Raw genomic sequence first — 55,499 nt, 5'->3', positions numbered from 1 at the left:
GGAACCGGCTGCGCTATCTCAAAAACCCGTCAACCGGAAGGCGCGTCTCGCGCCTGAACCCGGAATCGGAATGGATCGTCAAGGACGTTCCCGATCTGCGGATCGTCGACGACGAACTCTGGCAGGCGGTGCGTGAGCGGCAGGGCGAGATCGCCGAGAAGTTCGCCAATGTCACCGAGGCCGTGCGCGCGCATCACAAGAAGAACCGGCTGAACGGCGCGCGCCGTCCCAAGTCGCTGCTGTCGGGGCTGGTGTTCTGCGGCTGCTGCGGCGGTCCCTACTCGCTGCGCGGCGCCGACCGCTTCGCCTGCTCGAACCATATCAGCAAGGGTTCCTGCTCCAACAGCCGGGGCATTGCGCGCGAAGATTTGGAGCGGCGTGTGCTTGCCGGATTGAAGGACCGGATGATGGCGCCGGAGATCGTCGAGGACGCCATGCGCGCCTATGCGGAGGAAACAAACCGGCTGAACCGGGAACGCCGCTCGAACGGCGATTCCTGGAAGGCCGAACTGGTGAAGGTCGAGAAGCAGATCGCGCAGATCGTCGAGGCCATTGCAGACGGCATGTATCATCCGTCGATGAAGGAGAAGATGACCGGGCTGGAAGCGCGCAGGGAAGAACTGACGGCTCTGCTCGCCGATGCGCCGGCGGACACGCCGGACATTCTGCCGAGTGCTTCGGCCATCTACGCCAAGAAGGTCGTCGCGCTGACGAAGGCCCTGAACCGGACGGAAGAGCGGCAGGAAGCGTCGCAGGATTTGCGCGTTCCGATCGAGAAGATTGTGCTGACTCCCGGCCCGGAACGGGGGGAACTCTACGCCACGCTGCACGGCGAACTGCGCACGATCCTCGAATGGACGGAGCAGCAAGCCATTGGAAAGGCTGCCAAAACGAAAAAACCCGCCGTTGGAGCGGCGGGTTTGTCGGTATCGGTGGTTGCGGGGGCGTGCGGCCACTGGCAGCATAAGTCCTGTTCGCCCCTGTTCCGGCTGGGCGGCTGCGATGCCGAGGATACCCATCAGCTCGCCGCGTAGTTCGGCATGGACCTCGCCCCGCTTCTCGCCAGGCGTGACGATGACCTCGCCGATGAGCGAGCGCAGCGCCTCGGCGGCTTCACGGCCTCCATCGGGATCGTTCAGGGCCTCGGCGAAGCGCGCGACATTGCGGCTGTAGTTCGCCGCCACGTTCGGGTGAACATCCGGCACATCGGCGGGGGCTCCAGCCATGCGGGCGGCGATCTCTACCTTCTGGCGTTCCAACTCGTCCAGCCTCACCTCTGGCATCCTGCCCGTGAGGCGGGTGGTTGTCATTCGCCGGCCTCTCTCTTCCCGGCCATTTCCTGCCGTCTTCTTCCATGCCTCTCCCTCTCTTGCGATGGGAAAGGCTATGAAACGACAGGGATTTCGCAGCGCCAAACGATTAATTCCGTCAGACGGTCGTGGCGTGGAAACGGATAAAAATCGGATGGATCACAAGACGATCAGCCGCACCAAGCGCGCGAATCGAGGCGGCTTCTGGAAGAGGAGCACCATGACTGATCCGCCTATACATTCCGTTGCTCCAGCAGCGCGTCAAGCAAGGCGTGCCGCTGACGCTGGAACGGGTTGGCAACCGTCACTCCGCCCCAGGTGAACCCGTCATGCAAATCCTCGGACAGCAGCAGGCGGCAACCCGATTGCGACGCCACGGACAGGATCACCGCATCCCAGATGCCGAGCCCATGATCCGCAGCAAGATCGGCGGCAGCAAGCATGACCTCGGGAGAGGTCGCGGCCACCGGAAACGTGTCGCGCCAGCCAAGCAGCGCCTCGCGCGCCTCGGGCTTCGTGCGACCGGCCTTGCGAACAAGGACATTGAACAACTCTCCCAGCACCTGAACCGGCACCACCACCGCCGATTGCGGCAGGTGGCGCACTAGGTCGAGCGCGACATCGCGCTTCTCGCTCCCATTCACCCCCTCCGCATAGGCGAGAACATTGGTATCGAGCGCGAGCTTCACGCCTCGTCCTCGTAAAGCTCGTCGCGCGACCAGCGCCCGACATTGCTGACGGGTTGCCGCTCAAGGCGAGCGAGCAACGACGCACGCGCACCGACCTCGACATTCGTCATCTCGTCGGCAGGCACGATGCGCGCGACAGCTCGGCCATGCGAAGTCACGACATAGCTGTGCCCTTCGCGCACCCCGCGCAGGATGAACGAGAACTTTCGGTTGGCATCCGCAGCCGAGACTGCCTCTTCCATGATGGCCTCCATGTAGTAGTTATATTACCTACTATAATCGCAAGCGCAGCGGTTTTCAACCCGTTTAACGTGGCGGCACGCCAGCACCACCTCGGACGAGGGAGTAGTCTTATGCTATAGCCGACAGAATTCGGCACCGCGCGAAAACCCGAGCACCTTCAATGCAGTAGCTGTTTTCCGCACGGTGCGCGCCAGCATCACACGGTGCGGAACGCGCCGGAAACATGAACAAAAACAACCACCCGACCGAGGCGCACCGTGCGCCTTTTTATCTCGCCATCTTCCGGTCGTAGGCAAGCAAGTCTGCCTGCTCATCCAGTTTCTCGGCATCCAGAGAAAGTTCCGCAAGCTGGTCTTGCAGGGCCTCTTCCGAGACGCGGTAAATGCCGCGCGCAGGTTCGGAAGGGCCGATCCGCAAAGTGAGGTAAATCCGACCGCCAGGTTTCAGGAGACTGGCGAGCGTTTCGAGGGCTTGCTGTCGGTCATCCGGTTTGACGTGCATCCAGACGGCGCTAAGGATGATGAGGTCGAACGTCTCGCCTGATGCGCGTGTTTCGGCCAGCCTTGGCAGGCTGTCCTGACGCCATTCGATCTCGGGCGATGGATGGAGCCGCCTGCCGATGGTTTGCATGGCTTCCGAAGGCTCGATGGCCACGATCCGGTGGCCGTTCGCCGCAAACCAGGAGGCATCTCGCCCCGTACCCGCGCCGACATCAAGAACTGCCAGCGGCCCGTTCGCAAAGTGCTCATTGATCAGAGTTAGCAGCGCGGGGTGCGCGGTTTCCAGCGACAGGGCTTCGTAGCCGTCAGCAAGGCTGGCCGCGTGCTGCTCGTAGTACGTCAAGGCCGGGTCTTGCGACATGATACCAAACACCTCTTCACGGCTGGTCCAGGCGGTGACACCCATGAGAATCAAGCTCAGAACCGCTGCGAGACATAGCATGGATTGGAACAAAGTGCGCACAAGGAGCGGTTTGTTGTACCAATCCGTACCCTTGGCCGAGACGTAGCCTGCTGGGTATGTCTTTTCCAGCCAGATGAGATGCTGCTCCATGACAAAGCGGAGCCGCAGAATGATAACGAAGAGCGCACCGTTTCCCGCAGCCGCCAGAAAGAGGAGCGCGAGCTGAAAGAGCGGGAAATCCTCCACGCGTGAGACGCCGAACCACAAACCACCCGTCAGCGTCATTGAGATCAGAGGGATTTGCCACATCTGCTGGTTCAAGGAGCGAAACGAGGCATGGTTCTGGTCGAACGCCGCCTTGTGCATCTCGTGTTCTATTTCTTCTGACGTCACGTTCTTCGTTCCATTTGCCGCGTCGTGGCCTGCACGGTAGCGGGAGCTGGGCGACGAACCAGCCGAGATGGCATCGCCGGGGTTTCAGGGGGCGGCGACAGGCCTTATGATCTCGGGTTCAGCGCCGACGGCTTACAGCATCCAATCCGCGGAGGGTTGGTCAGGTGATCGCAGCACTGAGCACTGTGAACCCAATGTCTGCGACCCTGCTGGGCTGGCTGTTCTCGCAGCCACCTGACCGGCCCGGCGCAGGCAGCGAGCATGGGGCTGATCGTGCTCGGCGCGCTGGAGTTCGAACTGAACTGGCCGCCTTGGTTCCACCGAGACGGTGCTGCATGACGCCTGAAGACCGGCTTATCTGACATCTGGGGCGCCGCCGTCGCGTCAGAGCAGCGAGACCGAACTCCAGCCAGTTGGCACCTCAAATACTTGTTATACTTGGGTTATTATTGATTTATGACAGAATTGGTTGCGGGGGCGCGCAACCAACGATACTTGCGATTGGTCGAACGCCAGATCCCCAAACTCGCCGCTTAATGTAACTCATTGGAGCCGTTTGGGAAACCCAGCTTTCGAACTATCCATGCCTCTCATTTGACAAAGACCGGTCAGTCCCCAAACGGAGCGACAGCCGTATTGGAGACTAACTGAACAGCGCTTCCAGCGCCAATCGGTGCTCCGCATGTTTGGCCGGGTTATCGCTCTTCAGCTTCCTTAAATTGATCAGCTTCCAACGAACCGCAGGCAGGTCGGCCGCCCGCAGCCTCTCGATCACGCCGAAGTCAGGCGTGCCGTCATGCAGCCTCAGGAGAAACGTCCTGACCTTTTCGTCGAGACGAGACCGGATATCCGCTACCAGCCGCTCTCGTGTTTCGAGAAGGTCGTCGAGGTTGGCACGCACCTTCGTCATGCCCTCGAACTCTTTCGTATAGGGCTCGTCAAGGTCGATGAAGTTCGGGTCCAGCAGTTCATGCGCCGGGCGCGATGAGCAGGCGATGTAGATCAGGAAGGTCCGGAACAGATCCTCTGTCAGACCTTCATTTTCATAGAGCAGCTTGATGTCGTAAAGATCACGCGGATGCTGACGATCTACTGCGGCGTGCAACTTGCCGCCGAACAGGTCTTCGAAGGAAACGACCTGCATCTCCGCATAACCAAATTCATCCGCCACCGCATCTGACACCGGACGCATCTCGGGATCATGCACGACGCCGCGCATGACAGGCGATGTCTCGATCTTGATCTCGGCGCCGCCCAGACGAGCGAGAACGCGAGTGGCACCCCCTCCCCCACCCTGGATGCGCTGCGTCTTCGCACCGGCTATGCTGCCTTCGATGGCGGCGTCCATGCGGTCCATCGCTTCGTTGATCTCTGCGAGGCTTTCGCCACGATCCTTGATCGGCAGATAGGTCAGATCGATGTCGACCGACAGACGAGGCAGATCACGGTAGAACAGGTTGATTGCCGTGCCGCCTTTGAGCGCGAACACCTTTTCCTTGGCAACATGCGGGAGCAAGCGCATGAGCAGCGCGACCTGGGCTTCATAATCCTCACGCGCCATCGCCGGCCCCGGTCGCTACAAACTCCTCCGGCACCACGATGCGGTAGCGCGGGTGTATCCTGCCACCCTTGACCAGAGCGCGGTCGCCACGGCCGAGGTTGAACTCCGCGGGATCAAGACGTTTGCGCCAGGGATGATCGTGGCGATCAGCAAAAACGAAGAACAGCCGCTTCACCTTGATCTTCCTGCAACTGCGCAGCAGCGCCGCCAGCATCTTCGGGCGCAGCGTCGTCAGGCTCTCGAACACCATGTCGAGATTGTGGAAGCTCTCGTGGTCGGGCAACTCGTCCATGGCTTCCATGATCGCCCGTTCGGGAGACGACATCCTGAGTTGCCAGTCCCAGGGAACGGTTTGCCCTGCACCCGTGCTGTCATCGGGAAGACCAAGCTGCGGATCGGCAAAGAGGGACCTGTTGCGCGTCTCAATCGGCGCATTCAGCGGCAGCTTCGAAAGCCAGTTCGGTATGGCTTCACCGTAAGTCCATACCGGGGCGTTGCCGCCCAGACGCAGATAGTGGCCGTGACCCTGCTGGGTGAGCGCGGTCATACCGCCGACATGGACATCGTAGCGCATGATCTGCTGGACCGAGAGCAGGCAGATCTTCCAATCGATCGTATCCGACGCAGAAGCGCCCGGTGACGGGCGACGGAAAACGCCGCGGGTCAGACGCTCGAGCCAGCCGCGCTTGACGTAGTCACGAAAGGTCTCGTAGGCGATGCCATGCGCGGTAAGCCATGCTGCATCGACCAGATACCCGGAGGGCACTGCATCAAGGACCTTCTTCAGGTTTTGTGCTCGTTCGGCCACCATGACGCCTATAATGGCACCTTTCCAAAGCACACGCTATATGGGTCTTTAAGAAATGCCCAAATTCAGTGCTCCCAGCACTCTAGTCAGGGGTTTCTCAAAGGAAGCTCGGCGCGTACGATATCCTGTGTAGGCCGAGACATAGCGAGCCGGCGTGACCGACGGTGGGTGACGCGGAGACTTTACATTTCGCAGTGCTGCGCCAGCGGAACAGACAGAATCAACGCCACTAGTTCCGCCTGCCTTTGTACGCCGGTCTTGGCGAAGATGTTTCGCAGATGAAAGGCGACCGTCGTGCCCGAGATCGTCAACCGGTCCGCTATCTGGCTACGGCGCAGTCCTTCGGCCAGCAAATGCGCGACCTGGGCTTCCATCGGGGTCAAGTCGAACAGCTGGCCAAGAGTCGTATTGTCCAGAGGAGGCTGACCATCGCCGCCGCTCAGTATCAGCATGGCAACCGCCTCATCATGGTGGGCGCGCGCCGGAAGCGACATCCCTGCGACCACGAGTTGGCGCCTGTCTAGACGCAGGCCAGCCGTAGCCATCCCTTCATCCGAAATCAGCGCAGCGATCAGCGCGGTCAGTTTCCGGCCATCCTCACCGCCGGTGGTGATGCGCCCGCCAAGCACGATGCCAGCCTCGTCCGACAGGCGCCGGGCGAGAGGATTGGCATGGACCACTCCGCCATTGGCGTCGAGCAGCACCACGCCGATGGCCAGGCGATCGAGCGCGGTCAGACCGGAACGGTCTCCCGGCATTGCGCGTAACCGCTGCATCCGCTTCAGGCGCGATTCTACGGTCGCACGCAACAGGTCGTAGTCAATGGGCTTGGTCAGATAGTCGTCGGCCCCAGCAATGCGCCCGTCGATCATCTGCTGGCGTGAAGACAGGGCGGTCAGGAAGACGAAGGGCACGTCGTCGAGATCGGGGTGAGTCTTGCGCAAATGGGATATGAACCCTCTTCCATCCATGCCGGGCATCAGGATGTCGCACAGGATCAGATCGGGGCGCCGGCTTTCCAGAATGGCCAGCGCCTCACGCGCATCAGCGGCAGCCGCCACGGCATAGCCGGCCTCGTGCAGTTCGAACGCGATATCGTCGCGCAGCGACGGCTCGTCCTCCACGCACAGGATCAGTGGCGCGGTCATGCGGAGACCTCCCTCGGCAGGTAAAGCGCGGCGGTCAGACCGCCTCCGGCACGCTGTGTCAGGTTCACATCACCTCCCTGCATCCGGGCAAGATGGCGCGCAAGCGTCAGCCCCAGCCCAGAGCCAGGCAGGGTTTCGTGCCCACTCCCACGGTGGAACCTGTCGAAGGCGCGTGCGATCTCTTCAGGCGACATGCCTCTCCCCCGGTCCTCGATCCGGCAGACGATGTGAGTCTGCGATTGCGACACCTCGACATCGACGCGGCAATCGAGAGGAGAATACAAAAGCGCATTGCGGAGCAGGTTGGACAGGATTTCGCCGGTCAACGCCGGATCGCAGAGCGCGACCATCGGCGCTGCCTGCGCCGGCGGCCGGATACGGGACGGGTTGCGGCCCTGCGCCACCATCAGGTCGTCAATGACCGCGGCCGCCAGATCATGCAGGTCATGAGCACCGAGATGGGGACGAACTCCGTCACGTTCCAGCCGTGACATCATCAGGGCGGTATCCGTCAGCTTCACGAGCCGCGCAACCGCCTCGCGCGAGACGGCCGCCTTTTCCGAAACCAATTCCGGCGAAACCGGCCCGCCGCGCCGGGTCAGGCGGTGCATGGCGCTGTCGATCACAGCCAGCGGCGTGCGGAGTTGATGGGCAATCAGATCGGCGAATCGGCGGTGGTTTTCGGAGGTTTCGCGTTCTCGCTCCAGATCGCCGGCCAGCTTTTCAGCCCGGAGGCGATCCAGCCGTCCCCTCATCAACCGCCTTTCGCGATCGATCAGGATCGCGGCCAATCCCAGTCCCGCCAATGCAGCTCCCAGTACCGACACCAGCGCAAGCCGGTGCAGATGTCCCAGACGGTCCAGCCGCTCAGCCTGAATCTGCCATTCGTGGGACATTACCAGACTGGCCTTGCCCCGCAGCGCCGCGACCAGCGCCGTGACATGCGCCCGCAGCGCGGCCATATCGGCCCCCTGCGCGGGGTCAAGCGCCAGAAGGCCGCTGCGCCAATCAGCAAGCGTTTCGGAAACCCCCGCATCTTCGAGAAAGCGGCGTTGTGGACCCTCTTCCAGCAGCGTCAGCCGGGAAAGCAAGACGTCAAAACGGGTCTGAATCTGTTGCGCCGCCGCCTCGTCAGAAAGCGTGAGCGCGAGATTCAAAGCCTCGATCTGTGCCTGGCCAAAGACCCAGATCATGTTTTCGCTCGCACCGATCCGCATCTGACGTTCCAACTGAACTAGCTGCCACGCAGCCAGACCCAGAAGGCCCAGGCAGACCAGAACCAGACCGCCCAGCCCCAGATATCGTATCCACTCTTGGCGGGTGGTCATTGCACATGCAGCGCGACAAGCTGCCAGACCCATCGCATGTCATAGCGGATATCGGCCAGAACCCCATGATCGTCGCGCGGGTAGACGATCCAGACCGGGCCCTTGTCGCGCGGGGTCAAAGGTACACCATCCATGTAAAGCGCGGCCAGAACGTCAAACTGGTAAAAATCCTCAATGGGGATATCGACGACATAATCGTTCAATGCCGCGGCGCGCACTTGGCTGCCCTCGGCCCCGGCGTGGGCAAGGATGTCGCGCATCAGCACGCCGCGAAACTCTGGCTGGTGATCTGTGACGCTGGTCGATGTGGCAAACTCATGCCAGTCCATCGCATCGAAATCCGCGCGCGTCAGCTCCACCCTGCCATCCGTGACCGCCCCGGTCAGGGTCAGCAGAACGTTCTCGGCGGCCGCCGGCACGGAGCTGAGCAAAAGCGCTGCGATCAGCGCGGTTCGAGCGATGCGATGCCGCAAGTTCATCACCACAACCTGACGTAAAAACCCGGTTCCTGTGCAACTTTAGCACAAAAGACCGCACGTTCCCCGTTCAAACGAACGGGGCCGCCAGTCATGAGCAAAGATATACTCGGGATTAAACAACAGGAGGAACGGCACTTGTCCATTTTCTCGACCATGTACCGGGCAGGCGCCCCCCTTCTGATCGCCCTGCTGGCGCTGCCGGCGCTGGCCGACGAACCGGGTGGGCTGGTTACCGGCAGTTTCGGCGATCAACCGCTGGAACTGACCGTTGCCCCTGAGTTGTCCGGCGCGACAGTCATCGGCAACTACGCCGATGTCTCACTCCTTGCCGCACAGATGGAGGGCGATCTGGGACCGGTCAATCTGGAACTGGTGATCAACGGCGAATTGCCCGCCCCAAGCGAGGTGGCGTTGACGATCACCTTTGCTCGCGACATGGGACGGAACTGGAGCGGCGATCAGGACAGCCTGACACTGACACTGGACGAGTTCACGCCGGGCGACGGGATCGTCGCCTTGAAGGGTACGCTCACCGGGCAAGTCAGCGGCGGCCCCGCTTCCGAAACCCGGCCTGTCACTTTCAGCTTCGACACCCGGCTTGATGAGCTTGACTGAAATGGCTGGACGCGCCTTGGCCCGAACTGCGGCCCTGCTGATCGCTACGGCAGCTTCAGCACTGGCCGGTGAGCCGCCCAACCCAGTCTGCCATGCTGACGTCCACCGGGCGGGCAATTTTGACCTGCGACAGATAGGTCCGCTGATCGCGGGAACGTGGACCGAATCCGCCATCGGAACAAGTGTGGCAATAGGCGTTCAGGAGAGCACTTTCGAGATCATCTATGATCGGAACCGCAACCGTTTGTATATGGGTCAGGACGGCATTCAGACTGAGCTGGTGCCGGTTCGAGGTGGGAACAAGCCGCTGCGCTTTGACTTTGTGCGTGGCGAACCAATGGACCCGCAGTTTCATATGTTGACTTCAACGGGTTCCGAGCCTCCCGCAGAGCCCTTCGAATGGGCGTTGGTTCAGGATTGCCAGATTGCCTCGGCGCCGCAATTCGAATGGCAATTCGGGTCCGGTGCGCGGCGCTCGGACGGGATCATCAGTTTCTTCTCGGCCAATGAGGCGATGGGAACAAAGCGCAATTCGGCGCGGGGAGTCCGTGAACAACTGATCAGCCGATAGGAATGACAATGAAGGTGCTTATCCCGCTTCTCCTGGCCCTCAGCTTCGCAACCCCGGCTGGTGCATTGGAGGCCATCGGCGAGATCAGAGCAAACCTGGACGGTGAAGAATTGAATTGGAAGGTGCTGCGTCAGGATGATGGCTCGGCGATGGTGCAGATCACCGATATCGGTCCGCTGACCATGATCGAACTGCATGCGCTTGGTGACGGCAGCATTTCCATCGGCCTGATCTTTCACGGTAAGCCTTCCGGAGATACGCCGCCCGCCGGTCTAACCATCGAAATACGGCCCGATCGCGGGGCGTTGGCAGGCGCGGTCTGGGAAAGCGAGGACGAGTCACCGCAGATGTCGATCGACCTGCTGGACCTTGAGGATGAACGCCGCATCCAGGCCAATTTTTCGGCAACCCTATGCCGCCGGGATGCCCCTGACGACTGTCGCGACGTCGAGGGGCGGATCGACACGTCGTTGGGTGCCGGCCCATGACGCTGGCCGAATTTCTGGCTGATCCGCTGCGCGTGACGCAAGATTCCGACAACGTGCTTGAGATCGAGAACCGTCCGATCCGGCGGGCTGCGATCGCCGCAGTGGCGATCCTGGTGGCGATCGCGGCGGGCCTCGCGGCAATCGTGGATGGTGCCACCGGAACGGGGATCATCGTGCTGGCCATGGTGGGCCTGATCGGCTGGCTTTACCTGCACGAGGTGGTGCAACTGACACAGTTGCGCCTGGATCGCGATGCCGTGCTTGCCCGACTGCGCGTGACCACGTTGCGCGGGCGACGCGAAGAGACATGCGCCCTCGCGGACCTGCACAAGGTGGAAAGCGTCGCGCAATATGGAACGGCTGCGGGAAACGATGAGACCCGGCTGGTCCTAATATGCGGATCGGGACCGGAGCGGCGTGAGATCGTCGTGCCGATGTTCCGGCCGGACCCCGAGGAGGTGGCGAATCTGACGGGCCTCATCAATGGCTGGCTGTCCCGCCGCGAACGAACGGGCCCCTCATGAGCATCGAGACGAATACGCCCGATCTGCTGGAACTGGAACTTGGGATACCGCGCTTCATCCTGTGGTTCGTCATGCTGCCTGTCCTGCCGATCACGCTGATCGGGCTTGCCAATCTGATCGGCGGCGAGTTCCTGACCGCGTTGGTGCTGCTGGTCGGGCTGAACGGGGCCTTCATCGCGGGATACATTGCCCTGTCCGAGCGCACGCGGCTCCGGCTGGATGCGGGGACGGGGCTGGCCAGCATCACCCGGACATCGCGCCTCGGCACACGCCGGCGGGACTATCCGCTGGAGGCGCTGGACAGTGCCGAACTTGACCGCAGCCACACCGCGCGAGAGGACCGCAGCACCTCGAAGGTGGTTCTGGTCTTTCGCGACACGCGCCCGGCCACACGAGTCACGCTGTCGCGGTGGAGCGTGTCCGGCGACGGGCCCGCGCTAGTCGCCAATGACATCAACGCCTGGCTGCGGCGCCATTTCGGGGACGAAGCGACCGCCCCCGGCCGTCACCTCTCAGACTGATCGACACCCGAAAGGAAACCGGAGCTTTGTGGGATTTCAATATCGGACAGGCGTTCAGCCTGATGATGCGGACGCTGCCTTTCGTGCTCTTGCGAGCGGCGGTCTATTTCGGGATCACGCTGGCCTATATCCTTGCGACCGGCGCCGGCGTCGTGATCGGCTGGGGCGTCGGCGCCTTCGGGGATGAAGATTTCCGCGCGACCGCTATGGCCTGGGGCGGCATGGCGGGGTTCGGTGTGACCGGCGCGGTAATGTATTGGCTGCGCGAGTACATCCTTTACGTCGTCAAGGCGGGTCACGTCGCGGTTTTGGTCGAGTTGATCGACGGCAGGCCTCTGCCGGAAGGGCGCGGTCAGATCGCCCATGCCACGACCGTGGTGAAAGAACGCTTCGGCCAGGCGTCGTTGCTCTTCGCGCTGGACCAATTGGTAAAGGGCGTTATTCGCGCCGTCACGGGGCTGGCGCGCGGCATCCTGTCGATCCTGCCAATCCCCTATGTCCGGCAGTTGATGGGCGTCGTCCAGGCATTCCTACGCATGGCGGTCGGGTTCATCGATGAGGTGATCCTCGCTCATGCGATCCGCACCCGCTCAACGGATGCCTGGGGATCGGCGCGTGAGGCGCTGGTGCTCTACGGCCAGAACTGGAAAGTGATGCTGCGCAACGCCGCCTGGCTGACGCTTTTTACCTACGGCCTCGCCTTTCTGATCTTCCTCGTGATGCTCGCCCCGGCTGCCGCACTGGTCTACGCCATCCCCGGTGCCTGGTCGGCGGGCGGCTTCGTCTTCGCGCTTCTGTTCGCATGGAGCGTCAAGGCGGCCTTCCTGGAACCCTTCGCCGTCACCTGCCTGATGCAGGTCTATTTCAAAACGACCGACGGCCAGCAGCCCGACCCGGAATGGGATGCGCGGCTGGAGCAGATGTCCTCGCATTTTCGCAAACTGAAAGAGCGCGCGGGCGCTCGCTTCGGAGCCACGCACAACGGAGAAGCCGCATGAAACCGCTCGTGACCGCCGGGCTTGCCGCCCTGACGTTATCCCTTGCAGCGCCGACGCTCGCCCAGGAACGCCAGAACACGATCCTCGTGCTGGATGCTTCGGGGTCGATGTGGGGCCAGATCGACGGGGTGAACAAGATCACCATCGCCCGTGAGGTGGTGGCCGACATCTTGTCGGATTTCTCCGCAGACCAGAATCTCGGCTTCGTCACCTACGGCCACCGCGAGCGCGGACAATGCTCGGATATCGAGACCGTTGTTGCGCCGGCGCCGGGCACCGCCGACGAGATTGCCCGGATCGTTAACGAACTGAACCCGCGCGGCATGACCCCGATGACCGATGCTGTCATCGCCGCTGCCCAAGCGCTGCGCCATACCGAACAGGCGGCAACCGTGATCCTCGTCTCGGACGGCATCGAAACCTGCAACCCCGATCCCTGCGCTGCCGCCCGCGCGCTGGAGGCGGCCGGCGTGGACTTCACCGCCCACGTCATCGGCTTCGACGTCAGGGGCGAGGCTGAGGCGCTGATGCAGATGCAATGTATCGCCGAGGAGACCGGCGGCCGCTTCCTGACCGCTGACAACGCCCGCGAACTGACCGACGCACTGCGTGAAGTCACCGCCGCGCCACCTTCGGGAACCTTCACCTTCACCGCCAATCTCGCTGGCGGGAAGATCGGCGACGAACCTATCTGGGACCAACCGTCGATGCCATTGGATATTCCCCTTCTGCCCGGCGAGGTGATTTGGGAAATCTCGGACACCGGATTCAACATGATGCGGACGGGCACCGCAAATCCCCTCACCGCCGATCTGCCGTTCGGCGATTATATCGTGACGGTCCATTCGACGGCTCAGGACGACTTCTCGCAGACCGAAATCAGTCTGGCATCGGACAGCGCAAGCAATGTCCACGCGATCTTCCCGCCTATCGCGCCAGAGCAGCCCCTCGCGCAGGTATTCGCTCCGGCGCAGGCCGTTGTCGGGTCCGCGTTCAGGGTGACATGGGAAGGCGAGGACCTGCATCCGCGCGATTACGTCACAATCGTGCCCGCCGATGCAGAGGACGGGATCTATGGCGACTACGATCGGCTTGAGGACCGGACCGAGGGCGAACTGCGCGCCCCGACCCAACCCGGCTTCTATGAGGTGCGGCTGCAACTCGACGCCGGCGACGGGGTTCTCGCTCGCACACCCATTGAGGTGGTCGATGCGGACGTCACCGTATCGGCGCCGGCACAGGTCGTCGTCGGGTCGGCTTTCCCCGTCACCTGGCAGGCCGAGGGCATGCATCCGCGCGATTACGTCACCATCGTCCCCGCGGGGGCGGAAGACGGAGCCTATGGCGATTACCACCGCATGGAAGGCGATGCCGAGGGCGAGTTGCGTGCGCCAGCCGAGCCGGGGCTTTATGAGGTGCGCCTGCAACTCGACGCCGGCGACCGAGTTCTCGCCCGCACACCCGTCGAGGTGGTCGATGCGGACGTCACCGTATCGGCGCCGGCACAGGTCGTCGTCGGGTCGGCTTTCCCCGTCACCTGGCAGGCCGGGGGCCTGCATCCGCGCGACTATGTCACCATCGTGCCCGCAGGCGCAGATGACGGAACGTATGGCGATTACGACCGCATGGAGGGCGATGCCGAGGGCGAGTTGCGTGCGCCGGTCGAGCCGGGGCTTTATGAGGTGCGCCTGCAACTCGACACCGGCGATCGGGTTCTCGCCCGCACACCCGTCGAGGTGGTCGATGCGGACGTCACCGTATCGGCGCCGGCACAGGTCGTCGTCGGATCGGCCTTCCCCGTCACCTGGCAGGCCGAGGGCCTGCATCCGCGCGATTACGTCACCATCGTGCCCGCAGGGGCAGATGACGGAGCCTATGGCGATTACCACCGCATGGAAGGCGATGCCGAGGGCGAGTTGCGTGCGCCGGCCGAACCGGGGCTTTACGAGGTACGCCTGCAACTCGACGCCGGCGACCGGGTTCTCGCCCGTGCGCCCGTCGAGGTGATCGAGGGTGATGTCTCGCTCAACGGACCCGACAGGGTGCGGGCCGAAACGGAAATCACCGTATCATGGAGCGGCGTCATCCATCCGCGCGATTACGTTGCCATCGTTCGAATCGGCACGCCCGACGGCGAGCAAAGCGGCTATCGCCGCATCGGCGATGCTGATCGCGGCACGTTCACCGCCCCGGCGGAGCCAGGCGCCTATGAAGTCCGTTACCATCTGGATCATGGCGATCGGGTCATGGCGCGCCGGCCGATCGAAGTTCTGGCGGCAGATGCGCCGATGGATGAGGGTGCCGGGCTCGTCGTGCCCGCCACCGCGAGGCCGGGCGAGACCATCGTCGTGCGCTGGACCGGCGGCGGCGAAAGCGAGGACCGGCGTGTTGCGCTGGCTCGCGCCGATCAGGCGGATTTCAGCTGGATCAGTTTCGCAAGCGCCGTCGGGATCGACAGCCTGGAGATCGAAATGCCGGATGCGCCCGGCACCTACGAAATCCGCTATCTGGACATAACGGAAAGGGCAGTTCTCGGCCGCGCGATCATCACGCTTGGCGAATGACGGGCGTCACAAAAATCAGGAGAATTCATAACCATGCTCAGATCAGTCATTACGGCATTTGGCCTTCTGGCCCTTGTCGTGCCTGCCGTAGCCGCAGAGCCGGGGGGAACGGCATCCGGGACGATCGCAGGCGAAGAGATTGAACTGTCGGTCTGGACAGAGCAGTCCGACTTCACGTCTTCAAGCTTTTCAATCTATTTTCGAGCACCGGCACTGAGGGAGCGCGGCCTGGGCAGCTTGTCCGTCGGCGCAGAGTGGATCGGCGATCTCGATGGTGGCTTCTTTTCCGCAGAAATCGACGTTCCAATTCTCAATACCGATCCGTATCGCGTTTACCGTGCGGACCTGGACGATGAACTCTCCCTGACAATTACGAGCGCCTCCTACCAAGGCGATGTGCTGGCAATCGCGGGCCAGGTGGAAGGTGTTCTAACCAGTATGGACCGGATTGCCCTTCGTAATCCTGACCCCGACGATACTCTCAGTGTTAGCCTGACGTTTGAAGCCGTATTGGGTGAGTTGCAGTGAGGACCGCGGCGTTTTCCCTAGTTGCGATCTGCCTTTCCGCACCTGTCCTCGCTCAGGAACCAGACGGGAGCATGACTGGGTTTCTGGACGGCGCGCCCACGTCCTGGCGCATCGACGCGGAGCGGTCGGAGTACCATTTCGAGAGCGATGATGTCGGCTCCCTGCGCATCTTCGCCGATCCGCAGGAGGTGCCGAAAGATATCGGCCCGATCCGTTTGCTAGTGATGATGGTCGAGGGAACGGCAAGCCTCCTCGAACTGCGGATCGAGGACGGAGCTGGAAATCCAGTTCTACGGCTCGCTGACGATACGGGGACGCGCACAATCCTGGATATCGAGCGCGACGGGGATGGCTCGCTGCGTTTCAACGGAGAGATCGAAGCGCACCTGGTGGCTCATCCGATGTCGGACCGGGTGCCGGGACAGCGCCATCCCCTCGTCCTTGATGTCGTGGAGGGCCAGATCACAGTCGCAGGGCACTAACCTGCTACGGTAAGGAGGAATGAAGCCGATGAAACGGGCCCTCGCGCTGACGATCGTTCTGGTCTGTGCCGCCGTGCCTGCCCTGGCACAGGATCGGAGCGACAGTTCGCCCCTTTGCGGCATGTCCTCGCCGACAGCGTGGCAGGAGTTGCGCGAGCGGTTCGTGGGCGACTGGCGCGTCGCCCACCTTTCCGGCTACGTCCTTGCCGGCGGGATGGTCATCCCCATGCAGCCCTCGCCCGAAACCGAGACCATGTCCATCTGGCTGCTGGGCGAGGATCTGCTGCTCGATCACCCCGAGATGACCGAACCGATGGCCGTCACCCTCGCGGACGAGGGTCGCTGGGTGATCGAGATCGACCACCCCAAGATCCCAGAGCCGGTGCTTACGCCGGACGATGCGGTCCTGGCATGGGCCGGAGACTGCGATCAGGAAGATCTGCCGCGCCTCGTCGGCCGAGGCGACGTGAGCATGGCGGGCGCGGTCATGGACATGACGCTGCGCATGCTGCCGGTCGATATGGATACGATGTCAATGACCGTGGAATCGGGACCCCGTATTTTCGCGCAAAAGGAACCCCGGTTTTGGGTTGATGGAGGGCACGACGGTGAGCGCCCGATCAGGCGAAGCTGGTCGGGGTTGCACAGCCTGATCGGGCGCGGCTCGTTTGCTTTCGGCTTTAGCTTTGAGAGCGGCTCTTGAAGCGCCAGGATTCGTTTCCGGTCTCGACGATCTCGCAGTGATGGGTAAGTCGATCGAGCAGCGCCGTGGTCATCTTGGCGTCGCCGAAGACGGTGGGCCATTCGCCGAACGCCAGGTTGGTGGTGATGATGACGCTGGTCCGCTCGTAGAGCTTCGAGACGAGATGGAAGAGCAACTGCCCGCCGGCCTGGGCGAAGGGCAGATAGCCGAGTTCGTCGAGCACGACGAAGTCGAGCCGGGTCAGGTGATCGGCAATGCGCCCCTGGCGGCCGGCACGGGTCTCGGTCTCCAGTCTGTTGACCAGGTCGACGACATTGAAGAAGCGGCCGCGCGCACCGTTGCGGATGAGCGCCCGGGCAATGGCGATGGCCAGATGGGATTTGCCCGTGCCGGTGCCGCCGACCAGGACGACGTTACGCTGATCGGCGACAAAGGCTCCGCCGGCAAGATCACGGATCAGGCTCTCGTTGACGGGCGTGCCGGTGAAGTCGAAGTCATCGATGTCCTTGGCCAATGGCAGCTTGGCGACGGTGAGCTGGTATTTGATGGAGCGGGCCTGCTTCTCGGATATCTCGGCCTGCAGCAGATCGCCGACGATCTTCGGTGGTTCGTGCTGGCGCTTGATGGCGACGCCCATGATCTCGTCATAGGCTGATCGCATCCCGTAGAGCTTCAGCGTGCCCATCAGTTCCAGAACCTCGGTGCGTTCCATGGCTGTTCGTCCTCCTGAGACTGTCATAGCGGGCGCAGTCGGCGATCGGCTCGTGAGCCAGCTTCAGCGCCTGGGGAATGGAAAGGATCGTGCCCGGCGCCGGGTCGCGGCGGCGGGCCAGGATGTTGAGGATCACCGCTGCCGACGAGACGCCGTGATCGAGCGCCTCCTGACAGGCCGCCTCGACCGCGTTCAATCCGTCGCTCAGCACACAGGTGAGGATCGACACCATCTGCCGGTCGCCGTCATCCACTGTCTTGAGCTTGCGACGCACCTTCTCCATGGCCGACGGCAGAACCCAGTTCTTGAACGGTGCGCCGTTGCGCAACCCGCCGGGTTTGCGGGCCAATACCGGGACGTAATGCCAAGGGTCGTAGATCACCTCGTTGCGGCCGAAGCAGCGGGCATGTTCGCCGACGACCACGCCGTCCTGGCGGATGACGATGCGATCGGCATAGGCATGGATCTCGACCGGCCGGCCGACGGCGCTCGACAGCACCGAGTATTTGTTGTTGTCGAAGCGCACCGTGCAGGTCTTCGACACCGAGGCCGGGACACAGTGGAAGCCGTCGAAGCGTCCGGCATATGGAATGAAGCTGCCGCGCTCCTCCTCGAACACCTCCCAGATCGTGCGGCCGTCCTGTTCGGGATGCCGGTGCGCCTTGGCCCAGGAGACGCATTTGTCGGCCAGCCAGCCGTTCAGGTCCTCCAGCGTCTTGAAGCGCAGACGCGGCGTGAAGAAGCGTTCTCGTACCAGCCCGACCTGATTCTCGACCTGGCCCTTCTCCCAACCCGACGCCGGCGTACAGGCCTCCGGTTCGACAAGGTAATGACCGCACATCTGCGCGAAGCGGCGGTTGTAGCGGCGATCCCTGCCGATGAAGATCGCGTCAACCGCCGTCTTCATGTTGTCGTAGATACCGCGCGTGCACGCCCCGCGGAAGAAGGCGAACGCCCGGTCATGGGCGTCGAACACCATCTCCTGCGTCTCGCGCGGATAGGCCCGAACGAAGAACATGCGGCTGTGACAGAGCCGCATGTGCGCCACCTTCACGGTCACCGTCACGCCGTCGAGCAGGACGACCTCGTGGCTCCAGTCGAACTGGTAGGCTTCGCCAGGCGCGAAGCTCAGCGGGATATAGGCCTCAGCCGCGGCGCTGCCGCGTTGCTCATCCCAATCCTGCGCGTGGCGCCACACCGAGCTGTAGCTGCCGTCATAGCCAAGGCCGCGAAGCTCCTCGAAGATCCGGATCAGCGTCAGCCGCTCACGCTGCGGCTTTGCCGCATTCGCCGACAGCAGCCCGTCCAACTTCTCACGCCAGGCTCCCATCCGGGGATACGGCTGATGCTTGCGCTCGTAGCGGAACTCGGTCTCGTCCGATCGCAGCACCTTGCGAACCACCTTCCGCGAGATCTTCAACTCCCGGCAGATCGCCTTGATCGACTTCCCCTGCACCAGCGACAGCCGGCGTATCTTTGCAATCGTCTCCACAACCAACATCCAAAACACAAATGCCTCCGATCAAACCGGACGCACTTTGATGACCCCACGTTAAGGGGTCCCGTTTGGACGAAAATTACCCCTCAACTGGGGCCCTCATTCCATGAAAAATCACACACGGACGGCGGGAAAGCCCAAATCGGTGGCCATAAGCGGCAATATCGCACAATCGGCGGCGAAGTGGCGAACCACGTGGGATTCATATACGTCGAAGTAGTCGGCTGGCGCTCAGGCCCACGATAAGCAATTTCGGCTTTCGGGAAGTCGCAACTGTCACTCGAACGTCGAAAATGCGGGCGCAAAGCCGTCGATCAAAGCTTGCAGTCTGAGCCGGCAAAGATGGTTGCGAGAGCGTGCAATCATCTTTGCCGGCGCCCCCCGTACCAAACGTAGTCCTCCTAATAAAACAACTTGTACCAGACGGTTTTGCAATTTTCAGAGTTGCGGCTTAGCGTCCATTAGACGAACTTACGTGTTGTCTTCCGTATTCACCGCGTCGCGGGCAGAGATAGGCCGGCCTCTATCTTGCCCACCTAGTTCCCGGTGTCGTGGCAATCAATGCATGCAGAAAATGACGCCTCGTGATTGACGCATCGCAGGAGCCCGCCTAAGTATGTTTGTGACCGATCACTAACTAACAAGGTGCCCCGTGCGAAAGTCAGCGGAGCTTCGCAAGGCCGAGATCATGGCCACCGTACTCGACCTGGCCGACAGGATCGGGCCGGACCGGGTGACGACAGGAGCGGTCGCATCGCAGATCGGCGTCACGCAGGCCGCCTTGTTCCGGCACTTCCCAACCAAGGCCGCCTTGTGGCAGGCGGTGGCCGAGCATGTGGCCGAGGGGCTGGCAACGGCTTGGGAAAATGCATTAAGCCTCGGAGACACGCCGATCGTCAGGTTGCGTGCACTGATTTCCGCACAGTTCGCGCAGATCGACGCGACCCCCGCGCTGCCGATGCTGCTGTTTTCGCGTGAGTTGAACGTCACCAACACGGAGCTGCGCGCCACCTTTCACGGTAGGCTCACGACCTTCCACGGCCTTCTGGCGACGGAGATCAGAACCGCGCAGGAAGCAGGGGTTCTGCGCGGCGACATGCCCGCAAACGATGCGGCGGTGCTGCTGACCTCGCTCGTGCAGGGCGTGGCGATCCGCTGGGCGCTCGGCGCCCGCGATTTCGATTTGCGAGCCGAGGGGCTGCGCCTGTTCGACGTACAGTGCCGGCTTCTGGCCGCGGAAGGAAAATAGACGATGCGGCGCATCTGGCTATCGGGTCTTCTTCTGGCGGCGGCTGTCGCTGCCGGCTTTCTGTTCTTCACCGAACGCCCCCTGACGGTGGCGATCGTTCAGCCCGAACATGATGTGGCCCTTCGCATCTACGGGCTCGGCACTGTCGAGGCGCGAATACTCAGCCGCGTCGGCTTCGAGGTGGGCGCCGCCCTGACCCGGCTTTCCGCCGATGCCGGGGACAGTGTGGCCAAGGGGCAGGAACTGGCCATCCTTCACTCTGCCGAACAGGAAGCGCGCGTTGCCCGCGCCGGCGCAGCGGTGACAGCCAACGAGGCCAATCTTGCCAAGGCCGATGCCGCGGTCGTGCGCGCCCGCGCCGTCCTGGCGCAGCGCGAGGCGGCGAACCGCCGCCAGCAGGGACTGGCGCTGCGCGATGTCGCCTCGGTCCAGCGCGCCGAGGAGGCGCAGCGCGACGAGGATGTGGCCCGCGCCGATCTGGCCGTGGCCGAGGCGGATGTGGCGGTGATCCGGGCACAGGGTCTTGATGCGGCGGCAGCGCTGCGGCAGGAGGAAGCCCTTCTCGCCCATCACCGGCTGGTCGCGCCCTATGACGCGCTGATCGTCGCCCGCCATGCCGAGCCGGGCACGGTGGTGAAGGCCGGCGATGCGATCTTCACCCTGATCGACCCGGCCACCGTCTGGATCCAGGCCTATGTCGACGAAGAACGCGCCGGTCAGCTTGCCCTTGGCCAACCCGGCACCATCCGGCTGCGCTCGCAGCCCGCGGCCGAGTTTCACGGCACCATTGCCCGCATCGGCATCGAAAGCGACCGGGTGAACGAGGAACGCCGCGTCTGGTTGACCTGCGCCGACTGCCCCGCCGAGATGTTTCTTGGCGAACAGGCCGAAGTGCGCATCCTGACCGGCACCCGCGCGAGCGCACTGATGGTGCCCGAGGTCGCCATCACCGGCTTCGACGGCCATCGCGGCACGGTCTGGACGGTGCAGGATAGCCGCCTTGCGCGGGTGGGGCTGACCTTCGGCGCCCGCGATGATCGCGGCCGCGTCGAGGTCACGGGCGGCCTGCCCGAAGGAGCCGCCATCGTCACCAGCCCGCCGAAGGGCGCCGCAGAGGGCCGGCGCGCCCGCGTCGGCGAGGCGCCATGAACCTCGCGCTCAAGGACATTCGCCATGGCCTGTTCCGCTTCGTGCTGACCTGTTTCGGGCTGGGGCTGTTGATGACGGTCGTGCTGGCGATGATCGGTATCTATAACGGCCTCGTCTCGGACGCGCTGGCGGTGGTGAAGGCGCCGGCGGCGGATGTCTGGGTGGTGGAGGCCGGCACCAAGGGACCGTTCGCGGAAGCCTCCAGCATTCCCGCCGACACGCGCGATGCAGTGGCGCGGATGCCCGGCGTGGCCGAGGCCGGCGCGGTGAACTACCAGAACGTCGAAGCGGCCCACACCGGGCAAACGCTGCGTCTCTACGTCATCGGATACGAGCCGGGGCGTCCGGGCGGGCCGCAGGCGATCGCCGAGGGGCGCGGCATCGGCGCCGGCCATTTCGAACTGGTGGCCGACCGCAAGACCGGCCTGCTGCCGGGCGAGACGATCCGGCTCGGGCGCGACCGCTTCACCGTGGTCGGGCTTGTGGAAGGCGCGATGAACTCGGGCGGGGATCCGGCAGTCTATGTGACGCTGGCCGACGCGATGGCGCTGCAAACCGAACTCGACCCGGCGGCCCAGCGGGTGCAGACCGCGCGTGGCGCAGTTTCCGTCAAGTCCGCCTCGGTCGCCACCATAATTGCCCGCATGTCGCCGGGCGCCGATGTCGATCTGCTGACCGCCACCGTGCGCCAGTGGAAGCACCTCGCCGCGATGACCCAGGTCGAACAGGAGGAGCTGCTGCTCGCCTCGGTGGTCGACAAGGCGCGCCGCCAGATCGGGCTGTTCCTCGGCATCCTGCTGTCCGTCAGCGCCGTGGTGATCGCCCTCATCATCTACACGATGACCATGGAGAAGCTGAAGCAGATCGCCACGCTGAAGCTGATCGGAGCCCCCGACCGCACCATCATCGCGCTGATCGTGCAGCAGGCGCTGATCCTTGGTGCCGCGGGCTGGGGGATCGGGCTGATGCTGATCCTGACGGTGAAGGACTACTTTCCCCGCCGCGTGGTGCTGGAGCCGTTCAACGTCATGGTCCTTGCCGGCATTATCGCCGCCGTCTGCCTTCTATCCTCGGCGCTCGGCGTGCGGGCGGCGATGAAGGTCGACCCGGCCACCGCGCTCGGAAGTTGACCGACATGGCGCTCGGCGACATCCTCATCGAGGTCTCGAACGTGGCCAAGCATTTCGGCGAGGGCGAAACCCGCGTCGATGCCCTGCGGGCGGTCGATCTGACCGTGCGGGCCGGCGAGGTGATCGCGCTGCTCGGCCCTTCCGGTTCGGGCAAGACGACGCTGCTCAACATCATCGGCTGCATTCTCGCCCCCTCGGGGGGACGGGTGGTGCTGGACGGTGAGCCGGTGTTCGACGGCAAATGGCTGCGGCGCGACCTGAGGCGGCTTCGTCTCGACAAGATCGGCTTCATCTTCCAGAGCCACAACCTGCTGCCCTTTCTGACAGCGCAGGAGAATGTCGCTGTCGTGCTCGATCTTGCCGGCCGCCCCACCGAGGAGGGCCGGGCGCGGGCGCGCGAACTGCTGGACTACCTGGAAGTCGGCCATCGCGCGATGGTCAAGCCGGCGCTGCTGTCGGGTGGCGAAGCGCAGCGCGTGGCGATTGCCCGCGCGCTGGCCAACCGTCCCCGCATCATCCTGGCCGACGAACCCACCGCCGCGCTCGACGGCGCGCGCGCCGGGCTGGTGATGGACCTCATGCGCAAGCTCGCGGTCGAACAGGAAGCCTGCATCGTGACAGTCACCCATGACGAAAAGATCTTCGACCGTTTCGACCGCCTGATATACCTGCGCGACGGCCGCCTCGCCGACGCCTGATCCGGAGACATCTCATGCCCGCAAGAACCCGCGCCCTGGCTATCGCCGCCGCCGTCGCAGTGATCTTCGGCCTGCTCACCCTCGTCTCGGGCGGCAGGGCGCTGTTCGGCGGCGTCGATATGGGCGCAGTGGTGCAATTCGTGCTGTGGTTCAATTTCGGCGCGGGCTTTGCCTATGTTCTGGCTGGGATCGGCCTGTGGCGCGGCGCGGGCTGGGCACCGATGCTGGCGATTGCCATTGCCACGGCCACGGTGGCCGTCTTCGCTGCCTTCCTGTGGCATGTCGGTGCCGGCGGCGCATGGGAAGCACGCACCATGGGCGCGATGATCCTGCGCAGCGCCATCTGGATAGCCATCGCGGCCTTTGCATTGCGGTGCCATAAGCCATCCGATTGATCCACTCACCCAGCCAGCGATGGCGGCTGCCAGCCGCGACCTCGTCCGACAGGAGCCCGACATGAAGCGCTTTCCACCCGTTGACCTGTCACTGACCCTTTCGCTCGTCACCGTGCTCGGCATGGCGATGGCGGCAGCCGGCAGATGGCTGCCCAGCGGAGCTTTCGACGCTCTGGAGCTACCGGGGCTGGTGCTAGTCTATCTGGCTGGCGGCCTGCCCACCGGCTGGCGCGCGCTGTCGGAACTGTGGCGCGCGCGCGTGCTTGACATCGACCTGTTGATGATCGTCGCGGCAATCGCCGCCGCAATCGTCGGCGCCCCGTTCGAGGGTGCGGTGCTGCTGACGCTGTTCAGCATCTCGACCACGCTGGAGGAACGCGCGCTTGGCCGCGCCCGCCGCGCCATCGAGGCGCTGATGGCGCTGCGCCCCGAGACCGCCTTGCGCAAGACCGCCAACGGCGCTGTCGAGGAAGTTCCCGCCGAGGTGCTGGCCGTCGGCGATGTGGTGGTGCTGCGCCCCGGCGCCCGGGTGCCCAGTGATGGCGTGGTCGTCACCGGGCGCGGCGGCATCGACGAGGCCAACATCACCGGCGAATCCATGCCCGTGTCAAAAGAGGCCGGTGCGCAGGTGTTCGAGGCCACGATCAATCTGGACGGCGTGCTGGAGGTCGAGGTCACGCGCAGCGTCAGCGACAGCACCATCGCCCGCATGATCCGCCTGGTGACCGAGGCGCAGGCCGCCCGCGCACCCTCAGAGCGGTTCAGCGAATGGTTCGGCCAGCGCTACACGGTCGCGGTGCTGGCAGGTGCGGTGATCGCCTTTGCCACGTTCTGGTGGCTGGGCGGCGACTGGGAACTGGCGCTTTACCGCGCCGCCACGCTGCTGGTCGCCGCCAGCCCCTGCGCCATCGTCATTTCCGTCCCCGCCGCGATCCTGTCGGCCCTGTCGGCGGCGGCGCGCGGCGGTGTTCTGTTCAAGGGCGGCGGCGCGCTGGAGACGCTGGCCGAGGTCGATATCTTCGCCTTCGACAAGACCGGCACCCTGACCACCGGCCGCGCCGAGGTGACGGAAATCGTCGCGCTGGATGGCGACGAGGCCGGGTTCCTGTCGCTGCTGGCGGGGCTGGAGGCGCATTCCGAGCATCATATCGCCGCCGCGATCCGCCGGGAAGTTGCCGCGCGCGGGCTTGATCCAGCAATCGTTGCCGATGTGAACGCCCGGCCAGGCATCGGTATCGAAGGGGCCGATGCACTTGGCCCGGTTTGGGCGGGCAATGCCTATCTTGCCGAGGACATGAAGGCTGCAACGGATCACCCCGCGTTGCAGGCGCTGGCGGATGGCGCCAATACGGTCGTCTATCTGGGTCGCGGCGCCACCCTGCTGGGCGCCGTCAGCGTAGCGGACGAGGCACGGGCCAGTTCCGCAGGGGCGATCACGGCCCTGCGCGACAGTGGTGTCCGCCGCATCGTCATGATGACCGGGGATCGCAGGCCGGTGGCGCTGCGCATCGGCGCCCGGCTTGGGCTGAGGCCCGAAGAGACTCACGCCGAAATGCTGCCACAGGACAAGGTTCGCGCGGTTGGCGAACTGGCCGCAACCGGCCGCGTTGCCTTTGTCGGCGACGGCGTGAACGACGCCGCGGCGCTGGCCCGCGCCGATGTCGGCATCGCCATGGGCGCGGCCGGGTCCGAGGTGGCGCTTCAGGCCGCCGATGTGGCGCTGCTGTCCGAGGATATGGAGCGGCTTGCGGACGCGCACCGCCTGTCGCGCCGAACGTCAAGGGTGATCCGGCAGAACCTGACCTTCGCCATCGGCGCCATGGTGGTTCTGGTCATCGGCGGGCTGTTCTTCGATCTGCCGTTGCCGCTGGTGGTGATCGGCCATGAAGGCGGCACCGTGCTGGTGGTGCTGAACGGGCTGCGGTTGTTGTCGGACCCGATCCGCCGGCCGAAGGCGTCTGTTGCCGGACAGGCGCCGACGGGTGTCGCGCGGCCGGCCTGACCCGTGGGGATGCGCTCATCCCCGAAAGACGCGCTGATGCGGAAACGCGCCCTTTTCCAGATAGGCCTCCTCCTCGGGCGTCGATCTGCGGCCAAGGATGGCGTTGCGGTGCGGGTGGCGGCCAAAGCTGGCGATGATGCGGCGTACCTGCCCCGCTTGATCGACGAGCGAGGCATAGAGCGGCCGCAACGGCGCCGGCGCGCGGGTGGCGATGTCGCGGCGCAGGGCGATCAGCCGGTCGATGCGGGCCAGATGCTCCGGCCCTTCGGCATGGCCCAGCGGCTGCGTGAAGGTAATCTGGAACCAGGACAGGCCAAGCGCTGTCCAGTCGCCATTGTCCAGCCCGGCCTCGGCCTGCGCCAGCGCCTCCGTGTCTTGCGCCCAGGCCCGCGCGCTGCCCCGCCACAGCGAGCGCGGAAACTGGTCCAGCACCACGATCAGAGCCAGCCGGCCCTCGGGCGTGGCGGACCAGTGGTCCAGCCCACCCGCCGCGCCACGTTCGGTCAACGGGCCAAAGCGGGCCGCAATCGCCCCATCCGCACCGCCATGCATCCGCCAGCGCCACAGTTCGGCATGGCGGTCCGGGTCGATATCCAGCGCGCGGCCCTCGGGGAACCAGAAATCCAGAACCTCACCGATCTGTCTGGCATCATTGCTATCGGTTATGTCATCCCCCATGAAAACGCCCCCCGCGCCATGGGCACGGGAGCGGAATTGTAGATGAGGCACAAGCGCCTAGGCGGTCGCGGGCACCGCTGCCGGCACAGGTCGGCGCCCGCCGAGCCCGCGCGGGACGCGCAGCAGGCGCATGGCGTTGGCGATCACCACCAACACCGAAAGCTGGTGGATCAGCATCCCTTCGGCCATATGCACGTCGCCGTTGAAGACCCCGAACAGCAACCCCGCCACCGTCAGCAGCGCGATGACAAGGTTCTGGCGCATGTTGCGCAGCGTCGCGCGAGAGATCGCCATGGCCTCGGGCAGCTTTTCCAGATCGTCACCCATCAGCGCGATGTCGGCGGTCTCGATCGCCACATCGGACCCCGCCGCGCCCATCGCGATGCTGGTGTCGGCAGCGGCCAGCGCCGGGGCGTCGTTGATGCCGTCGCCGATCATGGCGACATGGCGGCCCTCGGCCTGAAAGCCGCGGATCAGGTCCAGCTTGTCCTCGGGCAGCAGGCCGGCGTGGACTTCGGTGATGCCGATCTCGGCGGCGATGGCGCTTGCGGCCTGCGGCTGGTCGCCGGTCAGCATGGCGATGCGGCTGACGCCGATGTCGCGCAGCCGGGCGATGGCGCCCTTGGCCGAGGGCCGGGGCTGGTCGGAAAGGCCAAAGATGCCCGCGATCCGCCCGTCCAGCGCCACGATGATCGGCGTGCGCCCGCGTTCCAGAACCCCGGCCATGGCGGCCTCGGCCTCGGGCTCAAAGCCGATGCCCAGCTTGTCGAACAGGCGCCGGTTGCCGGCCGCGACCTGCCGGCCCTCATGGTTGACCACAAGGCCCATGCCGGCAACTTCCTCGACCGCCTCGGGTGCGGGAATGTCACCTTCGGCCCGGCCGGCGACGACGATGGGTCGGCCCAGCGGGTGATCCGAGCCGGATTCGGCGATCGCCGCCCAATGCAGCAGGTCCTTGCGATCAACGCCCGCCAGCGGCAGCACCTCGACCAGACTCGGGCGGCCCTCGGTCAGTGTGCCGGTCTTGTCCAGCGCCAGCATGTCGATGCGGCCCGCGCTTTCCAGATGCTGGCCGCCCTTGATGAGGATGCCCGACCGCGCCGCCCGCCCGATGCCGGCCACGATGGAGACGGGCGTCGAGATCACCAGCGCGCCGGGGCAGGCCACCACCAGCAGCGTCAGCGCCAGGCGAATGTCCTGCGTCACCGCCCAGGCGCCAAGCGCCAGCACCATGATGCCGGGCGTGTACCATTGGGCGAAGCGTTCGATCATGCGCTGGCTGGGGGCGCGTTCTTCTTGCGCCTCTTCGACGCGGCGGATGATGCGGGCCAGCGTGGTGTCGGAACCGATGCCGGTGGCGCGGATGCGCAAGACGCCGTTTTCCGCGATGGTGCCGGCATGGACGTGGGAACCGGGGGCTTTTTCGGCCGGGATCGGCTCGCCGGTGATGGCGGCCTCGGAGACGGCGGCGGCGCCCTCGATCACCTCGCCATCGACGGGAATGCGATTGCCGGCGCGCACCAGCACGGTCTCATTGGGTTGCACGGCGCTGGCGGCGATTTCGACCGGCTGGCCGTCGCGGATCACCGTGGCAATCTCGGGCGCGGCCTTCAGCAGATCGGCCAGCGCGCCGCGGGTCTGGCGCAGGGTGCGCGCCTCAAGCCAGGCGCCGAAGCTGAACAGAAAGGTGACGGCGGCGGATTCCCAGTATTCGCCGATGAACAGCGCACCGACAGCGGCGACCGTGACCAGAAGTTCAATCGAGAAATGGCGGATGCGCAGCGCCTGCACCGCCCGCCACGCGATGTCAGAGCCGGCGACAAACGCCGCCGTCACCATCGAGGCGGCCCACAGCCCGCGCAGGCCGAACCCGTAAAGGGCGATCAGGGCAAGCACGATCAATGCGCCGCTGATGATCGTCAGCCATTTGCGCCGGCTGGCCGGCTGGCGAAGGGTTGTCAGGATAGGGGTCAACATGCGGGGCCTCGTAATTTGAAGGCCCGGCCGCGCGGGCAGGCGCGGCCGGGCAGAAAAAGGGTCAGAAAGCGGCGGGGCGGGCCTCGTAGCCGGTGGCGCGGATCGTCTGCACCAGCGTATCGACGGGTGCGGCGGTCTGGTCATGCGCGACCTCGATGCGGCCGGTGTTGAAATGCACCTTGGCCTCGGAGACGCCGGGCAGCGCCTTCAGCGCCTTTTCGATCTTGACCACGCAGGAGGGGCAGGAAAACTCGTCGCTGCGCAGGATGGTCTTGGTCATGGCTGGTTCCTTTCATGTCGCCGCCCGGCGGGGCGGTCATTGCTTGTGACCTGAAGATATGCTGTCCTTTCAGGATCAGGAGTGGCAATTTAGACAAGGGATCATTGCATGAATGCACAGGCGCAGGATTGGGACGATCTGCGGTTGTTTCTGGCCGTGGCGCGCGCGGGGTCGCTTTCGGGGGCGGCGCGCAGCCTTGGCGTTACCCATTCCACCGTCTTTCGCCGCATCGGTGCGTTCGAGGCGCGGCTGGGGGTGCGCCTGTTCGACCGGCTGCCCGGCGGTTACGCGCTGACCCAGGCCGGCGAGGAGATGCGCGATTCCGTCATCCGCATCGAGGAAGAAATCACCGCGCTGGCGCTGAAGGTTACCGGACAGGACCAGCGGCCCACTGGGACGATCCGCATCACCACGACCGACCTGCTGGCGGTGGGTGTGCTGCCCCGCCATGTCGCCGCCTTCCGCGCCGAATGGCCCGAGATCGAGATCGAGGTAATCGTTGCGGATACGGTGCTGGACCTGACCCGGCGCGAGGCGGACGTGGCCCTGCGCATCGGCAATCCGGGACAGGAGACGCTGATCGGGCGGCGGGTCGGGCGGTTGGCCTTTGCCGCCTATGGCGCGGCGGACCGGCCGCCGGGCGATCCTGCCGAGGGTGACTGGATCGGCTACGGATCTGCGCATGGCCCGCTCAGCCGCAATCTGGCCCGCTGGTGGCCGGATGCGCGACAGATTTACCGGACAAACTCGATCATCGCCGCCCATGCCGGTGCGAAGGTGGGGATCGGACTTGCTGCCTTGCCTTGCGTGATCGCCGATTGCGACCCCAGCCTGATCCGCGCCGCCGCGCTGCCCGAGGATTTCATGCTGGACCTGTGGTTGCTGATTCACGAGGATCTGCGCCAAACCGCGCGCATCCGCCTGTTTCTGGACTTCATGGCGACGGCCCTGGCGGCCGATGCCGACCTGCTGGAGGGGCGCTGCCCGTGCAGGACAAGGCCGGCGCAGGCGTGACGCCCGCGCCGGCCCATGCCTGCGCCCGTGGCGTCAGTCGATCATCTGCCAGCCCGGATGCTCGAAATGCTCGCCATAGGCGTTCAACGCCTGAACGATCGTCACCGCGCCAGTCTCGACCTCGCCGGCCTCCAATGCCGAGATGCCTGTCATCACCTCGCCAAGGACGATATGGAACTGCTCGTCTACCTCGGGTTCCAGCACACAGTTCTCGACCATGAAATCGACCTGCTTCTGGATATCGGCAGCGACCCCATTCGCGGCATCTGCCGGCAGGGTGCCGTTGTGGATCGCGTCCAGGTTCGCGGCCATGGTTCCGTGAATCGCGGTCATGCCGGTGATCATGTTCTGATCGCCCTGCCATTTGGCGCCATCGTTCAGCGTGATCTCGATAGCCCCCGCGCCATGGCTGTCATGATCATGGGATTGCGCGGCGGCAATGCCAGCTGACCCCAGCGCGAGGGCGAGAGCGACAGCGACGGTGGTGAAAGATTTTACAGTCCGCATAGTGATCTCCTGTATCTGCCAAGTGGTTCTGGCCGCGACGGGCATCGACAGACGCCGCCGGACTTGGGATAGACATAGACTGTCCGTTTTCGCACGAAAATTGACGAAACCTGCAAAGACCTATTGCACGAATGGACAGACATCAGGCACGAACCAGACCCTCGCGGCCTGCCGCCGATACCATCGGGCTGTCGAACAGCGCCCCGACGGCATGGGTCCGGATGACGCCTGCCTCGCGGATGAGGAACAGCGCATGGAGGCCGAGACGCGAAGCCAGTTCGCCGCCGGCTTGCGGACCCAGCACCATCAGCGCGGTCGCCCAGGCGTCGGCTTCGGCACAGGTGCGGGCGACGACGGTGACCGAGGCCGGCGACGAGCGAAGCGGCCCGCCCGTCGTCGGGTCCATCGTGTGCGACAGCCGTCGGCCGCGAAGGGTCACATAGTGGCGGTAGTCGCCCGACGTGGCGACGGCGGCATCTGCGAGCTTCAGGATGGAGTGAGGCGCGCGGCGTTCGGGATCGGGCATCTCGACGGCGACCGTCCACGGCATGCCATCGGGTCGCAGCCCGGATGCACGCATTTCGCCGTCGATGCCGACAAGGAACGCGGTGATGCCGAGGCCCTGCAACGTCTTGGCCAGCCTGTCGACGCCATGCCCCTTGGCGATGCCGTTGAGATCGAGCGCGATCGGCGCGTGTTTTCGCGCCAGCCCGGCCAGAGGGTCGACCTCCAGCGCTTCCTGCGCGGGCCGGCGCGCGGTGGCCATCGCCGCGCGCATAGCCTCGGCATTGGCCGGCTCAGACCCGAAACCCCACGCGCGCGCCGCATCGCCCATGCCGATGTCGAACGCGCCGCCCGATGCGGTCCCGATCCTCAGCCCGAGGTCGAGCACCTCGGCCAACCTGGCGGGAACGATCACCCGGACACCTTCGGGCGTCCGGTTCAGGCGCATCAGGTCGCTGTCGGGTTTCCATGTCGACATTGCGGCATCAACCTCCGCCACGGTCGCTTGCAGGGCAGCCTGCACCGGGGCGGGGTCCAGCCCGGCATCGGCGTGGAAACGCGCCGACCAGCGAGTGCCCATGGTCGGGCCGTTCAGCGCGTGGCGGCCCGGGTCAGTAGATATCTTCGGCATAGCGCCCCTCCGCTTTCAGCGCGAGCGGGGTAAGACCCGTCGGCGCGAGGATGTCGGTCAGCGCCTCGGCCACGCCCGAGGCCATGTCGCGCCCGCCGCAGACCATGATGCGCGCGCCTTCGTGTACCAGCCGGATCAGTTCAGCGCTCTCGGCCCGCAGCGCGTCCTGGACATGGCGCGGCTTTGCCCCGCGCGAGTTCGCGGTGGTCAATCGCGCCAGACGGCCATCGACCTGCCAGCCGGCCAGATCGTCGCGATACAGGAAATCGCTGTCGGGGTGGCGCATCCCGAAGGCCAGATGGATGGGCCGCTTGCGGCTGTTGCCCCGGATGAAGCCCGCAAGCGGGCCGATGCCGGTGCCGGCGCCGATCAGGATCAGCGGCGAGCGTCCTGCTGCGGCATGGAAAGCCGGATTGTGCCGGACGAAGGCGCGGATCGCCTGGCCCGGCTTCAGCGCCAGAAGCTGACCCGAGCAGAGGCCGCCGGGATGCTTGCGCACCACGATCTCGACGAACCCGTCGCGCCGTCCGGAGGCCAGCGAGTAGAAGCGCGGCAGATCCGCACCCTCGGGCAGAACGCCGAGGAGATCACCGGCCTGAAACCGGCCAAACCCCCGACCTGTCAGCCGTTGCAAAAACGTCGCCTCGGGTAGGGCAAAGCGCAGGATCGTGGTCGGCGCCTGCACCTCCGCCCCGTAATCACGGCGCGAGATCAGGGTGAGCCGCCCCGTCACGGGCGGGGTTGGCACATGTTCGAGCGTAAGCTCGATCCCCAGCGCCGCCCCCAGGGCGCGGCCCCAGCGGGCGAAATCCTGCGGCGACTGGCGATCGACCGTGTCGAAGGGCATCAATTGCGCCCAGCCTTTGGCAGCAGCCCGACTCCCGACTTCATCGGCGAACGCGCAGAACGCGGGAAAGCTGCGATCGCCGAAACCAAGCACCGCAAGCGGGGCCTCAGGGACAGATTCCAGCGCCGCGAGGCGTTCAATGAACCCCTTCGCCGTGGCGGGAGCCTGTCCCTCGCCCCAGGTGGCGGCGAGAATGACGAACCGTTCGGCCTGCGGATAGCGCGCCGGCTCGAAACCGGACATTGGCGCGACATGAACATGCTGGCCCGCCGTGGTCAGCGCATGTTGGAGCGTCGCAGCGAAACCCCAGGTGCTGCCGCCCTCCGAGCCCACCAGCAAGATGGTCGCAGCGCCGTTTGCAGGATGATTGCCACGGAGACGCGGTCTTGACCGCCGCCCCGCGAACCAGAGCACAAGACCACTCACCCCCATTGCCGGCACGCCGAGCGCCAGCACACCCAGCACGAGGCCGAGAGATGCGGCCCCCTGCCCGGTATGCAGCATGTAGATGGTTTCAGATATCCGTTCCCACATCGTCAGCTCGGCCCAAGCCAGAAGCTCACCCGTCCCCTGATCAAGATAGCCGGAGCCGCGATCCGTCTTCAGGGTGAAGGCGTCCGTGGCGTCGCCCGGATAGGGAAAGCTCAGTTCGCGCAACTCCGTGACAGGAATCACGGAGAGCGGCTCCATCGCAGCAAGGGAGACCCCGGTGCTGCCGCTGACCTCGGTCGGAAAGGCCGGCGGTGCGGCGCCATCCGGCAGAAGATCGAAGGTCGAGGCGGCCATCCACAGTGCGGTCGCCGAGGACAGAATCAGCCCCGCGACCGCCACGCGGGCGATCCCGGTATGGATGCGGCTCGATGCCGGCCCGCGCAAAGGGGTGAACCAGCGCCGCCAGCCGCCCATGCGCCGCGCGACCAGCATCGCGCCGGAGACCGACAGGACCAGCATCGCCGCCGCACCGGCGGCCATGACGATACGGCCGGCATCGCCAAGAAACAGCGAGCGGTGAAGGCTGGTCAGCCAGCGTTCGACCGGGTTCGGATCGGCGCTGGCGATGCCCTTGCCGGTCGCGGGGTCGATCACCGCCGCGCCGGGCGTGCCGTCGTCGAACCAGAACGCAGTAATCCGGCCCGAGGGCGCACGCCGGATCTGCTCCACCCCCGGATAGGCAGTCCGGATGCGTTCTGAGAGATCGGCAACGGTCAGGCCGGCCTCGGCCTGCGGCGTGGAAAACCGCTCGGCCACTGGAAAGACCGAGAGCGCCGCCCCGCTGATCGCGAGGACCATGACGAGAGCAAGGGCCAGCAGACCCGGCCAGCGATGCAGCATGCGGATCATGGCGGCATCTCACATGTCGTAGCGGAGGCTGGCGACATAGCGGCGGCCGGGCACGGGCTGCCCCGCTCCTGCCGCCGTCAACGGCACGGCGATGTCGTTCGGACTGTCGCGCATGTCCTCGACGGCGGCATCGACATGCAGCGTGTAGCCCGCATCGAACAGCGCATCGGCAAGGTCGAGGGTGATTTCCAGCGACCGGCCCGCGCCGACACTGGCGCCGGTGATGCCGTCGATCTGCGCCAGGTCGCCGCCGGTGGCGCGATACCAGTCGCTGAGATGTTCGTAATATTTCGATTTGCCGCCGGCCATCCACAGGGTTCCGGCATATGCCCCCTGCGCATCGGTAACGTAGAGAACCAGATAGGCGCCATCGCCGCCGTAAGTGTTCAGCGTGGTGGTGAGGGTGACAGGCCGGGCCATGGCAAGGCCGGGGGCCACCAGGGCCGAAGTCAGCGCAAGGGCTGCAAGGAAGGATTTCATGTCTCTGCTCTCTTCTGCATGATTTGTCAGTTCACCCGCACCACGGGCGGGGTGCCGTTCTGGAACAGCGGATTGGCGGGCGGGGCCGAGGGGGCGACAGGGGTTGCACCGCCGCGATCCCGCTTGCGGTCCTGCTCGCCGTCCCTGTGGCGCAGCTTGACGACCTGCAATGTCGCGGGATCCAGCTTGGCCTTGATGCGCCGGCCCTGGGCATCGCGACCCTTGACCTCCCAGCAGCCGTCGTCGGCCTCAACCTTCTCGACATGCCAGCCGAGGCCGGCGGCGGCCTGCATCACCGCCTCGCGCGGCTGCCAGGCGCCGCGAGGCACATGGCAGTCGTCGCCCGCCAACGCCCCCGCCGCGGGCAATACCGCGAGAGCGGCTACGGCGATCAAAAGAGTTTTCATGGTTCGAATGTCCTTTACGATCATCTCGGGGGCATTTTCCCGGCTATGGCCGCGGCGAACGCCCACGTGGGCAAGGCTCCACCGCGATGACGGGGCGGAGCCTTGCGGCGATCAGTTGCGCTTTTCGGGCTTGGTGCCGTCGCTCCAGCGCTTGACCTTGCCGTCGATCACCTCGAGCGTTCCCGGATCGACGGTCATCTTCAGGCTGTTGCCGCCCTGGTCGATGACGTTCAACTCGTAACAGCCATCGTCGAGTTCCATTTTCGAGATGGTCCAGCCGAACTCGTCGGTCACTTGAACAAGAGCTTCCCAGGACTGCATGTTCTCGGTCGGCACGTTGCATTTCTCGTCGGCGAGCGCGGCCCCGGCGGGGATCGCGAGGGCGAATGCGGTGGCGGTCAGGATAGTTTTCATGGCTATGCTCCTCAGCCTTGGTTGCCTGATGAAACCAATCTGGAGGGCGCGGCTGACGTGATCCTGATCGCCGCGAAAAACCTGCGTCAGCTTTCCGTCAGCCTGCCCCGACGAACCGCAACGGTCGCGCGAAACAAACCGGCCCCGCCAGACAGGCGGGGCCGCAACAACAGCGGGAATGCGTAACGATCAGGTCACGTCATTTGCGCCAGGGGGGCGCTTTCGGCCCGTGACCATGGCACGGGGCAGGTTCTCCCGATGGCGCCATGAGGTGAGCGCCACACCTCCGACATGCAGGGCCACGAGGACCAACGCCAAGTTGGCCAGCGTTTCATGCACCTCCTTCAAGGTCTTGTCCCCCCTGACTTCCCGGCTGCCATGCTCGCCCACAAACGTCACGGCACGGGCTTCCTCGATCGACTGTTCGAGCAACCAGCCGCTCAGCGCGGTGCCGGAAAGCGTAACCATAAGTGCCACGATCATCGCGGCGCCGGCCGGGTTGTGCCCGAGATGGCGCCGCTCCCGCCCGCGCAGCATGTCTCCGAGATAGACCAGCGTCGCGGCAGGGCCACGCATGAATTGCGCGAAGCGGGCATGGTGACTGCCGACAAAACCCCAGATCAGGCGGAGCACAAGCAATGCCGCCACCGCATAGCCGGCCGGCTCGTGAAGCGGTTGCACCTCGTCCGCCGCGAGCCATGCCACTGCAAAGGCGGCAACCAGGCCCCAATGAAAGCTGCGCACCACCGGATCCCAGACCCGCACCACGCGCATGGTATCGGCAACGTCCGAAATACCGCCGTCCCTTTTCGCCTCAATCATGTTTGCGTCCCCTGCCCTCACGGAAGTGCCGTTCACCTCCGTCCTCGTATTCGACCTCGATCACCTGAAGCGTGCCGGGATCGACCGTCGCCTCGATGCGGCGTCCTTCCCGGTCCGTGCCTTTTATCTCGTAGCAGCCGTCGTCGATCTTGATGCGCCGCACCACCCATCCGTTTTCTTCCGCAAGCCGCACCACCGCACTTCTTGGCAGCCAGTCTGCCAGCGGCACGGCACAGTCGTCGCCGGCAAGTGCAGCCCCGGACGGAAGGACCACGAGAAAGGTCAGAATTGTCAGCGATCTCTTCATGGACCACACTCCGTATAACGGTCATCGGATGACATTCTGCGTCGCGAACCTGACGGGATGCTGAAGCCTGGGGCGTCCCGCCATCAGCTTTGCGTCAGCCCGGATCGCCATAATGGCCAGAGGCAAATGAGTAGGAAGATCATGCGAATCCTGCTGATCGAGGACGACACCGTTCTGGGCGCCGCCGTGCGGGACCAGATCGCCGCGGGTGGCCAGTCGGTGGACTGGGTCACGCGCCTGGATGCGGCCGGCGATGCGATGGCCGGTGCCGGTTATGATCTGATATTGCTGGACCTGATGCTGCCCGACGGACGCGGCATCACCTTCCTTCGGTCGCTGCGCGCCGGCGGCAACGTGACGCCGGTGATCATCCTGACCGCGCTGGACCAGATCTCGGACCGGATCGAAGGCTTGAATGCCGGTGCCGACGACTATCTGGTCAAGCCCTTCGATCTGGCCGAGCTTTCCGCGCGCATCGGCTCGGTCGCGCGGCGCTATAGCGGCAATCCCAACCCGATCATCGTCCACGGCGCACTTGCCGTCGACCTTGCCTTGCGCAGCATCCGCAGCGACGGCCGGCCGGTGCAACTGACGGCGCGCGAATGGGCGCTGTTCGAGGCGTTCCTCACCCGCCCCGGCCAGCTTCTGTCCAAGGCACAACTTGAGGAAAAGCTTTATGCCTTCGATACCGAGGTGGAAAGCAACACCATCGAGGTTCATGTCAGCCGGCTGCGCAAGAAGCTGGGCGCCGCGGTGATCGAGACCGAGCGCGGATTGGGCTACCGGCTGGGTTCGCCATGACGATGCCACGCAGCCTTCAGATGCGGTTGGGGGTGTCGCTGGGCATCCTTCTGACGCTGCTGTGGATCGCCGCCGCCGCCACCACGGCGGTCATGCTGCGGCACGAGATGGACAGGATCTTCGACTCGTCACTACAGGAGGCGGCGCAGCGCCTATTGCCGCTGGCCGCTGTCGAGATCGTCGGACGTGAGGAGGAAGGTGTGACGCAACACCTTGCCGACCTGCGCGACCACGACGAATTCCTCACCTATATCGTGCGCGACGACGAGGGGCGGATCCTTCTGCAATCGCATGAGGCCGACCCCGCCATCTTCCCGGAATGGGATGGGCCGGGCTTTCACACGACCGCAACCCATCGCCTGTATGGCGAGGACGCCCTGCAAGGCACGATCCGCCTCACGGTCGCCGAGCCGCTTGCCCATCGCGCGACGGCGGCACGCGATGTCTGGGCGGGCCTGGGACTGCCGTTGCTGGTGTTCATCCCTGCCGCTCTGCTGGCGATCGTATTGACCGTCCGCTCGGGCCTGGCCCCGCTGCGCCACTACCGCGACCGGCTGGCCGCGCGTTCACCGCGCGACCTTGCCCCCGTCGCCTGCAACGATCTCCCCGTCGAGGTCGCGCCGGTAGGGCTGGCGGTCAATGTGCTGCTGGCGCAACTCAAGTCCACATTCGAGGCCGAACGCACCTTCGCCGCCAACGCCGCACATGAATTGCGAACACCGCTGGCAGGCGCAATCGCGCAGGCCCAGCGGATACAGGTGGAAACGAAAGATACCGGCGCCGGCCACAGGGCCGCCGAGATCGAGGCCTCGCTGAAGCGGCTGGCCCGGATCGCCGAGCGGCTGCTGCAACTGGCTCGGGCGGAGGGCGGGCGGTTGCGGCTCGATCACCTATCCGATCTTCGCATCACCGCCCGCCTGGTTGTGGACGATATCGAGAGGACCGCACCGAACCGGATCGCACTCGCTCTGCCGGAGCACCCGGTAATGTCCGACCTCGACCCCGATGCGTTTGGCATCATCTGCCGCAACCTGGTCGAGAACGCCCTGCGGCACGGCGCATCTGACGAGCCGATCGAGGTAAGCCTCGGTGAGGATGGCACGTTCCGCGTCGCCAATGAAGGCCCCGTCGTGCCGACAGAAGCACTTGGCCGGCTGGCCCGCCGTTTTGAGAGGGGGACAGCCGGAACGGAAGGCAGCGGGCTTGGCCTTGCCATCGTCGCCAGCATTGCGGACCGGATTTCGTCAAAGCTCACCTTGCAATCGCCGGGGCCGGAAAGCTCGTCCGGCTTTGAGGCGGTATTGGTTCTCCCGACAGCTTCACGGAGGTTGAACGAAGCTGCCGGCGCCCGATAGTCGCAACCATCGGACCGACCTTTGGCCGGCCGTTCGCCCGACTGGATGCTTGCCTGACATGACTGAGGCGCCTTGGTGAGTCGAGAATGAGGTTGCCTGGAGGGTTGATGCTAGTAAGTGATTACTTCTATTATGCGTCGATATGGTTTTTTGACCTGATGAAAGGTACCTTGGTGCATTATGCGTGTTCAGGTCATCCTGCTGGTCCTTCTCATGATACCCTGTTTGGCTGCGGGGTGTGCATCTCGACCAGATGAGGGCGTCCTTGCCTCGGGTCCAAGTCCATCGGGAGCAGAGGTCGTAAACTTGTATGCCGTGACTAACCGGATACGACATGCGCCATCCTCTGACGATCCGACGCCCAGTTTCAGTGATGCACGAGCCACGATCTTGTCGGCGACGCGCTTTTCCATCTCGGTCCCGCCGGCGCACAAGACCGGCAACATCGAATGGCCGGGGCGGGATCCGGATCCGCTGGTCGCCATGACCGTCGCCGCTAGACAGGACATGCCGCTGTCCGCCCTCATAGATGATATCGCATCCGGGCCAAGACGTGCCGACGTACGAATCTTCGTGCACGGCTACAATACCAGCCTTCAGGAAGGCCTGTTTCGCTTGGCGCAGGTTACCTATGACAGCGGAGGGGAGGGTGCAGCGATATTGTTCTCCTGGCCCTCGACTGCGACCATGGTGGGATATGCCGCTGATCGTGAAGCCGTAACCTACTCGCGCGACCATTTGACGGAACTGTTGACAATGCTGGCTCGGGACAAGCGGATCGGGCAGATCACAGTGTTGGGTCACTCGATGGGCGGGTGGTTGGTAATGGAAACTTTACGGCAGTTGCGGTTAATCGGGGATGATCCCACCCTTCGCAGGTTACAGGTCGTCCTGGCCGCGCCGGATATTGATGTAGACGTATTTCGCGCACAACTCCGCGCAATAGGGCCGCTGGACCCACCCTTGACCGTGCTGGTCGCCCCCGACGATCGGGCGTTGCGGATCTCGGCAAGGCTGAATGCCGGGAGACCGCGGGTCGGGGCGCTGAATGTCGGGGATCCGCGAATCGCCGTAACCGCCGAAGCTTCTGGTGTCGCCCTCATTGATGTTGGCGATATCCGATCCCCGGATGCTCAGGGGCACAGCCGATACGCGATGCTTGCCGCGCTCTATCCAAGCATGCGTCTGCAACCAGGTCAGGCGATATCGGATGCCGGTGCATTTGTGCTGGAACGGACTGGGATGGCCGCGACGGGACCTTTCATTCTGAGCGCCGGAGGGATCACGGCAAACTGACGGCTATGGGCGATTGGCTAGACCGGTTACATAAAATGGTTGTGCCTGAAGCAAAAAGTAAGTAATAACGCACTTCTATAAGGATGGAGTGCGACCATGACTGATTCGTCTGTAGCCGGCGTTCCCGCGACAGCAGGCGATGGTCAGCCACAGCGCGCCGACCCGCTGGATCAGCTGGCGTATATGACACTTGCTCGCTCCACCCGCGGGCTGTCGCCCGCCGCCGCGCAACTCGCCTGGCATGACTGGGCGCTTCATCTGGCAATCTCGCCGGGCAAGCGGCGAAAATTGCTTGAAGAAGCCTTCGACGGGCACCGGCGGTTTCTAAACTATGTTTTGCGTTCGGCCGCCAACCCCAACTGCCCCAACTGCGTTGAGCCTTTGGAACAGGACCGCCGTTTCGAAGGCGACGCCTGGCAAAAATGGCCCTTCAACGTCATCCATCAGGGCTTCCTGCTGCAACAGGAATGGTGGCAATCCGCCGCGTCCGGGGTGCGGGGCGTCTCGGGCCAGCATGAGGACATGGTGTCCTTTTCCGCCCGGCAATGGTTGGACATGTTGTCGCCGGTCAATTTTTTCTGGACCAATCCCGAGGTGCTACAAAAGACCGCCGAGACTGCTGGGGCCAATCTATTGCAGGGCGCGAGGAACTGGCTGGAAGATCTGGGAGGCCTTCTCGCCGGCGCACCGCCTGCAAACAGCGAGGGCTTCATTGTCGGCAAGGATGTGGGGGTGACGCCGGGCAAGGTCGTCTTCCGAAACCATCTGATCGAACTGATCCAATACGCGCCCGCCACACCCAGGGTATATGCCGCGCCGGTGCTGATCGTGCCATCGTGGATCATGAAATACTATATCCTCGACCTGTCACCACATAATTCGATGGCGTGTTGGCTGGTCGATCAGGGGCATACCGTTTTCATGGTTTCGTGGCGCAATCCCGGATCGGATGATCGCGATCTGGGGATGGAGGATTATCGCCAGCTTGGGGTGATGGCGGCACTAGATGCGGTGGGCGCCATCGTGCCTGAGCGCCAGGTGAACGCGGTCGGCTATTGCCTTGGCGGCACGCTGCTGGCTATTGCCGCGGCCGCCATGGCGCGTGACGGAGATGAGCGGCTGCGCAGCATGTCCCTCTTGGCAGCGGAAATCGACTTCCGCGAGCCGGGTGAATTGTCGCTGTTCATCGGCGAAAGCCAGCTTGCCTTTCTTGAATCGATCATGGCCGATAAAGGCTATCTGGACGGCTGGCAGATGGCGGGCGCGTTCCAGTTGCTCAATTCACAGGATTTGATCTGGTCACGACGAATGAAGGAGTATCTGCTGGGCGAACGGCTAGAACTGTTCGACCTGATGGCCTGGAACAGCGATACCACACGTATGCCGGCGCGGATGCACAGCGAATATCTGCGCAAGCTCTACCTAGATAACGACTTTGCCGACGGGCGCTATTTGGTCGACGGCATTCCGGCGATCCCGAGCGACATCCACCTGCCGGTCTTTGCCGTAGGCACGGTGCGCGACCACGTGGCGCCGTGGAAAACCGTTTACAAGGTCCATCGACTGATCGGCGGCGCTGATGTCACTTTTGTCCTGACCAGCGGTGGCCACAATGCCGGCGTGGTTAGCGAACCGGGCCACGCCAATCGCAGCTTCCAGATCGCCACGCGCAAACATGGCCAGCGCTTTACCGATCCCGACAAGTGGCGCGAGAAAATCCCGGCGCAACAAGGTTCATGGTGGCCGGCGTGGGGTGATTGGCTGGCCGCGCGCTCGTCCGAGGAGCAGGTCGTCCCGCCGTCGATGGGGGCCACGAAAGCTGGCCTTGCGCCGCTGGGGGAAGCTCCCGGCACCTACGTGCTGGAGAGATGATCGCAATGGTTCAGGAATAGCGACAGATCAAAGCGCGCGCCCGGCAACAGACAAAGCCCCTATCCCACCGTAGGAGTCTGCAATGGAGATTGATATGCACCCTCTTAACCTGCATAAGGCAAATTTAGAGTTGATGCTTCGTATTCTAAACCTGTCACAAGATTTCCGCCATCGCGGGCTTGAGGCCGCATCCCGCTATCACGAGGATGTCATCGCAAAGACCAGGGCAGAGTTCGGCCGAGTCTCGCAGCAATATGAACCCGAAACTTCCTTCAGCTTGCCGACAGATATTTTCATGCAGTTGGCTGGAGCCAGCATGAGCGGGGTCCTGGCCATGGGGGCACCACTGGTTGCGGCGCAGACTGCCTATGCTCAGGGCCTGCAAAAGGCGATCCAGGAATGGCAAGCTGCGGTCGTGCAACGCGCGTCGCCGGGTTCCTGAGTTGTGATATTGGCAGCCCGACGGCCGGGGTATGACTCGGTCCTATACGCATCTCAGGTGGTCCATGATGCAGGCCGTGAGGATTGCCGTCAGAGGTGCGAAACCGCCCACCACCGAGGTTCTCAAAGCCATGGCATGAGGTTCCGGGATTTGGCCCGCCCCTGAGGTCATGCACAGCAGATCGCCATCGCGCTCCCAACTACCCGTCCGGAAAAGAATGGGGCGCGGATCGTGACTGTGCCGCTGACATCATAGCGCAAATGGACCCTGGCCCCCATGCGCCGCGCGACCAGATCCTTATCGACGATCTGCTCCGCAATCTCAGCGGCACTCATGACCTCGACCTGCGCGGGCTGTGCCACAACCGACAGGCTTAAAGCGGCGATGAGGATGAGGGCATTTGGTGTGACGTAACATTGTGAGATCTCCGATTGATCCCCACCCTTGAATTTGGCTCTCGCCGGCATCGCGCATCTCCACATTCAAGAATCAAGCGATCAATCACTTCTATTAATTTATCATGCGAATCCTGGATGGTGAATGGTTACTTCACCAGATTTTCCCATTGACGAGTTATCTACACACTCATAGGAAGTGAACACATACTTTCATCAAACACGCTTATCCGAGGGCATAATCATGCGTGCAAAATATCTGCCCGCCGAGCAGCGCCGCGCCGAGGCGGTCGAGGCGGTCGTGGAACTGGCAGCGCACGCCAATCCGGAAACCATCACCACCACCGAGGTTGCCGCACATATGCGCGTGACGCAGGGGGCGCTGTTCAAGCACTTCCCGAACAAGGAAGCGCTCTGGCTGGGGACGATGGAGTGGGTGGCCGACCGGCTGCTGGCGCGCATCGATCGGCTGGCGGGCGCGCAGGCCGAACCCATGGCCGCCCTCGAGGCAATGTTTCTGGGCCATATCGACTTCATCGCCGAACATCCCGGTGTGCCGCGGATGATCTTCGGTCAGCTTCAGCGCAATAGTGATACGGCGGCGAAACGGATGGCCCGCGTGCTGCTTGAAAACTACGCCACGCGGCTGCACCGCATCCTGTCAGCGGGCGTGGCAGAGGGCGCGCTGAGCCGGGAACTGGATATCGAGGCCGCAGCCACGCTTTATCTGGGCATGATCCAGGGTCTTGTCGTGCAGCTTTTGCTGCATGGCGATGTGGTCCGGATGCGCGCCGATGCGTCGCGGGTTTTCGCAATCTATCGCACGGGCGTCCTGGGTGGCGCGAAGCCACCGCTTGGGGGCGCCGACGATAGCAAGGAGGTCACACCATGACCCGCCGTGTTTCCATGATTATCCTTGCCCTTGCACTAGCCGGGCTGATGGGCTTCGGCGCCTGGACGGTGCTGTTTAAGCCGTCGGACCTGCCGCCCGACGGGTTTTCTCGCGGCAATGGCCGTATCGAGGCCGATCTAGTCGATATTTCGCCGCGACTGGCGGGACGAATCGCGGAAATTCGTGTGCGCGAGGGAGACCGGGTCGACAAGGGCGACGTGCTGGTGGTGATGGATACGGCGGAACTGCGCGCGCAACTATCTCGGGCCGAGGCGGCCGTCGAAAGCGCCCATGCCGCAGTCGGCGTGGCAGCAGCCCAGGCGGACGAGGCCAGGGCGCGTCTGGCGCTGGCGCAAAGCGAGGCGACACGCACCGAGCTGTTGGCCAGCCGTGATATTACTTCGCAAGCCAATCTGGACATCAAGCGCACCGAGGTCAGCGTCGCCGAAGCCGGGCTGGCTGCGGCCGAGGCAACGCTTCGGTCACGGGAACGCAGTGTCGATGCCGAGGCCGCAGCCCGCGACGAGATCGCGGCCAGGATCGCAGATGCCACGCTTCATGCCGAGGGCGCGGGACGGGTGCTTTACCGGCTGGCCCAACCGGGCGAGATCATCGGCGCTGGCGGCAATATCCTGACGCTGGCCAGTCTCGAAGATGTCTATATGGAATTTTTCCTGCCCGCCGCTGACGCACCAAGGGTGGTAATCGGTGACGAGGCGCGGATCGTGGCCGACATCATGCCTGATCGCGCGATGCCGGCGCAGGTGATGTTCGTCTCGCCGCAGGCCCAGTTCACCCCCAAACAGGTCGAGACCCTGACCGAGCGCGAAAACCTGATGTTTCGTATCCGGGTGCGGGTGCCGCCTGAACTAGTCGAGGCGCGCGCAGATCAGGTCAAGACCGGCGTGCGCGGCGTGGTCTGGGTGCGGTTGGCCGATCCGGATGGCCACCTGCCAAGCTGGCCCGTCGGCCTGACGCCATCGTTGATCGACCTGCCCGCGACAGCCGGCGCAGACACGCCATGACAACGCCCGAACCCGTCGCCCGGCTGGAGGGTGTTACGCATCGCTATGGCAAGGTGCTGGCGCTTGCGGATGTTTCGCTTGAATTGCCCGCCGGGCGGATGGTCGGGCTGATCGGCCCCGACGGGGTCGGCAAATCGACGCTGATGGGGCTCGTTGCTGGCGCCAAGCGCCTTCAGGAGGGCTGCATCACCTGCCTTGGTGGCGCCATGGGCAGCGCGCGCCACCGCAACGCGGTCGGCAACCGACTGGCCTTCATGCCGCAGGGCTTGGGCAAGAACCTCTACCACGATCTTTCGGTGCGCGAGAATCTGGAGTTCTTCGGCAAGCTGTTCGGCCTCGGCCGGGCCGATCGGTCGGCAAGGATCGCGCGCCTGACGCGGGCGACCGGGCTGTTTCCCTTTCTCGAGCGACCCGCCGGCAAACTCTCGGGGGGGATGAAGCAGAAGACAGGACTTTGCGCGGCGCTGATCCATGACCCGGACTTCCTGTTGCTGGACGAGCCAACAACCGGCGTCGATCCGCTGTCGCGCCGCCAGTTCTGGGATCTGATCGAAGCGATTCGCAGGGACCGTCCGCAAATGAGCGTGCTGGTCTCGACCGCCTATATGGAGGAAGCAGCGCTGTTCGATCACCTGGTGGCGATGAACGACGGTCATGTTCTGGCAGAAGGCTCGCCGCAGGCGCTGATGGAGCGGACCGGCACCGGATCGGTTGGGGATGCCTATGTCAGCCTGATGCGGCGCACGGGCGGGGCGGATGACGGCGCAGCAGATACGTCGGTGATTTCGCCCGCGGCACCCTCTTCCTCAACGGATGGAGACATCGCTATCAAGGCGCGCGGCCTGACCCGGCGTTTCGGCGATTTCACCGCCGTCGATAACGTCAGCTTCGATATTCCGCGCGGCGAGATCTTCGGTTTTCTCGGCTCGAACGGCTGCGGCAAGACCACGACCATGAAGATGTTGACCGGCCTGCTGCCGCCCAGTGAGGGCGAAGCATGGATCTTCGGTCGCCCCATCGCTGAGCAGGGCATGGATGCCCGCGGCCGCGTCGGTTTCATGACGCAGGCGTTTTCGCTTTATGGCGAACTCAGCGTGCGGGAAAATCTGGTCCTGCATGCGCGGCTGTTTCATCTACCCCGCGATCTTGCGCGCGCCCGCATTGATGATCTTGTCGCGCGCTTCAGCCTGACGGATTACCTTGACCAACCGGCGGGCGGATTGCCGCTGGGTCTGCGGCAACGGCTGTCACTGGCGGTCGCCGTCATCCATTCGCCGGAAATTCTGATTCTGGACGAGCCGACCTCGGGCGTTGACCCGCAGGCCCGCGACGATTTCTGGCAATTGCTAATGGAGCTATCGCGCAAGGACAAGGTGACGATCTTCATATCGACGCATTTCATGGACGAGGCGCTGCGCTGCGACCGCATGTCCCTGATGCATGCCGGCCGCGTCCTGATCACCGATACGCCGCAGGGCATCGTCGCGCAAAGCGGCACAGCCGATCTGGAACAGGCCTTCATCCACTATATTTCCACCGCCATCCCGCCCGAGCCGCCGGTGGCCGAGGGGCTGGCAAGCGAGCCGGCCCCGCCTGTCGATGCCACCGGCTTCAGCCTCAGCCGGATGCTGGCCTATACCGCGCGCGAGGCAATGCAGGTGCGCCGCGATCCGGTGCGGCTGGTTTTCGCCTTTCTGGGCAGTGCGGTGTTGCTGCTGATCATGTCCTTCGGCATCTCGCAGGACGTGCGCGACATCCCCTTCGCGGTGCTGGACCATGACCGTAGCCCGGAAAGTCGCGCATGGATATCCGCGTTTGAGGATTCGGGCTGGTTTGTCCGCCATGCCGATCTGCAGGACGTGGACGCGCTGCGCGAGCGCCTTGCCAGCGGCGAGCTAACACTGGCGGTCGAGATCCCACCCGACTTCGGCGCCAACCGGCGTGCAGGCCAGGGGACCAGCATCGCCGCCACCATCGACGGCACCGACACCAGCCGTGCGGGCACCGTGGAAAGCTATGTGACCGGCGCCAACCAGATGGCGGCAGCAGCATTGCCGACAGGCCCGGCCTTGGTGACGCCAGCCGTACAGATGGAGCCGCGCTTTCGCTACAACCCGGCGATGGAGAGCTTGCCGGCCATCGGCCCGACCATCCCACCGATGCTGCTCTTGCTGTTTCCGGCGATCCTGATGGCGGTCAGCGTGGCACGGGAAAAGGAAATCGGCACCATCACCAATTTCTATGTCACGCCGACCGGGAGGGCCGAGTTCCTGATCGGCAAGCAACTGGTCTATGTCGCCATCACGCTGATGAACTTCGCCATTCTGACTGTGCTCGTGGTGGTGGTGCTGGGGGTGCCGCTGAAAGGCAGTCCAATGGTGCTGGTCCTGGCCACACTGGTCTATGCGCTGGCGGCGACCGGCTGGGGACTGATGATCTCGATGATCGCGGGCACACAGGTGACGGCAGCCTTCGCTGCGGCAGTTCTGTCGGTCATGCCAACGATGCAGTTCTCGGGCATGATGGTGCCAGTCTCTTCGCTTGAAGGGCCGGCACAGACCATCGGTTACCTATGGCCGACCACATGGTACATGATGGTTAGTGTCGGCAGCTTCACCAAGGGTATGAGCCTTGCCGACCTTGGCGATGCGCTGTGGCGACTGGCGCTGTTCGGACCAGCGTTCACCGCCATCGCCATCCTGTTGCTGCGCAAGCAGGAGCGGTAAGATGCGCGCCATCCTCAATATCTTCTGGCTAATCGGCAAAGAGATCAAGAGCACTCTCGGCGATCCGGTCATGGTGGGGCTGATCCTGTGGTCGTTCTTTTTCGCGGTGATGATGGAGGCGCGCGGCGCGGGCGACACCGTGCACAATGCCTCCATTGCCATTGTTGACGAGGACAACTCGCCACTCAGCCGCCAGATTGCCGGTGCCCTGATGCCGCCTTGGTTCCAGACCCCCCTCTATATGAACGCCAATCAGGCGGCGGCGGCGATGGACCGGGGCGACGTGATGTTCACGCTGAATTTCCCGCCCGATTTCGGTTCTGACGCCATCGCGGGCCGCGCGCCGGTGGCGCAGTTGCTGGCGGACGCAACCGCCGTCTCGCAGGCGCAGCTTGGCAGCGATTACCTTCGCAATATCGTAGCTGACGAATCGCGCGTCTTTCTGACCGGCCGATCCGACGCGCCTGTACCTGATCTGGATCTTGAACTGCGCCGCGCCTTCAACCCAAACGGCAATCCGATCTGGTTCAAGACGCTTTCATCGCTGCTCAATCAGCTGTCGTTGCTGACCATCGTCCTGACCGGCGCCGCAATGCTGCGCGAGCGTGAGCACGGCACCATCGAGCATCTGATGGTGATGCCGCTCTCGCCGGTCGAGGTGGCACTGTCCAAGGTGCTGGCGGTTATGCTTATCGTATTGGTGGCCTTTGCCGGCTCGCTGCTGGTAGTGGTGCAGGGCATCCTCGGCGTGCCTGTGGCGGGGTCGATGCCACTTCTGGTCATGGGCGCGGCGGTCTATCTGTGGGCAGCTGCGGCGATCGGGATGCTGCTTGGCACGCTGGCGCGTTCCATGGCGCAGTTTGCGCTCCTGATTGTGATGACCATCATCCCCATCATCATGCTGTCAGGCGGCTTCAGCGCCATCGAGAGCCAGCCCGACGCCGTGCGGCGCCTGACCATGCTGCTGCCTTCGCGCCACTTCCTCGCCTTCGCTAAGGCGGTTGCCTTCCGTGGTGCCGGATTGGCGGCGGTCTGGATGCAGCTTGCGCTGATGATCAGTCTCGGCGCCGCCTTCTTCGCGGCCAGTCTGGTGCTGTTTCGCCGCTCAATGAACGTGACGGGGTGAGCATGAGTTTTTTTATGCCCATGTTCGCGGCCGGTGCGTTCGGCATGAAGGTGTCTGGGGTGGCCCGCCATGTAAGCGACTTCGAGGACGACCTTTCGGAACGACGCTCGGGGCTTATGTCCGCTATCAGCGCAATGACGCAACCTTTGCCGCCATGGCTTATGAGGGACGGCATCTTCGGCCTTGAGTTCCGGACGGCGTTCTGATGACTGGTTTGGCCCTTTATGGTAGCCGCAGCGCCGGCCTCGACGTTCCCAGGCATGGCAGGGTGCCAGCATGACGGAAGACGTGGTCAGGCAACGTGATGTCATCGAGCTTCGCCATCTCCGTTATTTCGTGGCTGCGGCCGAGCATGGCAGTTTCCGCAAGGCGGGGGCGGCTCTCGGCCTGTCGCAATCGGCAATCAGCCGGTGTATCGCCGATCTTGAGGGTCATATCGGGGCATCCCTGTTCCACCGACATACATCGGGGGTCACGCAAACCTATGCTGGCCAGCGCTTTCTTATTCGCGCGCGTGAAGTGATCAGGAGTGTCAGTGAAGGCGCGCACGATGTCGCGGTGGTCGGACGATCTGAAGAGGGGACATTACGGATTGGTATTTACTCCTCGATCGCCTCGGGCTTCCTGGCCGAGTTGCTTGGAACCTATGGTCGTCGTCACCGCAAGGTCGAGATCGAGATGGTCGACGGTAATCCCGTCGAGCATGTTTCGGCGATCCGGCAGTTGAACCTCGATGTCGCCTTCGTCACCGGGACGAGGGAGTGGCCCGATTGTGAACGACAGCTCCTTTGGTCCGAGCGCGTGTTCGCTGTTCTGCCATCCGATCACCGCTTGACCTGCAGTGAGGGGCTGACCTGGCGTGATCTGTCCGAAGAAACTTTCATGGTGAGCGAGACCGCACCAGGCCAGGAGATTCACGATTATCTGGTTCGCTGCCTTGCCGGTCTCGGAAAGCACCCCGAGATCCAGATGCAGCAAGTCAGCCGGGACAACCTTGTGCCGCTCGTTGCGCTCGGCCGGGGGCTGACGCTTGTGAGCGAAGCCATGACCGTGGCACAGTTTCCCGGCGTTGCTTATCGACCGATCCTCGGGGAGGTTCTTCCCTTCTCGGCAGTGTGGTCCGCTAAAAATGACAATCCAGCGTTTCGACGACTGCTTAGCCTGGCAAAGGCATTGGCGATCAAACCTGCCCTGCAGGGCGCGGGCCGGCACGTCGCGCCTTCGCAAAGCCCCGGTCAGTTGCAATGAACCGCTCCAGCATCGGCACGATCAACCTGACCGGATCGGCGACGGGCTGGTCGCTCTTGCGGGCCAGCACCTCAGCATAGGCGGCCAGATCGCGGTGAAGCGGCCCCGGCAATTCCACCGTCACCTTGACCGGCTTGTCCTCGACAATAGGGCCGAGTTTCAGTTTCGTCATGGTCAACCTCCTGCGGGTTCGAACACAAGGTCGCGGGTGACGATAATGCGAACCGGGAAGCCGGGCCGGATGGTCAGCGTGGGCGCGACCTGCAACTGGCGCTGCACGATCTGCTGGCCCGCCTGATTGACGGTATCCTGCGCGCCGTCTCGGATAGCCCGGATAAGCCGGTCCTCGTCGCTGGTCGCCAGCTCCGTGCCGACTGCGAGCAGCGTGGACAGCCCTGCGGCCTTCATCAGATCCCACCAATGGTAATCGACGCCATCCTCAAGGCCCGCGTAACCGCTGGCGTCCGCGCCCGGCAGGCGCTCAAGGATGATGGAACGTCCGCCCGGCAGGATCAGGCGATTCCACACCAGCAACACCCTGCGCTGGCCGAAGGTCACGCCATCATCGTATTGACCGATGATCCGCGTTCCCTGCGGGATCAGGAGTAGGCTGCCGGTCGGGCTGTCATAGACGTTCTCGGTCACTTGAGCAGTAATCTGGCCGGGCAGGTCCGAACGGATGCCGGTGATGAGCGCGGCCGGAATAACGGCCCCAGCCTGCAATATCCACGGCGAGTGCGGCGGTGTGACGCGATCCGGCGCAACGGTCTGCCGGTCCACCGGCCCGTTGAGGAAAGCCGTGTGCCGGTTCTGCCCGTCCGGCTGTCCGCCGAGGCCAAGACCGGCAAGGCCGGGCATGGGCCTCCAGCCTGCCTCGACGAGATCGAGGCCGGTGGCCTGTGCCAGCCGTTCGGCCTCGGCCATGCGGCGGTCGAGACCGTGCTGCGAGATGCCGTTGCCCGAATAGGGGTTCGGCCGTTCGTAAAGCGCGTTGACGCCGAAACTGACGCAATGGGCGAGCAGCGCCAGGCGGCTGGCATCGTCGAGACCGTCGATCCAGTCCCAGAGGCGGTCGTCATCGCCAGTTGGAATGTCGCCCCGCCAGGCGTCCGCACGCTCGTCGATCATCTTCGCGGCGGCGCTGTCAGCGAGCCCGGTCGCATCCGTGGGAAGATAGATGTGACGCACGGCGGCATAGAGGCTGGTTCCCGAGGTGGCGGTGCGCTCGAAAGTATCGAGAACCAGCTTGTGCAGCAGCGCCGTCATGGCGACGCGCGGATTCTCGGCAAGCGCATTGCGCAGCGCCAGCGTCCGCCAGGCGGTCAGGTCCGTCACCAGCCGCTCGGGCAGTGGCTTGACGGCATCGTCCTCCTCTTCATCGGCGTCCGGAACCGGCTCGCCGCCGACGGTGATGACCGCACGCTGCACGGCATCGGGACCGGACGGGTCGGCACCTTCGCCGGCATCCTCACCATCGACGGTCTCAGGCTGCTCGTCCTCGGGGCGGACATAACCGGGGCTGACGATCAACTCGCCCTCGCGGCCGATGCTGACGAAGACACCGGCACGGGCGATGTCTTCCGGCGCGAAGCTGATCGGCCGGTTCTCGAAGGCGTCCAGCTCGGCCTCAATCTCCCCGAGCCGTTGATCGACCTCATCGGGCAGGTCTTGGGCTTCTGCATACTGCGCTTCGAGTTCGTCATACTCGTCGCGCAGCGCCTCGCGGGTGGCGCGCTCCTCGTCGGTCAGCTCCTGGGTCACACCGACCAGCCTGCGCAGGCCGTTGGTGTGGCCGTAGGGAAGTTCGACCGCCGCGTCGATCCACTTCCAGCCCTGACCGGCGATCTCGTCGGCGACGGTGCGCAGCTTCTCGTCGACCAGCCGGTCGAGAAGCGTGACGTCCTGCAACCAGCCGCCGTTCTCCTCGGAGAAGAGATCGCGCAGCACCGGGCCGCCCGCCGCCTCATAGGCGTCAATGCCGACGAAGCGGGCGCGCTTGTCGGCGGCCGGAACCGTGGTCTCGGTCAGCATGTTGCGGATGTGCCAGGGCTCTTTCTGCCACGACGTGCTGATCCGCTCCCAGACCTGCTGCTGGCGCTCGTGGTCGGGATTGACGGTGAAGGCTTCCAGCATCGCCAGCGTCATCTCATTCCGCGCATAGGCGTCGTGCAGCGCCGGCGCGACGGTGGCGAGGCGAAGGCGCTGCATGATGTAGCGCGGCGTGGTCCGCCAGGCGTCGGCGATCTCCTCCTTTGACATGCCCATGTCGAACATCCGCTTGAACGCCTTGAACTGGTCGAGTGGATGCAGGGCGAGGCGCAGCAGGTTCTCGGCCAGCGAGTCGTCGACGGCCGAGGTCTTGGCATCGGCCTTCTTGACGATGCAGGGGACGAGGCCGTCGGCCGGGAAGCGACCGGCCTCGACGAGGCGCGCGATGGACCTGTAGCGGCGGCCGCCGGCCGGTGTCTCGAAATCGCCGGTCTCGTTGCCGTCCTCGTCGAGGATGGCGCGAACGTTGAGGCCCTGCACGAGATCCTCGCGCCGGTCGATGTCATGGGTAAGTTCGTCCAGACCCGCCTCGACGTCAGTCTCGCGAACATTGCTGTCCGACAGCCTGATCCGGTTGAACGGAATGTCGCGCGCCCGTGAAAAGACGATCATCGGGGCGACGGGCTTCTTCCTGGCAGCTTTGGCCATGGTGATTTCTCCGCGACGGGCGGCCGGGAGCCACTCTCTCGACCTCCAACCCGTCACGAAGCGAAGCGCCGCCCTCTTCCTCTGAAGAGTGCGACGCCGGGCCACAAAGCCGGCAACCGGAAATCAGGATTCCCGGCTTTCCGTATCTGTGGATGTGCGGGTGAATGCCGCACCGGCGCGGTAGAGGGCTCGTTCCGCCGCCTGGATGCTGCCGGTTTCCCACGCAGCCTCCGCCCAGACCGAGATCGGGAAATCCCCGGTGAAGAGCAGATCCCGCTCGATCCCCATGCCGAAGGGCAACCGGACCCCACGCAGCTCTTCCAGGCTCCACGAGCCGAGTTCGGGGTAGCCGATATCGGCCAGGCCGAACATGATGTCGCCGCCCTGATCCAGCTCGGTGGCGAGCCAGACGCCCTCGCCAAACGGATTGAAGAATTTCACGACGGGGACGTGATCGGCACCGCGATGCCGACCATTGGCGAGGAGCTGCGCGCGCTGTGTACGGGTCAGGAGGATCATGCCGCCACCCTCCGCTCGGTCGAGGCCGCAACCGTTTCAGCGCCGTCCTCGTCGGGCAGATGCGCCAGCAGCCAGTCGGCCGCCTTACTGGCCTGTGAGGCCGCGCGGACAATGGCGCGGTTATCCTCGCGCAGCACCTCCAGCCAGGAGCCGATGTAGTCGGCATGGCGCACGGTCGGCACGATGCCGAGCGAGGCGCAGCAGAAGGCCGCGTTCATCTCAGCCACCAGCTCCTCGAAGGCGTATTTCTTCGTGCCGAAGCTGCCCGAAAAATCCCGCCCCAGGCGCGAGGCATGGCCTGTGGCGTGACCCATCTCGTGGAGCGCCGTCCTGTGCCAGTTGATCGGTTCGAAATAGGCGGCCGGTGGCGGCACCTGGACATAGTCGAGCGCCGGAACATAGAAGGCGCGATCCCCGCCGATGCGGAAATCGATACCAGTGGCACAGATCAGCGCCTCGACCCTCGGCTCGATCATGCATGGCGGTGGTGGTGGTGCCTCGACAGCGATGTCCTCGGGCAAGCCTTCGCATTGCGCCGCGTTGAACACGGTGAAACGCTTCAGGAACCGAATGCTGCCTGCTTCTTCTCCCGCCTCCTGAGCGCGGCGCTTCTCGTCCTCCGGCGTGAAACGGTCGGCATAGACGACGGTGGTGCCGCGCTCGCCCTTGCGGACATTGCCGCCGAGCGAGAGAGCTTGCCGGAAGGTGAGCCAATGCTGGGTCGGATAGCCGTGCTGGACCACGACGCCCCAGAGGATCAGGACATTGATCCCGGAATATTGCCGCGCGGTCGCGGCATTTCTCGGCATGGCGAGCGGCGCCTTCGCCGCCGCCGTCCCCCAGGGCTGGACCCAGGGCAGCCGCCCTTCCTCCAGCTCGGCGATGATCTTGTCGGTGATGTCGTCATAGAGATTGCTGCGGGCGCCGCCTGGGCGAGCGCGGTCCTGTCTGGCCATCGGGATGATCTCCGCGACGGGCGCCGGAGGCCACTCCTCCAGCCCTCAACCCGTCACGGAAAACCCGTCCGCACTCTCCCTCTCAGGGGGCGTTGCGGGGTCTCCCCGCTGAAGGGGGTGCGCCGGCAACGATAGTGCCGGCCAGGGGGAAGGCCTTCCCCCTTCAGGCCCACTGCAAGATGCGCGTTTATTCGCGGGAACAATAAAAAGAGCCCGCGCGAATGAAGAATCAGAAGCGAATAGCCGTCGCCGGTGTTGGCGTCTGCCGGTATGATGAGGTGAGTTTGGCGCTCAGGCTTGGAAAACTAATTGTCACATCCCGCGTGATTATACGGCCGTTTCCTGAACAGCTCTGGCCTCTCACGATGCCAGTCCTTGAGCGCGTCGATGGGCGTTCGGCCCTTGAGGACGGACTGCGGCAGTTGGCCGTTGTAGAGGCGGACATAGCGCAGGATCGTCTGCTCCAGGTCCTCGCCGCTGCGGAAGCGGTGGCTCTGCAGGATGTCCTCGATCCGGCCGTTGAACCGCTCGACCATGCCATTCGTCTGCGGTCGCATCGGCGGCGCCAGGCGGTGTTCGACGCCAAGATCGGCGCAGAGGCGGTCGAACTCGTGGTTGCCGGTGGCGGCGCGGCGGCGCAGGCCGAAGAGCCGGTCGGTGAACTCCTTGCCATTATCCGTGAGCACCCGGGTGATCTTCATCGGCGCGGCACGGTCGAGATCGCGAAGGAAGCGCCGCGCGTTGGCGGCCGTCTTCGCCGGGTAGACGCGCACGAAGACCCACCGGGTGGCGCGGTCAATGGCCACGAACAGATAGCGCCGCCGGTCCTCGTCGGCCATCTGCGGCAGGTATTTGACGTCGATGTGGAGGTAGCCGGGCGCGTAAGCCTTGAAGGGCTTGTGCGCGGGCCGGGGCGCGGCCGGCTTCAGCTTGCGCAGGTTGCCCGCCCCGTGGCGCCGCAGGCACCGGTCCAGGCCCGAGCGCGAGACGTCCGGATTGAGGAACTCCCGCACGACCGAGAGCAGGTCATCAAGCGGTAGCAGCAGCGACTTGCGCAAGGCGACCGCAACCGCCTCCTGCGCGGGCGTCAGGGTCGTCTGCAGCCGGTGCGCCGTGTGGCTCCGGTCATGGACGCTGTCGCGCTTGCGCCACTTCCAGACCGTCTGTTCCGAAATGCCGTAGCGCTCGGCCACCACCCACGCCGGCTCGGGGCTCGCCTGGATCGCCGCCCGGATCTTCGGTGTCGTCGTCGCCTGCTTGTGCAGAGAGATCAGCATGGTCGGCTCCCTTCCCGGACCTCGCGCAGGAGCGATCTTGCCATGAAAAAGGCAGTCCGGCGAGGGTCAATGTGATCGTCCGGGATGGGACAACTAATGACGCAGCATGACCAGCACATCGCCACGTGGCGGGATGCTTTTCGCGACGAGACAACGGGCATCCACAGAACCATTCAGGATCTGCTCTGGAACTACGCCGCCTTTCGCACGACGGTTCGGATCGTCCGTCTTGCAAATGAGAAGAGAGGCTCGAGACCCCCGCCTAACCAGATGATGTTCAATCTCGTTTCCGAGGGATACTGGTCAAGCCTGCTTCTCGGCACTCGCCGACTTCTCGATAAGGCCCCGATCAATGGCCCCAAGGGAGTTTACTCGATCCGATCTGTCGTCAACGACGTGAGAGCGAGCCAAAACTGGTTGACCAGGAGAATCTACGTCGAGAAAGTGCTTGACGCGCAATACGATCTCGATCGCCTGCATCAAGAACAACATGACCACCTCGTCGCCGCGAAGGGGCGTCCGGTGTGGGGTGATCCAGAGCTCATGAAAAGTCAGGCCGCGCATCGGCATTTCGATGTTTTGAGCGGCGTGTCTCCATCAGGGCGTAACCCGAGCGATCTGATCTCAGCCACGGTATTGGAGAAGATCGAAACTCGGCTCGCCAGCCTTGATCGAATTGCCGAGCACGTTAACTCGCATGTTGCTCATGCCGGGAACAAGCAAAGTCGGCAGGACAGGGAGCTTGGTGATTTCGACATTCGCGATGCCGAAAAGACTCTCAGGCAGTTGAAGGAAATCGCGGATCTGGTCGGAGTGTGGTTCGCCAACGAAGGCGGTGCGGGCCTCGCCACATATCTCGGTGACCAATTCGAGGGGCTTTGATGATGTGACCGCCCCCCGACGGCATCTGATGTGCCAAGGTGGGTCTGCAACGATCCACAAAGGGGAGCGGTCATGTCGGAGATTATCACGGT

55 protein-coding genes and 2 pseudogenes (1 of these 57 running past the window's edge) are annotated in these 55,499 nt (G+C 64.3%); 30 read left to right on the top strand and 27 right to left on the bottom strand.

Going from position 1 to position 55,499, the window contains the following annotated elements; all coding sequences use genetic code 11:
- Nucleotides 1-1,034 carry the 3' portion of a recombinase family protein gene (locus BUB57_RS12935; RefSeq protein WP_084732137.1) on the top strand. It extends 721 nt beyond the left edge of the window, so only the last 1,034 of its 1,755 coding nucleotides appear in the window; the start codon falls outside the window, past its left edge; its stop codon occupies nucleotides 1,032-1,034.
- A gap of 509 nt (nucleotides 1,035-1,543) precedes the next feature.
- On the opposite strand, the gene BUB57_RS12925 is transcribed toward BUB57_RS12935, so the two are convergent.
- The 8 genes from BUB57_RS12925 to BUB57_RS12890 all read right to left on the bottom strand — a co-directional run bounded on the left by BUB57_RS12925 (nucleotide 1,544) and on the right by BUB57_RS12890 (nucleotide 8,862).
- Nucleotides 1,544-1,999 carry a PIN domain-containing protein gene (locus BUB57_RS12925; RefSeq protein ID WP_073067683.1) on the bottom strand — a complete coding sequence of 152 codons (456 nt, stop codon included), beginning with the start codon at nucleotides 1,997-1,999 and terminating at the stop codon, nucleotides 1,544-1,546.
- Complete coding sequence (locus BUB57_RS12920) at nucleotides 1,996-2,241, bottom strand: type II toxin-antitoxin system prevent-host-death family antitoxin (RefSeq protein WP_073067845.1); 246 nt, start codon at nucleotides 2,239-2,241, stop codon at nucleotides 1,996-1,998. The genes BUB57_RS12925 and BUB57_RS12920 overlap by 4 nt, the downstream gene beginning before the upstream one ends.
- 268 nt (nucleotides 2,242-2,509) lie before the next feature.
- Nucleotides 2,510-3,538, bottom strand: coding sequence for a class I SAM-dependent methyltransferase (locus BUB57_RS16325; RefSeq protein ID WP_143159726.1), 1,029 nt, complete (start codon nucleotides 3,536-3,538; stop codon nucleotides 2,510-2,512).
- Nucleotides 3,539-4,181: 643 nt separating this feature from the next.
- Nucleotides 4,182-5,099, bottom strand: a complete 918-nt coding sequence (locus BUB57_RS12910; RefSeq protein ID WP_073067680.1) for a nucleotidyl transferase AbiEii/AbiGii toxin family protein — start codon at nucleotides 5,097-5,099, stop codon at nucleotides 4,182-4,184.
- Nucleotides 5,089-5,910, bottom strand: coding sequence for a type IV toxin-antitoxin system AbiEi family antitoxin (locus BUB57_RS12905; protein ID WP_073067677.1), 822 nt, complete (start codon nucleotides 5,908-5,910; stop codon nucleotides 5,089-5,091). Before BUB57_RS12905 ends, BUB57_RS12910 begins: the two co-directional genes overlap by 11 nt.
- 179 nt (nucleotides 5,911-6,089) lie before the next feature.
- On the bottom strand, nucleotides 6,090-7,055 hold the full coding sequence (locus BUB57_RS12900) for a response regulator (RefSeq protein ID WP_073067675.1): 966 nt from the start codon (nucleotides 7,053-7,055) through the stop codon (nucleotides 6,090-6,092).
- Nucleotides 7,052-8,383 carry a sensor histidine kinase gene (locus BUB57_RS12895; protein ID WP_073067673.1) on the bottom strand — a complete coding sequence of 444 codons (1,332 nt, stop codon included), beginning with the start codon at nucleotides 8,381-8,383 and terminating at the stop codon, nucleotides 7,052-7,054. Before BUB57_RS12895 ends, BUB57_RS12900 begins: the two co-directional genes overlap by 4 nt.
- Nucleotides 8,380-8,862 (bottom strand): putative pterin-binding protein, encoded by a 483-nt coding sequence (locus BUB57_RS12890; RefSeq protein WP_084732134.1) that lies wholly within the window; start codon nucleotides 8,860-8,862, stop codon nucleotides 8,380-8,382. The genes BUB57_RS12895 and BUB57_RS12890 overlap by 4 nt, the downstream gene beginning before the upstream one ends.
- A gap of 135 nt (nucleotides 8,863-8,997) precedes the next feature.
- Here BUB57_RS12890 and BUB57_RS12885 point away from each other — a divergent pair, with 135 nt between their 5' ends.
- From BUB57_RS12885 to BUB57_RS12845, 10 genes and pseudogenes are all read left to right on the top strand, one after another.
- Nucleotides 8,998-9,477 carry a hypothetical protein gene (locus BUB57_RS12885; protein WP_143159725.1) on the top strand — a complete coding sequence of 160 codons (480 nt, stop codon included), beginning with the start codon at nucleotides 8,998-9,000 and terminating at the stop codon, nucleotides 9,475-9,477.
- Nucleotide 9,478: 1 nt separating this feature from the next.
- Entirely contained in the window at nucleotides 9,479-10,048 is a 570-nt protein-coding gene (locus BUB57_RS16615) for a hypothetical protein (protein ID WP_143159724.1), read from the top strand.
- Nucleotides 10,049-10,056: 8 nt separating this feature from the next.
- A complete protein-coding gene (locus tag BUB57_RS12880; RefSeq protein WP_073067668.1) occupies nucleotides 10,057-10,536 on the top strand; it encodes a hypothetical protein in 480 nt (159 codons plus the stop codon).
- Nucleotides 10,533-11,060, top strand: a complete 528-nt coding sequence (locus tag BUB57_RS12875; RefSeq protein ID WP_073067666.1) for a hypothetical protein — start codon at nucleotides 10,533-10,535, stop codon at nucleotides 11,058-11,060. The genes BUB57_RS12880 and BUB57_RS12875 overlap by 4 nt, the downstream gene beginning before the upstream one ends.
- Nucleotides 11,057-11,581 carry a hypothetical protein gene (locus BUB57_RS12870; protein WP_073067664.1) on the top strand — a complete coding sequence of 175 codons (525 nt, stop codon included), beginning with the start codon at nucleotides 11,057-11,059 and terminating at the stop codon, nucleotides 11,579-11,581. Before BUB57_RS12875 ends, BUB57_RS12870 begins: the two co-directional genes overlap by 4 nt.
- A gap of 26 nt (nucleotides 11,582-11,607) precedes the next feature.
- Nucleotides 11,608-12,579 carry a hypothetical protein gene (locus BUB57_RS12865; RefSeq protein WP_073067662.1) on the top strand — a complete coding sequence of 324 codons (972 nt, stop codon included), beginning with the start codon at nucleotides 11,608-11,610 and terminating at the stop codon, nucleotides 12,577-12,579.
- A pseudogene (locus tag BUB57_RS17380) lies at nucleotides 12,480-12,980 on the top strand (vWA domain-containing protein); the annotation flags it as partial. The gene BUB57_RS12865 and the pseudogene BUB57_RS17380, both read left to right, overlap by 100 nt.
- A 2,196-nt stretch (nucleotides 12,981-15,176) precedes the next feature.
- A complete protein-coding gene (locus BUB57_RS12855) occupies nucleotides 15,177-15,671 on the top strand; it encodes a hypothetical protein (protein ID WP_073067658.1) in 495 nt (164 codons plus the stop codon).
- A 71-nt stretch (nucleotides 15,672-15,742) separates the two neighbouring features.
- On the top strand, nucleotides 15,743-16,153 hold the full coding sequence (locus tag BUB57_RS12850; protein ID WP_073067656.1) for a hypothetical protein: 411 nt from the start codon (nucleotides 15,743-15,745) through the stop codon (nucleotides 16,151-16,153).
- Nucleotides 16,154-16,172: 19 nt separating this feature from the next.
- A complete protein-coding gene (locus tag BUB57_RS12845; RefSeq protein WP_143159723.1) occupies nucleotides 16,173-16,856 on the top strand; it encodes a hypothetical protein in 684 nt (227 codons plus the stop codon).
- Here BUB57_RS12845 and istB read toward each other — a convergent pair.
- Both istB and istA read right to left on the bottom strand, forming a co-directional pair.
- Nucleotides 16,834-17,568, bottom strand: a complete 735-nt coding sequence (gene istB / locus BUB57_RS12840; protein WP_035033516.1) for an IS21-like element helper ATPase IstB — start codon at nucleotides 17,566-17,568, stop codon at nucleotides 16,834-16,836. The two genes, BUB57_RS12845 and istB, sit on opposite strands and share 23 nt — an antisense overlap.
- A complete protein-coding gene (gene istA / locus BUB57_RS12835) occupies nucleotides 17,501-19,069 on the bottom strand; it encodes an IS21 family transposase (protein ID WP_073067652.1) in 1,569 nt (522 codons plus the stop codon). Before istA ends, istB begins: the two co-directional genes overlap by 68 nt.
- A 685-nt stretch (nucleotides 19,070-19,754) precedes the next feature.
- Between istA and BUB57_RS12830 the strand changes: the two genes are divergently transcribed.
- The 6 genes from BUB57_RS12830 to BUB57_RS12805 all read left to right on the top strand — a co-directional run bounded on the left by BUB57_RS12830 (nucleotide 19,755) and on the right by BUB57_RS12805 (nucleotide 25,689).
- Complete coding sequence (locus BUB57_RS12830) at nucleotides 19,755-20,315, top strand: TetR/AcrR family transcriptional regulator (protein WP_234952078.1); 561 nt, start codon at nucleotides 19,755-19,757, stop codon at nucleotides 20,313-20,315.
- Nucleotides 20,316-20,318: 3 nt separating this feature from the next.
- Nucleotides 20,319-21,464: an efflux RND transporter periplasmic adaptor subunit gene (locus tag BUB57_RS12825; protein WP_011749564.1), complete on the top strand. Its 1,146-nt coding sequence runs from the start codon at nucleotides 20,319-20,321 to the stop codon at nucleotides 21,462-21,464.
- Complete coding sequence (locus BUB57_RS12820; protein WP_011749563.1) at nucleotides 21,461-22,594, top strand: ABC transporter permease; 1,134 nt, start codon at nucleotides 21,461-21,463, stop codon at nucleotides 22,592-22,594. Before BUB57_RS12825 ends, BUB57_RS12820 begins: the two co-directional genes overlap by 4 nt.
- 5 nt (nucleotides 22,595-22,599) lie before the next feature.
- Nucleotides 22,600-23,292 (top strand): ABC transporter ATP-binding protein, encoded by a 693-nt coding sequence (locus tag BUB57_RS12815; RefSeq protein ID WP_073067840.1) that lies wholly within the window; start codon nucleotides 22,600-22,602, stop codon nucleotides 23,290-23,292.
- A 14-nt stretch (nucleotides 23,293-23,306) separates the two neighbouring features.
- Nucleotides 23,307-23,687 (top strand): hypothetical protein, encoded by a 381-nt coding sequence (locus BUB57_RS12810; protein WP_073067648.1) that lies wholly within the window; start codon nucleotides 23,307-23,309, stop codon nucleotides 23,685-23,687.
- 61 nt (nucleotides 23,688-23,748) lie between these two features.
- The gene (locus tag BUB57_RS12805; RefSeq protein ID WP_073067838.1) at nucleotides 23,749-25,689 is read left to right on the top strand and encodes a heavy metal translocating P-type ATPase; all 1,941 of its coding nucleotides are present in this window, start codon (nucleotides 23,749-23,751) and stop codon (nucleotides 25,687-25,689) included.
- Nucleotides 25,690-25,704: 15 nt separating this feature from the next.
- Here the strand turns inward: BUB57_RS12805 and BUB57_RS12800 are convergent, their stop codons facing one another.
- From BUB57_RS12800 to BUB57_RS12790, 3 genes are all read right to left on the bottom strand, one after another.
- Nucleotides 25,705-26,367 (bottom strand): DUF924 family protein, encoded by a 663-nt coding sequence (locus BUB57_RS12800; protein WP_073067646.1) that lies wholly within the window; start codon nucleotides 26,365-26,367, stop codon nucleotides 25,705-25,707.
- Nucleotides 26,368-26,424: 57 nt separating this feature from the next.
- Entirely contained in the window at nucleotides 26,425-28,344 is a 1,920-nt protein-coding gene (locus BUB57_RS12795; protein WP_073067644.1) for a heavy metal translocating P-type ATPase, read from the bottom strand.
- 61 nt (nucleotides 28,345-28,405) lie between these two features.
- Nucleotides 28,406-28,624, bottom strand: a complete 219-nt coding sequence (locus BUB57_RS12790) for a heavy-metal-associated domain-containing protein (protein WP_011749557.1) — start codon at nucleotides 28,622-28,624, stop codon at nucleotides 28,406-28,408.
- A 108-nt stretch (nucleotides 28,625-28,732) separates the two neighbouring features.
- Here BUB57_RS12790 and BUB57_RS12785 point away from each other — a divergent pair, with 108 nt between their 5' ends.
- Nucleotides 28,733-29,638, top strand: coding sequence for a LysR family transcriptional regulator (locus tag BUB57_RS12785; protein WP_011749556.1), 906 nt, complete (start codon nucleotides 28,733-28,735; stop codon nucleotides 29,636-29,638).
- A 33-nt stretch (nucleotides 29,639-29,671) separates the two neighbouring features.
- Here BUB57_RS12785 and BUB57_RS12780 read toward each other — a convergent pair whose 3' ends face one another.
- The 8 genes from BUB57_RS12780 to BUB57_RS12745 form a co-directional block, all read right to left on the bottom strand.
- Nucleotides 29,672-30,145 (bottom strand): hypothetical protein, encoded by a 474-nt coding sequence (locus tag BUB57_RS12780; RefSeq protein ID WP_011749555.1) that lies wholly within the window; start codon nucleotides 30,143-30,145, stop codon nucleotides 29,672-29,674.
- Between the two features lie 142 nt (nucleotides 30,146-30,287).
- Nucleotides 30,288-31,280 carry an FAD:protein FMN transferase gene (locus BUB57_RS12775; RefSeq protein ID WP_073067642.1) on the bottom strand — a complete coding sequence of 331 codons (993 nt, stop codon included), beginning with the start codon at nucleotides 31,278-31,280 and terminating at the stop codon, nucleotides 30,288-30,290.
- Nucleotides 31,261-33,468, bottom strand: a complete 2,208-nt coding sequence (locus BUB57_RS12770) for a PepSY domain-containing protein (protein ID WP_073067640.1) — start codon at nucleotides 33,466-33,468, stop codon at nucleotides 31,261-31,263. The genes BUB57_RS12775 and BUB57_RS12770 overlap by 20 nt, the downstream gene beginning before the upstream one ends.
- 9 nt (nucleotides 33,469-33,477) lie before the next feature.
- On the bottom strand, nucleotides 33,478-33,948 hold the full coding sequence (locus tag BUB57_RS12765) for a DUF2271 domain-containing protein (RefSeq protein WP_011749552.1): 471 nt from the start codon (nucleotides 33,946-33,948) through the stop codon (nucleotides 33,478-33,480).
- 26 nt (nucleotides 33,949-33,974) lie between these two features.
- A complete protein-coding gene (locus BUB57_RS12760; protein ID WP_011749551.1) occupies nucleotides 33,975-34,355 on the bottom strand; it encodes a PepSY domain-containing protein in 381 nt (126 codons plus the stop codon).
- A 111-nt stretch (nucleotides 34,356-34,466) separates the two neighbouring features.
- The gene (locus BUB57_RS12755) at nucleotides 34,467-34,769 is read right to left on the bottom strand and encodes a PepSY domain-containing protein (RefSeq protein ID WP_011749550.1); all 303 of its coding nucleotides are present in this window, start codon (nucleotides 34,767-34,769) and stop codon (nucleotides 34,467-34,469) included.
- 189 nt (nucleotides 34,770-34,958) lie between these two features.
- Nucleotides 34,959-35,591 (bottom strand): cytochrome b/b6 domain-containing protein, encoded by a 633-nt coding sequence (locus BUB57_RS12750; protein WP_073067638.1) that lies wholly within the window; start codon nucleotides 35,589-35,591, stop codon nucleotides 34,959-34,961.
- Entirely contained in the window at nucleotides 35,584-35,898 is a 315-nt protein-coding gene (locus BUB57_RS12745; RefSeq protein ID WP_073067636.1) for a PepSY domain-containing protein, read from the bottom strand. Before BUB57_RS12745 ends, BUB57_RS12750 begins: the two co-directional genes overlap by 8 nt.
- Before the next feature lie 141 nt (nucleotides 35,899-36,039).
- On the opposite strand from BUB57_RS12745, the gene BUB57_RS12740 reads away from it, so the two are divergent.
- From BUB57_RS12740 to BUB57_RS12720, 5 genes are all read left to right on the top strand, one after another.
- Nucleotides 36,040-36,699 carry a response regulator transcription factor gene (locus tag BUB57_RS12740; protein ID WP_073067634.1) on the top strand — a complete coding sequence of 220 codons (660 nt, stop codon included), beginning with the start codon at nucleotides 36,040-36,042 and terminating at the stop codon, nucleotides 36,697-36,699.
- On the top strand, nucleotides 36,696-38,054 hold the full coding sequence (locus BUB57_RS12735) for an ATP-binding protein (RefSeq protein ID WP_073067631.1): 1,359 nt from the start codon (nucleotides 36,696-36,698) through the stop codon (nucleotides 38,052-38,054). Before BUB57_RS12740 ends, BUB57_RS12735 begins: the two co-directional genes overlap by 4 nt.
- A gap of 315 nt (nucleotides 38,055-38,369) precedes the next feature.
- The gene (locus BUB57_RS12730; protein WP_234952080.1) at nucleotides 38,370-39,350 is read left to right on the top strand and encodes an alpha/beta hydrolase; all 981 of its coding nucleotides are present in this window, start codon (nucleotides 38,370-38,372) and stop codon (nucleotides 39,348-39,350) included.
- A gap of 96 nt (nucleotides 39,351-39,446) precedes the next feature.
- Complete coding sequence (locus tag BUB57_RS12725) at nucleotides 39,447-41,222, top strand: PHA/PHB synthase family protein (RefSeq protein ID WP_073067627.1); 1,776 nt, start codon at nucleotides 39,447-39,449, stop codon at nucleotides 41,220-41,222.
- Nucleotides 41,223-41,304: 82 nt separating this feature from the next.
- Complete coding sequence (locus tag BUB57_RS12720) at nucleotides 41,305-41,664, top strand: hypothetical protein (protein WP_073067625.1); 360 nt, start codon at nucleotides 41,305-41,307, stop codon at nucleotides 41,662-41,664.
- A 167-nt stretch (nucleotides 41,665-41,831) separates the two neighbouring features.
- On the opposite strand, the gene BUB57_RS12715 is transcribed toward BUB57_RS12720, so the two are convergent.
- Complete coding sequence (locus tag BUB57_RS12715; RefSeq protein WP_073067623.1) at nucleotides 41,832-42,131, bottom strand: hypothetical protein; 300 nt, start codon at nucleotides 42,129-42,131, stop codon at nucleotides 41,832-41,834.
- A gap of 172 nt (nucleotides 42,132-42,303) precedes the next feature.
- Between BUB57_RS12715 and BUB57_RS12710 the strand changes: the two genes are divergently transcribed.
- From BUB57_RS12710 to BUB57_RS12685, 6 genes are all read left to right on the top strand, one after another.
- The gene (locus BUB57_RS12710; protein ID WP_073067621.1) at nucleotides 42,304-42,951 is read left to right on the top strand and encodes a TetR/AcrR family transcriptional regulator; all 648 of its coding nucleotides are present in this window, start codon (nucleotides 42,304-42,306) and stop codon (nucleotides 42,949-42,951) included.
- Nucleotides 42,948-43,976, top strand: coding sequence for an HlyD family secretion protein (locus BUB57_RS12705; RefSeq protein WP_073067619.1), 1,029 nt, complete (start codon nucleotides 42,948-42,950; stop codon nucleotides 43,974-43,976). The genes BUB57_RS12710 and BUB57_RS12705 overlap by 4 nt, the downstream gene beginning before the upstream one ends.
- Nucleotides 43,973-46,702, top strand: coding sequence for a ribosome-associated ATPase/putative transporter RbbA (rbbA, locus tag BUB57_RS12700; protein ID WP_073067617.1), 2,730 nt, complete (start codon nucleotides 43,973-43,975; stop codon nucleotides 46,700-46,702). Before BUB57_RS12705 ends, rbbA begins: the two co-directional genes overlap by 4 nt.
- A gap of 1 nt (nucleotide 46,703) precedes the next feature.
- On the top strand, nucleotides 46,704-47,828 hold the full coding sequence (locus BUB57_RS12695) for an ABC transporter permease (RefSeq protein ID WP_073067615.1): 1,125 nt from the start codon (nucleotides 46,704-46,706) through the stop codon (nucleotides 47,826-47,828).
- A gap of 2 nt (nucleotides 47,829-47,830) precedes the next feature.
- The gene (locus BUB57_RS12690) at nucleotides 47,831-48,034 is read left to right on the top strand and encodes a hypothetical protein (RefSeq protein WP_073067613.1); all 204 of its coding nucleotides are present in this window, start codon (nucleotides 47,831-47,833) and stop codon (nucleotides 48,032-48,034) included.
- Between the two features lie 70 nt (nucleotides 48,035-48,104).
- Complete coding sequence (locus BUB57_RS12685) at nucleotides 48,105-49,076, top strand: LysR family transcriptional regulator (RefSeq protein WP_073067611.1); 972 nt, start codon at nucleotides 48,105-48,107, stop codon at nucleotides 49,074-49,076.
- On the opposite strand, the gene BUB57_RS12680 is transcribed toward BUB57_RS12685, so the two are convergent.
- The 5 genes and pseudogenes from BUB57_RS12680 to BUB57_RS12655 all read right to left on the bottom strand — a co-directional run bounded on the left by BUB57_RS12680 (nucleotide 49,009) and on the right by BUB57_RS12655 (nucleotide 54,525).
- Nucleotides 49,009-49,248: a DUF2274 domain-containing protein gene (locus BUB57_RS12680; protein WP_073067609.1), complete on the bottom strand. Its 240-nt coding sequence runs from the start codon at nucleotides 49,246-49,248 to the stop codon at nucleotides 49,009-49,011. The two genes, BUB57_RS12685 and BUB57_RS12680, sit on opposite strands and share 68 nt — an antisense overlap.
- A gap of 2 nt (nucleotides 49,249-49,250) precedes the next feature.
- Nucleotides 49,251-49,913, bottom strand: a pseudogene (locus BUB57_RS16930) (TrbI/VirB10 family protein); the annotation flags it as partial.
- A gap of 1,983 nt (nucleotides 49,914-51,896) precedes the next feature.
- Nucleotides 51,897-52,292, bottom strand: a complete 396-nt coding sequence (locus tag BUB57_RS12665; RefSeq protein ID WP_073067607.1) for a DUF2958 domain-containing protein — start codon at nucleotides 52,290-52,292, stop codon at nucleotides 51,897-51,899.
- Nucleotides 52,289-53,248 (bottom strand): ArdC family protein, encoded by a 960-nt coding sequence (locus BUB57_RS12660; protein WP_073067605.1) that lies wholly within the window; start codon nucleotides 53,246-53,248, stop codon nucleotides 52,289-52,291. Before BUB57_RS12660 ends, BUB57_RS12665 begins: the two co-directional genes overlap by 4 nt.
- Nucleotides 53,249-53,553: 305 nt before the next feature.
- Nucleotides 53,554-54,525: an IS481 family transposase gene (locus tag BUB57_RS12655; RefSeq protein ID WP_073067604.1), complete on the bottom strand. Its 972-nt coding sequence runs from the start codon at nucleotides 54,523-54,525 to the stop codon at nucleotides 53,554-53,556.
- Between the two features lie 96 nt (nucleotides 54,526-54,621).
- Here BUB57_RS12655 and BUB57_RS12650 point away from each other — a divergent pair, with 96 nt between their 5' ends.
- A complete protein-coding gene (locus tag BUB57_RS12650) occupies nucleotides 54,622-55,407 on the top strand; it encodes an AbiU2 domain-containing protein (RefSeq protein ID WP_200796456.1) in 786 nt (261 codons plus the stop codon).
- The last annotated feature ends 92 nt before the right edge of the window (nucleotides 55,408-55,499 follow it).

Source organism: Paracoccus solventivorans, assembly GCF_900142875.1.
GTDB lineage: Bacteria > Pseudomonadota > Alphaproteobacteria > Rhodobacterales > Rhodobacteraceae > Paracoccus > Paracoccus solventivorans.
The sequence above is the reverse complement of the archived record's forward strand: the minus strand, read 5'-3'. Positions and strand labels throughout refer to the sequence as shown.

Excerpts from the sequence above, each read along its gene's own strand:
- BUB57_RS12800 (WP_073067646.1), bottom strand. The coding sequence starts at position 26,367 with ATGGGGGATGACATAACCGATAGCAATGATGCCAGACAGATCGGTGAG.
- BUB57_RS12765 (WP_011749552.1), bottom strand. The coding sequence starts at position 33,948 with ATGAAATCCTTCCTTGCAGCCCTTGCGCTGACTTCGGCCCTGGTGGCC.
- BUB57_RS12825 (WP_011749564.1), top strand. The coding sequence starts at position 20,319 with ATGCGGCGCATCTGGCTATCGGGTCTTCTTCTGGCGGCGGCTGTCGCT.
- BUB57_RS12720 (WP_073067625.1), top strand. The coding sequence starts at position 41,305 with ATGGAGATTGATATGCACCCTCTTAACCTGCATAAGGCAAATTTAGAG.
- BUB57_RS12755 (WP_011749550.1), bottom strand. The coding sequence starts at position 34,769 with ATGAAAACTATCCTGACCGCCACCGCATTCGCCCTCGCGATCCCCGCC.
- BUB57_RS12870 (WP_073067664.1), top strand. The coding sequence starts at position 11,057 with ATGAGCATCGAGACGAATACGCCCGATCTGCTGGAACTGGAACTTGGG.
- BUB57_RS12890 (WP_084732134.1), bottom strand. The coding sequence starts at position 8,862 with ATGAACTTGCGGCATCGCATCGCTCGAACCGCGCTGATCGCAGCGCTT.
- BUB57_RS12795 (WP_073067644.1), bottom strand. The coding sequence starts at position 28,344 with ATGTTGACCCCTATCCTGACAACCCTTCGCCAGCCGGCCAGCCGGCGC.
- BUB57_RS12715 (WP_073067623.1), bottom strand. The coding sequence starts at position 42,131 with ATGCCGGCGAGAGCCAAATTCAAGGGTGGGGATCAATCGGAGATCTCA.
- BUB57_RS12920 (WP_073067845.1), bottom strand. The coding sequence starts at position 2,241 with ATGGAAGAGGCAGTCTCGGCTGCGGATGCCAACCGAAAGTTCTCGTTC.
- BUB57_RS12830 (WP_234952078.1), top strand. The coding sequence starts at position 19,755 with ATGGCCACCGTACTCGACCTGGCCGACAGGATCGGGCCGGACCGGGTG.
- BUB57_RS12875 (WP_073067666.1), top strand. The coding sequence starts at position 10,533 with ATGACGCTGGCCGAATTTCTGGCTGATCCGCTGCGCGTGACGCAAGAT.
- BUB57_RS12660 (WP_073067605.1), bottom strand. The coding sequence starts at position 53,248 with ATGGCCAGACAGGACCGCGCTCGCCCAGGCGGCGCCCGCAGCAATCTC.
- BUB57_RS12845 (WP_143159723.1), top strand. The coding sequence starts at position 16,173 with ATGAAGCCGATGAAACGGGCCCTCGCGCTGACGATCGTTCTGGTCTGT.
- BUB57_RS12780 (WP_011749555.1), bottom strand. The coding sequence starts at position 30,145 with ATGCGGACTGTAAAATCTTTCACCACCGTCGCTGTCGCTCTCGCCCTC.
- istA (WP_073067652.1), bottom strand. The coding sequence starts at position 19,069 with ATGTTGGTTGTGGAGACGATTGCAAAGATACGCCGGCTGTCGCTGGTG.
- BUB57_RS12680 (WP_073067609.1), bottom strand. The coding sequence starts at position 49,248 with ATGACGAAACTGAAACTCGGCCCTATTGTCGAGGACAAGCCGGTCAAG.
- BUB57_RS12690 (WP_073067613.1), top strand. The coding sequence starts at position 47,831 with ATGAGTTTTTTTATGCCCATGTTCGCGGCCGGTGCGTTCGGCATGAAG.
- BUB57_RS12790 (WP_011749557.1), bottom strand. The coding sequence starts at position 28,624 with ATGACCAAGACCATCCTGCGCAGCGACGAGTTTTCCTGCCCCTCCTGC.
- BUB57_RS12725 (WP_073067627.1), top strand. The coding sequence starts at position 39,447 with ATGACTGATTCGTCTGTAGCCGGCGTTCCCGCGACAGCAGGCGATGGT.
- BUB57_RS12855 (WP_073067658.1), top strand. The coding sequence starts at position 15,177 with ATGCTCAGATCAGTCATTACGGCATTTGGCCTTCTGGCCCTTGTCGTG.
- BUB57_RS12745 (WP_073067636.1), bottom strand. The coding sequence starts at position 35,898 with ATGAAGAGATCGCTGACAATTCTGACCTTTCTCGTGGTCCTTCCGTCC.
- BUB57_RS12760 (WP_011749551.1), bottom strand. The coding sequence starts at position 34,355 with ATGAAAACTCTTTTGATCGCCGTAGCCGCTCTCGCGGTATTGCCCGCG.
- BUB57_RS16615 (WP_143159724.1), top strand. The coding sequence starts at position 9,479 with ATGGCTGGACGCGCCTTGGCCCGAACTGCGGCCCTGCTGATCGCTACG.
- BUB57_RS12895 (WP_073067673.1), bottom strand. The coding sequence starts at position 8,383 with ATGACCACCCGCCAAGAGTGGATACGATATCTGGGGCTGGGCGGTCTG.
- BUB57_RS12850 (WP_073067656.1), top strand. The coding sequence starts at position 15,743 with ATGACTGGGTTTCTGGACGGCGCGCCCACGTCCTGGCGCATCGACGCG.
- BUB57_RS12710 (WP_073067621.1), top strand. The coding sequence starts at position 42,304 with ATGCGTGCAAAATATCTGCCCGCCGAGCAGCGCCGCGCCGAGGCGGTC.
- BUB57_RS12655 (WP_073067604.1), bottom strand. The coding sequence starts at position 54,525 with ATGCTGATCTCTCTGCACAAGCAGGCGACGACGACACCGAAGATCCGG.
- BUB57_RS12815 (WP_073067840.1), top strand. The coding sequence starts at position 22,600 with ATGGCGCTCGGCGACATCCTCATCGAGGTCTCGAACGTGGCCAAGCAT.
- BUB57_RS12775 (WP_073067642.1), bottom strand. The coding sequence starts at position 31,280 with ATGCCGAAGATATCTACTGACCCGGGCCGCCACGCGCTGAACGGCCCG.
- BUB57_RS12735 (WP_073067631.1), top strand. The coding sequence starts at position 36,696 with ATGACGATGCCACGCAGCCTTCAGATGCGGTTGGGGGTGTCGCTGGGC.
- BUB57_RS12695 (WP_073067615.1), top strand. The coding sequence starts at position 46,704 with ATGCGCGCCATCCTCAATATCTTCTGGCTAATCGGCAAAGAGATCAAG.
- BUB57_RS12805 (WP_073067838.1), top strand. The coding sequence starts at position 23,749 with ATGAAGCGCTTTCCACCCGTTGACCTGTCACTGACCCTTTCGCTCGTC.
- BUB57_RS12880 (WP_073067668.1), top strand. The coding sequence starts at position 10,057 with ATGAAGGTGCTTATCCCGCTTCTCCTGGCCCTCAGCTTCGCAACCCCG.
- istB (WP_035033516.1), bottom strand. The coding sequence starts at position 17,568 with ATGGAACGCACCGAGGTTCTGGAACTGATGGGCACGCTGAAGCTCTAC.
- BUB57_RS12785 (WP_011749556.1), top strand. The coding sequence starts at position 28,733 with ATGAATGCACAGGCGCAGGATTGGGACGATCTGCGGTTGTTTCTGGCC.
- BUB57_RS12740 (WP_073067634.1), top strand. The coding sequence starts at position 36,040 with ATGCGAATCCTGCTGATCGAGGACGACACCGTTCTGGGCGCCGCCGTG.
- BUB57_RS12900 (WP_073067675.1), bottom strand. The coding sequence starts at position 7,055 with ATGACCGCGCCACTGATCCTGTGCGTGGAGGACGAGCCGTCGCTGCGC.
- BUB57_RS12810 (WP_073067648.1), top strand. The coding sequence starts at position 23,307 with ATGCCCGCAAGAACCCGCGCCCTGGCTATCGCCGCCGCCGTCGCAGTG.
- BUB57_RS12820 (WP_011749563.1), top strand. The coding sequence starts at position 21,461 with ATGAACCTCGCGCTCAAGGACATTCGCCATGGCCTGTTCCGCTTCGTG.
- rbbA (WP_073067617.1), top strand. The coding sequence starts at position 43,973 with ATGACAACGCCCGAACCCGTCGCCCGGCTGGAGGGTGTTACGCATCGC.
- BUB57_RS12750 (WP_073067638.1), bottom strand. The coding sequence starts at position 35,591 with ATGATTGAGGCGAAAAGGGACGGCGGTATTTCGGACGTTGCCGATACC.
- BUB57_RS12910 (WP_073067680.1), bottom strand. The coding sequence starts at position 5,099 with ATGGCGCGTGAGGATTATGAAGCCCAGGTCGCGCTGCTCATGCGCTTG.
- BUB57_RS12705 (WP_073067619.1), top strand. The coding sequence starts at position 42,948 with ATGACCCGCCGTGTTTCCATGATTATCCTTGCCCTTGCACTAGCCGGG.
- BUB57_RS12770 (WP_073067640.1), bottom strand. The coding sequence starts at position 33,468 with ATGATCCGCATGCTGCATCGCTGGCCGGGTCTGCTGGCCCTTGCTCTC.
- BUB57_RS12685 (WP_073067611.1), top strand. The coding sequence starts at position 48,105 with ATGACGGAAGACGTGGTCAGGCAACGTGATGTCATCGAGCTTCGCCAT.
- BUB57_RS12905 (WP_073067677.1), bottom strand. The coding sequence starts at position 5,910 with ATGGTGGCCGAACGAGCACAAAACCTGAAGAAGGTCCTTGATGCAGTG.
- BUB57_RS12665 (WP_073067607.1), bottom strand. The coding sequence starts at position 52,292 with ATGATCCTCCTGACCCGTACACAGCGCGCGCAGCTCCTCGCCAATGGT.
- BUB57_RS12650 (WP_200796456.1), top strand. The coding sequence starts at position 54,622 with ATGACGCAGCATGACCAGCACATCGCCACGTGGCGGGATGCTTTTCGC.